Annotated in this window: 52 protein-coding genes and 1 pseudogene (1 of these 53 cut by a window edge); 27 read left to right on the forward strand and 26 right to left on the reverse strand. The window is 72.5% G+C overall.

From position 1 onward, the window contains the following. Window positions 1-265: 265 nt before the first annotated feature. The gene (gene rocD, locus AB0912_RS20440) at window positions 266-1,471 is read right to left on the reverse strand and encodes an ornithine--oxo-acid transaminase (protein ID WP_366701808.1); all 1,206 of its coding nucleotides are present in this window, start codon (window positions 1,469-1,471) and stop codon (window positions 266-268) included. A gap of 338 nt (window positions 1,472-1,809) precedes the next feature. Between rocD and AB0912_RS20445 the strand changes: the two genes are divergently transcribed. Further along, on the forward strand, window positions 1,810-3,255 hold the full coding sequence (locus tag AB0912_RS20445) for a glycine hydroxymethyltransferase (RefSeq protein WP_366701639.1): 1,446 nt from the start codon (window positions 1,810-1,812) through the stop codon (window positions 3,253-3,255). Window positions 3,256-3,363: 108 nt separating this feature from the next. Here the strand turns inward: AB0912_RS20445 and AB0912_RS20450 are convergent, their stop codons facing one another. From AB0912_RS20450 to AB0912_RS20460, 3 genes are all read right to left on the reverse strand, one after another. Beyond that, window positions 3,364-3,933 carry a hypothetical protein gene (locus AB0912_RS20450; RefSeq protein WP_366701641.1) on the reverse strand — a complete coding sequence of 190 codons (570 nt, stop codon included), beginning with the start codon at window positions 3,931-3,933 and terminating at the stop codon, window positions 3,364-3,366. 357 nt (window positions 3,934-4,290) lie between these two features. Further along, window positions 4,291-5,208: a hypothetical protein gene (locus tag AB0912_RS20455; RefSeq protein WP_366701643.1), complete on the reverse strand. Its 918-nt coding sequence runs from the start codon at window positions 5,206-5,208 to the stop codon at window positions 4,291-4,293. Continuing rightward, window positions 5,205-5,816 carry an RNA polymerase sigma factor gene (locus tag AB0912_RS20460; protein WP_366701646.1) on the reverse strand — a complete coding sequence of 204 codons (612 nt, stop codon included), beginning with the start codon at window positions 5,814-5,816 and terminating at the stop codon, window positions 5,205-5,207. The genes AB0912_RS20455 and AB0912_RS20460 overlap by 4 nt, the downstream gene beginning before the upstream one ends. Window positions 5,817-5,916: 100 nt before the next feature. Here AB0912_RS20460 and trpS point away from each other — a divergent pair, with 100 nt between their 5' ends. After that, a complete protein-coding gene (gene trpS, locus AB0912_RS20465) occupies window positions 5,917-6,930 on the forward strand; it encodes a tryptophan--tRNA ligase (protein ID WP_366701648.1) in 1,014 nt (337 codons plus the stop codon). A 230-nt stretch (window positions 6,931-7,160) separates the two neighbouring features. Next, on the forward strand, window positions 7,161-7,748 hold the full coding sequence (locus tag AB0912_RS20470; protein WP_366701650.1) for a 2'-5' RNA ligase family protein: 588 nt from the start codon (window positions 7,161-7,163) through the stop codon (window positions 7,746-7,748). Between the two features lie 140 nt (window positions 7,749-7,888). On the opposite strand, the gene AB0912_RS20475 is transcribed toward AB0912_RS20470, so the two are convergent. The 3 genes from AB0912_RS20475 to AB0912_RS20485 form a co-directional block, all read right to left on the reverse strand. After that, on the reverse strand, window positions 7,889-8,644 hold the full coding sequence (locus AB0912_RS20475; protein WP_366701652.1) for a decaprenylphospho-beta-D-erythro-pentofuranosid-2-ulose 2-reductase: 756 nt from the start codon (window positions 8,642-8,644) through the stop codon (window positions 7,889-7,891). Between the two features lie 70 nt (window positions 8,645-8,714). Next, a complete protein-coding gene (locus AB0912_RS20480) occupies window positions 8,715-10,064 on the reverse strand; it encodes an FAD-binding oxidoreductase (RefSeq protein WP_366701654.1) in 1,350 nt (449 codons plus the stop codon). A 125-nt stretch (window positions 10,065-10,189) separates the two neighbouring features. Next, on the reverse strand, window positions 10,190-10,507 hold the full coding sequence (locus AB0912_RS20485) for a hypothetical protein (RefSeq protein WP_366701656.1): 318 nt from the start codon (window positions 10,505-10,507) through the stop codon (window positions 10,190-10,192). Window positions 10,508-10,570: 63 nt separating this feature from the next. On the opposite strand from AB0912_RS20485, the gene AB0912_RS20490 reads away from it, so the two are divergent. From AB0912_RS20490 to AB0912_RS20505, 4 genes and pseudogenes are all read left to right on the forward strand, one after another. Further along, a complete protein-coding gene (locus AB0912_RS20490; protein ID WP_366701658.1) occupies window positions 10,571-11,059 on the forward strand; it encodes a phosphatase PAP2 family protein in 489 nt (162 codons plus the stop codon). Further along, window positions 11,052-11,996 carry a decaprenyl-phosphate phosphoribosyltransferase gene (locus AB0912_RS20495; protein WP_366701660.1) on the forward strand — a complete coding sequence of 315 codons (945 nt, stop codon included), beginning with the start codon at window positions 11,052-11,054 and terminating at the stop codon, window positions 11,994-11,996. The genes AB0912_RS20490 and AB0912_RS20495 overlap by 8 nt, the downstream gene beginning before the upstream one ends. A gap of 278 nt (window positions 11,997-12,274) precedes the next feature. Next, entirely contained in the window at window positions 12,275-12,685 is a 411-nt protein-coding gene (locus AB0912_RS20500; protein ID WP_366701810.1) for a GtrA family protein, read from the forward strand. Beyond that, window positions 12,673-13,512 (forward strand): annotated as a pseudogene (locus tag AB0912_RS20505) (YihY/virulence factor BrkB family protein); the annotation flags it as partial. The gene AB0912_RS20500 and the pseudogene AB0912_RS20505, both read left to right, overlap by 13 nt. A 541-nt stretch (window positions 13,513-14,053) precedes the next feature. Here the strand turns inward: AB0912_RS20505 and AB0912_RS20510 are convergent. Beyond that, window positions 14,054-15,328, reverse strand: a complete 1,275-nt coding sequence (locus AB0912_RS20510) for a D-alanyl-D-alanine carboxypeptidase (RefSeq protein WP_366701662.1) — start codon at window positions 15,326-15,328, stop codon at window positions 14,054-14,056. A 100-nt stretch (window positions 15,329-15,428) separates the two neighbouring features. Here AB0912_RS20510 and AB0912_RS20515 point away from each other — a divergent pair, with 100 nt between their 5' ends. The 3 genes from AB0912_RS20515 (at window position 15,429) to AB0912_RS20525 (ending at window position 18,867) form a co-directional block, all read left to right on the forward strand. Then, a complete protein-coding gene (locus tag AB0912_RS20515; protein WP_366701664.1) occupies window positions 15,429-15,671 on the forward strand; it encodes a hypothetical protein in 243 nt (80 codons plus the stop codon). A 17-nt stretch (window positions 15,672-15,688) separates the two neighbouring features. Continuing rightward, window positions 15,689-17,167, forward strand: coding sequence for a metallophosphoesterase (locus AB0912_RS20520; RefSeq protein WP_366701666.1), 1,479 nt, complete (start codon window positions 15,689-15,691; stop codon window positions 17,165-17,167). Window positions 17,168-17,310: 143 nt separating this feature from the next. Further along, window positions 17,311-18,867 (forward strand): ABC transporter substrate-binding protein, encoded by a 1,557-nt coding sequence (locus AB0912_RS20525; RefSeq protein WP_366701668.1) that lies wholly within the window; start codon window positions 17,311-17,313, stop codon window positions 18,865-18,867. 147 nt (window positions 18,868-19,014) lie between these two features. Here AB0912_RS20525 and AB0912_RS20530 read toward each other — a convergent pair whose 3' ends face one another. From AB0912_RS20530 to AB0912_RS20540, 3 genes are all read right to left on the reverse strand, one after another. Then, the gene (locus AB0912_RS20530; RefSeq protein ID WP_366701670.1) at window positions 19,015-20,910 is read right to left on the reverse strand and encodes a sulfatase-like hydrolase/transferase; all 1,896 of its coding nucleotides are present in this window, start codon (window positions 20,908-20,910) and stop codon (window positions 19,015-19,017) included. Window positions 20,911-21,142: 232 nt separating this feature from the next. Beyond that, window positions 21,143-22,597, reverse strand: coding sequence for a HAMP domain-containing sensor histidine kinase (locus AB0912_RS20535; protein ID WP_366701672.1), 1,455 nt, complete (start codon window positions 22,595-22,597; stop codon window positions 21,143-21,145). Continuing rightward, a complete protein-coding gene (locus AB0912_RS20540) occupies window positions 22,594-23,283 on the reverse strand; it encodes a response regulator transcription factor (RefSeq protein ID WP_366701674.1) in 690 nt (229 codons plus the stop codon). The genes AB0912_RS20535 and AB0912_RS20540 overlap by 4 nt, the downstream gene beginning before the upstream one ends. 171 nt (window positions 23,284-23,454) lie before the next feature. On the opposite strand from AB0912_RS20540, the gene AB0912_RS20545 reads away from it, so the two are divergent. Further along, entirely contained in the window at window positions 23,455-25,872 is a 2,418-nt protein-coding gene (locus AB0912_RS20545) for an MMPL family transporter (RefSeq protein WP_366701812.1), read from the forward strand. A 197-nt stretch (window positions 25,873-26,069) separates the two neighbouring features. Here the strand turns inward: AB0912_RS20545 and AB0912_RS20550 are convergent, their stop codons facing one another. The 4 genes from AB0912_RS20550 to AB0912_RS20565 all read right to left on the reverse strand — a co-directional run bounded on the left by AB0912_RS20550 (window position 26,070) and on the right by AB0912_RS20565 (window position 28,429). Further along, window positions 26,070-26,834: a TetR family transcriptional regulator gene (locus tag AB0912_RS20550; RefSeq protein ID WP_366701814.1), complete on the reverse strand. Its 765-nt coding sequence runs from the start codon at window positions 26,832-26,834 to the stop codon at window positions 26,070-26,072. A 138-nt stretch (window positions 26,835-26,972) separates the two neighbouring features. Beyond that, a complete protein-coding gene (locus tag AB0912_RS20555) occupies window positions 26,973-27,485 on the reverse strand; it encodes a DCC1-like thiol-disulfide oxidoreductase family protein (protein ID WP_366701676.1) in 513 nt (170 codons plus the stop codon). Between the two features lie 5 nt (window positions 27,486-27,490). Next, window positions 27,491-27,898: a hypothetical protein gene (locus tag AB0912_RS20560; protein WP_366701678.1), complete on the reverse strand. Its 408-nt coding sequence runs from the start codon at window positions 27,896-27,898 to the stop codon at window positions 27,491-27,493. Between the two features lie 120 nt (window positions 27,899-28,018). Beyond that, entirely contained in the window at window positions 28,019-28,429 is a 411-nt protein-coding gene (locus AB0912_RS20565) for a VOC family protein (protein ID WP_366701680.1), read from the reverse strand. A gap of 253 nt (window positions 28,430-28,682) precedes the next feature. On the opposite strand from AB0912_RS20565, the gene AB0912_RS20570 reads away from it, so the two are divergent. Further along, window positions 28,683-29,153 (forward strand): TM2 domain-containing protein, encoded by a 471-nt coding sequence (locus AB0912_RS20570; protein WP_366701682.1) that lies wholly within the window; start codon window positions 28,683-28,685, stop codon window positions 29,151-29,153. Beyond that, window positions 29,146-29,553 carry a DUF2752 domain-containing protein gene (locus AB0912_RS20575; RefSeq protein ID WP_366701684.1) on the forward strand — a complete coding sequence of 136 codons (408 nt, stop codon included), beginning with the start codon at window positions 29,146-29,148 and terminating at the stop codon, window positions 29,551-29,553. Before AB0912_RS20570 ends, AB0912_RS20575 begins: the two co-directional genes overlap by 8 nt. Window positions 29,554-29,742: 189 nt before the next feature. Here AB0912_RS20575 and AB0912_RS20580 read toward each other — a convergent pair whose 3' ends face one another. The 5 genes from AB0912_RS20580 to AB0912_RS20600 all read right to left on the reverse strand — a co-directional run bounded on the left by AB0912_RS20580 (window position 29,743) and on the right by AB0912_RS20600 (window position 33,935). Further along, window positions 29,743-30,522 carry a succinate dehydrogenase iron-sulfur subunit gene (locus tag AB0912_RS20580; protein WP_366701686.1) on the reverse strand — a complete coding sequence of 260 codons (780 nt, stop codon included), beginning with the start codon at window positions 30,520-30,522 and terminating at the stop codon, window positions 29,743-29,745. Next, window positions 30,522-32,276, reverse strand: a complete 1,755-nt coding sequence (sdhA, locus tag AB0912_RS20585) for a succinate dehydrogenase flavoprotein subunit (RefSeq protein ID WP_366701688.1) — start codon at window positions 32,274-32,276, stop codon at window positions 30,522-30,524. Before sdhA ends, AB0912_RS20580 begins: the two co-directional genes overlap by 1 nt. Before the next feature lie 23 nt (window positions 32,277-32,299). Next, entirely contained in the window at window positions 32,300-32,791 is a 492-nt protein-coding gene (locus AB0912_RS20590) for a succinate dehydrogenase hydrophobic membrane anchor subunit (protein WP_366701690.1), read from the reverse strand. A gap of 5 nt (window positions 32,792-32,796) precedes the next feature. After that, window positions 32,797-33,177, reverse strand: coding sequence for a succinate dehydrogenase, cytochrome b556 subunit (sdhC, locus tag AB0912_RS20595; RefSeq protein WP_121405616.1), 381 nt, complete (start codon window positions 33,175-33,177; stop codon window positions 32,797-32,799). Window positions 33,178-33,344: 167 nt separating this feature from the next. Continuing rightward, on the reverse strand, window positions 33,345-33,935 hold the full coding sequence (locus AB0912_RS20600; protein WP_366701816.1) for a 2-oxo-4-hydroxy-4-carboxy-5-ureidoimidazoline decarboxylase: 591 nt from the start codon (window positions 33,933-33,935) through the stop codon (window positions 33,345-33,347). 429 nt (window positions 33,936-34,364) lie between these two features. On the opposite strand from AB0912_RS20600, the gene AB0912_RS20605 reads away from it, so the two are divergent. From AB0912_RS20605 to AB0912_RS20635, 7 genes are all read left to right on the forward strand, one after another. Next, window positions 34,365-35,942, forward strand: a complete 1,578-nt coding sequence (locus AB0912_RS20605; protein ID WP_366701818.1) for a glycoside hydrolase family 20 protein — start codon at window positions 34,365-34,367, stop codon at window positions 35,940-35,942. A 186-nt stretch (window positions 35,943-36,128) separates the two neighbouring features. Further along, window positions 36,129-36,653 carry a hypothetical protein gene (locus tag AB0912_RS20610; protein ID WP_366701692.1) on the forward strand — a complete coding sequence of 175 codons (525 nt, stop codon included), beginning with the start codon at window positions 36,129-36,131 and terminating at the stop codon, window positions 36,651-36,653. Between the two features lie 86 nt (window positions 36,654-36,739). Next, the gene (locus AB0912_RS20615) at window positions 36,740-37,312 is read left to right on the forward strand and encodes a hypothetical protein (protein ID WP_366701694.1); all 573 of its coding nucleotides are present in this window, start codon (window positions 36,740-36,742) and stop codon (window positions 37,310-37,312) included. Between the two features lie 350 nt (window positions 37,313-37,662). Further along, on the forward strand, window positions 37,663-38,055 hold the full coding sequence (locus AB0912_RS20620) for a hypothetical protein (RefSeq protein ID WP_366701696.1): 393 nt from the start codon (window positions 37,663-37,665) through the stop codon (window positions 38,053-38,055). Window positions 38,056-38,166: 111 nt separating this feature from the next. Continuing rightward, complete coding sequence (locus tag AB0912_RS20625) at window positions 38,167-38,796, forward strand: RNA polymerase sigma factor (protein WP_366701698.1); 630 nt, start codon at window positions 38,167-38,169, stop codon at window positions 38,794-38,796. A gap of 361 nt (window positions 38,797-39,157) precedes the next feature. Further along, window positions 39,158-39,820, forward strand: coding sequence for an RNA polymerase sigma factor (locus AB0912_RS20630; protein ID WP_366701700.1), 663 nt, complete (start codon window positions 39,158-39,160; stop codon window positions 39,818-39,820). Beyond that, complete coding sequence (locus tag AB0912_RS20635; RefSeq protein WP_366701702.1) at window positions 39,820-40,983, forward strand: hypothetical protein; 1,164 nt, start codon at window positions 39,820-39,822, stop codon at window positions 40,981-40,983. The genes AB0912_RS20630 and AB0912_RS20635 overlap by 1 nt, the downstream gene beginning before the upstream one ends. Before the next feature lie 518 nt (window positions 40,984-41,501). Here AB0912_RS20635 and AB0912_RS20640 read toward each other — a convergent pair. Beyond that, window positions 41,502-42,410, reverse strand: a complete 909-nt coding sequence (locus AB0912_RS20640; RefSeq protein WP_366701704.1) for a L,D-transpeptidase family protein — start codon at window positions 42,408-42,410, stop codon at window positions 41,502-41,504. Between the two features lie 521 nt (window positions 42,411-42,931). On the opposite strand from AB0912_RS20640, the gene leuE reads away from it, so the two are divergent. Beyond that, entirely contained in the window at window positions 42,932-43,582 is a 651-nt protein-coding gene (gene leuE, locus AB0912_RS20645; protein WP_366701706.1) for a leucine efflux protein LeuE, read from the forward strand. Window positions 43,583-43,623: 41 nt separating this feature from the next. Here the strand turns inward: leuE and AB0912_RS20650 are convergent, their stop codons facing one another. Continuing rightward, window positions 43,624-45,339, reverse strand: coding sequence for an FAD-dependent oxidoreductase (locus AB0912_RS20650; protein WP_366701708.1), 1,716 nt, complete (start codon window positions 45,337-45,339; stop codon window positions 43,624-43,626). A 72-nt stretch (window positions 45,340-45,411) separates the two neighbouring features. On the opposite strand from AB0912_RS20650, the gene AB0912_RS20655 reads away from it, so the two are divergent. Continuing rightward, window positions 45,412-46,143, forward strand: coding sequence for a TetR/AcrR family transcriptional regulator (locus AB0912_RS20655; RefSeq protein WP_366701710.1), 732 nt, complete (start codon window positions 45,412-45,414; stop codon window positions 46,141-46,143). A gap of 113 nt (window positions 46,144-46,256) precedes the next feature. Here AB0912_RS20655 and AB0912_RS20660 read toward each other — a convergent pair whose 3' ends face one another. From AB0912_RS20660 to AB0912_RS20675, 4 genes are all read right to left on the reverse strand, one after another. Next, complete coding sequence (locus tag AB0912_RS20660) at window positions 46,257-47,243, reverse strand: class I SAM-dependent methyltransferase (protein WP_366701712.1); 987 nt, start codon at window positions 47,241-47,243, stop codon at window positions 46,257-46,259. Window positions 47,244-47,480: 237 nt separating this feature from the next. After that, window positions 47,481-48,803 (reverse strand): acyltransferase, encoded by a 1,323-nt coding sequence (locus AB0912_RS20665; RefSeq protein WP_366701714.1) that lies wholly within the window; start codon window positions 48,801-48,803, stop codon window positions 47,481-47,483. 285 nt (window positions 48,804-49,088) lie between these two features. Then, window positions 49,089-50,423: an alpha-2,8-polysialyltransferase family protein gene (locus tag AB0912_RS20670; protein WP_366701716.1), complete on the reverse strand. Its 1,335-nt coding sequence runs from the start codon at window positions 50,421-50,423 to the stop codon at window positions 49,089-49,091. After that, on the reverse strand, window positions 50,420-51,400 hold the full coding sequence (locus tag AB0912_RS20675; RefSeq protein WP_366701718.1) for a glycosyltransferase family 2 protein: 981 nt from the start codon (window positions 51,398-51,400) through the stop codon (window positions 50,420-50,422). Before AB0912_RS20675 ends, AB0912_RS20670 begins: the two co-directional genes overlap by 4 nt. Before the next feature lie 198 nt (window positions 51,401-51,598). Here AB0912_RS20675 and AB0912_RS20680 point away from each other — a divergent pair, with 198 nt between their 5' ends. From AB0912_RS20680 to AB0912_RS20700, 5 genes are all read left to right on the forward strand, one after another. Next, a complete protein-coding gene (locus tag AB0912_RS20680; protein ID WP_366701720.1) occupies window positions 51,599-52,915 on the forward strand; it encodes a DUF6716 putative glycosyltransferase in 1,317 nt (438 codons plus the stop codon). A gap of 74 nt (window positions 52,916-52,989) precedes the next feature. Beyond that, window positions 52,990-54,318, forward strand: a complete 1,329-nt coding sequence (locus AB0912_RS20685) for an N-acylneuraminate cytidylyltransferase (protein WP_366701722.1) — start codon at window positions 52,990-52,992, stop codon at window positions 54,316-54,318. 13 nt (window positions 54,319-54,331) lie between these two features. Next, window positions 54,332-55,267, forward strand: a complete 936-nt coding sequence (locus AB0912_RS20690) for an N-acetylneuraminate synthase family protein (protein WP_366701724.1) — start codon at window positions 54,332-54,334, stop codon at window positions 55,265-55,267. 38 nt (window positions 55,268-55,305) lie between these two features. Continuing rightward, window positions 55,306-56,385: a hypothetical protein gene (locus AB0912_RS20695; RefSeq protein WP_366701726.1), complete on the forward strand. Its 1,080-nt coding sequence runs from the start codon at window positions 55,306-55,308 to the stop codon at window positions 56,383-56,385. 581 nt (window positions 56,386-56,966) lie between these two features. Further along, on the forward strand, window positions 56,967-57,016 hold the 5' end (the start) of the coding sequence (locus AB0912_RS20700) for a M20 family metallopeptidase (protein ID WP_366701820.1). Its footprint extends 1,171 nt past the window's final position; only the first 50 of its 1,221 coding nucleotides appear in the window; it begins with the start codon at window positions 56,967-56,969; the stop codon falls past the right edge of the window.

Here is a 57,016-nt window from a genome sequence, read left to right on the forward strand (position 1 = left end):
CCCTCGGGCCCGGTGACACCACCCCCCAGGTCATCTGTTCGACAGGGGGCAACAGTCATACCGGGCCCGGAGGCCAGCGGCCCTCTTGCAGGACCGCGAAGAAGATAACGGGGGCCGGTGCGCGGCTCTGGGGGGGGGGCTGCTTCGTCCGGGGCTCGATTCCGGCCGCGCCGACAGTCCCCGAGTTGGCCAACAGTCCCCGAGTCAGCCGGCAGTCCCCGAGTCGGCCGACAGCCCCCTCCGTCTCCCTGTCGCCTCCCCCCCGCTACGCCCCCAGCACGTCCCGCAGTTGGCCCAGACCCCAGTCCAGGTCCTCCTCGCTGATGACCAGCGGCGGCGCCACCCGGATCGTCACGCCGTGGGTGTCCTTGACCAGGACGCCCCGGTCCATCAGCTTCTCCGAGATCTCCCGGCCCGAACCGAACTCCGGGGTGATGTCGACGCCCGCCCACAGCCCCCGCCCGCGCACCGCCGTGACATGCCCGGAGTCGACGAGCCGGGCCAGCTCGCGGTGCAGATGCCCGCCGAGTTCGGCCGCCCGCCGCTGGTACTCGCCCGTCCGCAGCATCGCGATCACCTCCAGCGCCACCGCGCACGCCAGCGGATTCCCCCCGAACGTCGACCCGTGCTCCCCGGGCCGGAACACCCCCAGCACCTCCGCACTCGACACCACCGCAGACACCGGCACCACCCCGCCGCCGAGCGCCTTCCCGAGGACGTACATGTCCGGCACCACCCCCTCGTGCTCGCACGCGAACGTCCGCCCCGTACGCCCCAGACCCGACTGGATCTCGTCCGCGACGAACAGCACCCCCCGCTCCCGCGTCAGCTCCCGCACCGCCGGCAGATAGCCCGCCGGCGGAACCAGCACCCCTGCCTCCCCCTGGATCGGTTCCAGCAGCACCGCCACCGTGTTCTCCGACACCGCCGCCCGCATCGCCGTCAGATCCCCGTACGGCACGATCTCGAACCCGGGCGTGTACGGGCCGAAGTCCGCCCGCGCCTCCAGGTCCGTCGAGAAACTGATGACCGTCGTCGTCCGCCCGTGGAAGTTGTTGCCCGCCACGACAATCTTCGCCCGCCCCTCGGGCACGCCTTTGACCCGGTAGCCCCACTTCCGGGCCGTCTTCACCGCGGTCTCGACCGCCTCCGCGCCCGTGTTCATCGGCAGCACCATCTCCATGCCGCACAACGACGCCAACTCCCGGCAGAAATCGGCGAACCGGTCGTGATGGAACGCCCGGGACGTCAGCGTCACCCGGTCGAGCTGCGCCTTCGCCGCCTCGATCAGCCGCCGGTTGCCATGGCCGAAGTTGAGCGCCGAGTAGCCGGCCAGCAGATCGAGGAAGCGGCGCCCCTCGACATCCGTCATCCACGCTCCGTCCGCCGTCGTCACGACGACCGGCAGCGGGTGGTAGTTGTGCGCGCTGTGCGCCTCGGCCGAGGCGATGAACGCCTCCGTCGTCTCCAGGGCATCCATGGCGGTCACCGGAACTCCGTTCTCCGACCCGCGAAGGGTGGGCGTGTGGCCTCCTTCCTATCGTCGCTCGCATGGTGGACGGGGGAACCCGGTGATCCGGCGCGCCCGGTAGGCTGACCGGCGGGGCCGTGACTGGCGCGCTGGGATGGGACCGACCATCGGGGAGCGGCACCCACGCTGTGACTTCTCCGGGTACCGCCCCGGACCCCCGGCCGCGCAAGCAGGCCGTACGAGGGGGCCCGGCGGTGTCCGGGCGCGGAGCCGCGGCAACCGAGTGCCGTGCGCCTGGGCCGACCCGTGAACGCTGAACGCCACGTCCGGAGGCCGTCATGCCAGAGCCCCTTTCCACCGAGTCCACCGCCTTCCGCAGCGCCCTCGACGTGATCAGGGCCGTGGAGCCCCGCGTCGCCGACGCCATCGGCCAGGAAGTCGCCGACCAGCGCGACATGCTCAAGCTCATCGCGTCCGAGAACTACGCCTCCCCGGCCACCCTGCTGGCCATGGGCAACTGGTTCAGCGACAAGTACGCCGAGGGCACCGTCGGCCGCCGCTTCTACGCCGGCTGCCGCAACGTCGACACCGTCGAGTCCCTCGCCGCCGAGCACGCCCGCGAGCTCTTCGGCGCCGAGCACGCCTACGCCCAGCCGCACTCCGGCATCGACGCCAACCTCGTCGCCTTCTGGGCCGTCCTCGCCGACCGCGTCGAAGCCCCCGCCCTCGCCAAGGCCGGCGTCCGCAACGTCAACGACCTCACCGAGGCCGACTGGGCCGAACTCCGTCAGGCCTTCGGCAACCAGCGCATGCTCGGCATGTCCCTCGACGCCGGCGGCCACCTCACCCACGGCTTCCGCCCGAACATCTCCGGCAAGATGTTCGACCAGCGCTCGTACGGCACCGACCCCGCCACCGGCCTCATCGACTACGAGGCCCTGCGCACCTCCGCCCGCGAGTTCAAGCCGCTGATCATCGTCGCCGGCTACTCCGCCTACCCCCGCCTGGTGAACTTCCGGATCATGCGGGAGATCGCCGACGAGGTCGGCGCCACCCTCATGGTCGACATGGCCCACTTCGCCGGCCTCGTCGCGGGCAAGGTCCTCACCGGCGACTTCGACCCGGTGCCGCACGCCCAGATCGTCACCACCACCACGCACAAGTCGCTCCGCGGCCCGCGCGGCGGCATGGTCCTGTGCGACGAGACCCTCGCCGAGCAGGTCGACCGCGGCTGCCCGATGGTGCTCGGCGGCCCCCTCCCGCATGTCATGGCCGCCAAGGCCGTCGCGCTCGCCGAGGCCCGCCGCCCCGAGTTCCGCAGCTACGCGCAGGCCGTCGTCGACAACGCCCGCGCCCTCGCCGAGGGTCTGATGCGCCGGGGCGCCACCCTGGTCACCGGCGGCACCGACAACCACCTCAACCTCATCGACGTCGCCTCCTCCTACGGGCTCACCGGCCGTCAGGCCGAGTCGGCCCTGCTCGACTCGGGCATCGTCACCAACCGCAACGCCATCCCCGCCGACCCGAACGGCGCCTGGTACACCTCCGGTATCCGCATCGGCACGCCGGCGCTCACCACCCGGGGTCTCGGGACGGCCGAGATGGACGAGATCGCCGGTCTCATCGACCGTGTCCTCACCGCCGCCGAGCCCGGCACCACCGCCAAGGGCGCCCCGTCCAAGGCGCAGCACGTCCTCGACGCGAAGATCTCCGACGAGATCGCCCACCGCGCCACCGACCTGCTCACCCCCTTCCCGCTCTACCCGGAGATCGACCTCGGCTGACGGCCCGGCTGATCGACTTGCCGCCCGGCCATCGACGGCCACCGGCCATTCGACTGCCACTCACCGGCCGTCGGCTCCGGCCGCCGACCTGCGGCCGGCTCCAGCCCGCTAGAGGTCGATCAGCTCCTGTCGTGACTCCCGCGGCGATCCGGCGTTCTCCCGCCGGGTCGCCGTGCGGCGTATGCACCACGGGACCCCGGCGCCGAGCAGCAATCCCACCGCGAGCCCGGGCAGCGCCCACCGAGCCCGGGCCGGCCATCCCGGTTCCGAGGTCACCGGTGCCGCCCGCTCCGGGCCGAACAGGGCGCCCTCCTGGGCAAGCCGGCCGAACACCGAGCGCGGCGCCCGATGCCAGCGGATGTCGTCGTCCGCCACGTCGGGCGAAGGGTCCGTCCGCACCCAGGGTGTGCCGTCCGGCGCGAGGAACACCTGGTCCTGCCGCTCCATCGCCACGTCCCCGTCCGGCGCCCGGCCGGTCTCCGGCCAGCCCCCGATTCCGGTCAGCCCCCAGACGACGGTGACCCGCACCGGCGGATAGCGCCCCTTCGTCCACGCCTCGGGCACTCGCTCCGTCCCCGTGTACCGAGGCGCCAGCAGCCGCCACAGCCGGCCGAAGTCCCGGTCGCCGGAACGCAACGTCGTCGTCCGCCCCCGGTCGCCGTCGATCACCAGCGCCATGTCCGGGCTGTCACCCGAGCCCGCGCCACCCCGAGCACTGCCGACGGCCCCGGCCCCGGCCCCGGCACCGGCACCGGCCCCGGCGGCAGGCCCGGCCCCGGCAGTGACCCCGGCCTCCTCCCTCGCCCCGGCCGTGACCGGAGCGGCCAACGCGGCCACCGTCACGCCCGCGAGCACCAGTCCACGCGCCCCCGCCTTCGTCCGCTCACCCCTGCACCTCATCGGTCCCCCCTGATCCGCAGTCCGCAGTCCGCTCACCTCGCCCGCACGAGGCGCCTCACTTCTGGTACACCGCTCGGCCCTTCGGGGTTCCCACTCGACGCCCGACCTCTTCCGAGCGATGCCGGCCGGCCCGCACTACTTCACCGACCGCGCGATCTCCAGTGCCCGCGCCTTCGAGGACACCCCCTCCAGCCGGAGCGTCACCTCCCCGCGCCGCATCCACAGCAGCGTCGGTCCGGCGGTGCGCTCGGAGCGGACGAAGCGGTCGCCGTCCCCGTCGAGCAGCCAGAAGCTCAGCCGGTGCGGGCGCGCGAACCACAGCGCGGGACTGCCGAGGTCGTCCCCTTCGTCCAGGCGCAGCCACTCCGGCGGCTCCCGCACCGTCTTCGTGAAGCCGATGTCGAGCCGCGCCGGATACGCGTCGATCCTGACCGTGCGCCCGTGCTCGTGCCAGCACAGGTTCATCAGCAGGCGGCCCTTGCGCTCCGGGGTCACCTGGATCACGTCCGGCGTCCCGAGGGCGCCGGGCACCGGGGGTGCGAAACCGGCCCGCCGGGCGGCCTGGGCCGATGTCAGGGAAGGCCCGGGACAGCCGGGCACCCGGGCCCCGGCCGACGGTGCCGCCGACGGGTCGTACCGCACCTCGACACCGCCGAAGCCGAACCAGTCGGCCACCGCCGCGCGCACCGGCGGGGTGAGCACCAGCACCGCCAGCACCCCGCACAGCGCCGCCGTCAGGACCCGCCGGCGCGCTCGCGCCCAGCGGCGCACCGCAGCCAACCGCGCCCCCGGCCCCGGGCCGCCGGTCACCTCGGCCGGAAACCCCTCGTGCCGGTCCGGGGCCGCGGGTGAGGCGTGCAGCGCGAGTATCTCGGTCAGCACCCGCTCGACCATCGACTCGCCTGGATCGGAGCCGTCGGCCGCCGGTCCGTCGAGCGAGCGCCCGAGGGCCAGCAGCTCGGCCCGCAGCCGGGCGGCGTCCCCGTCGTCCCGCCCGCTCCGGCCGCCGGCCGGTCCTCCGGTGCCGGAGCCCTCCTCGTACGGCTCGGTCATCTTTCTTCACCCCCTTTCCGGGGCTCGCGGGGTTCGAGGGCGGGCAGGAGCCGGCCCAGCTTGCGCAGGGCTCGATTCAGCCGTGACTTCACCGTGCCCCGAGGCCAGCCCAGGGCCTGGGCGGTCTCCGGCTCGTCCATCTCCAGCAGATAGCGGTAGGTCACGACGAGCCGGTGCTCCTCGCTCAACTGCTCCAGCCCCGCCAGGAGCGCGGTGCGGCGCTCGCCGTGCAAGGCCGCGAGCGCCGGGTCCGCCGATTCCGGTATCAGCGGCTCAGCCTCCGTCAGCGCCGCCTCCCGGCCGGCCAGGGTCCGCTGGCGCGCCGCCGTCCGCACGGTGTTCCTCGCCTCGTTCGCCACGATCGACAGCAGCCACGGCCTGAACGCCGAGCCGTCCCGAAACCGCTCCAGCGAGCAGTACGCCTTGATGAAGGCCTGCTGCACCACGTCCTCCGCGTCCGCCCCCGCGCCGAGTGCCCGGGCCGCCCTGATCGCGATGCCCGTATGGGCACGGACCAGCTCCGCGTACGCCTCCGGCTCTCCGGCGCGTACGCGGGCGATGACCTCGGCCTCGTCGACGACGATGCGGCCCCCCTCCCGCGTCCTCACACTCTTGGTACACCGCCCGGCCCCCATCGGTTCCCACTCGTGTCCGCGCTGTTTCCGGGCAGTTCCGGAGCGGGTCCCGGCACCTGAGAGAATGGTGAGCATGGCCTCTGACAGTCCCCGCGTGCTCTCCGGAATCCAGCCCACGGCAGGCTCGTTCCACCTCGGCAACTACCTCGGCGCGGTCCGCCAGTGGGTGGCCCTGCAGGAGTCCCACGACGCGTTCTACATGGTCGTCGACCTGCACGCGATCACGATCCCGCAGGACCCCGCGGACCTGCGGGCCAACACCCGGCTCGCCGCGGCCCAGCTCCTCGCCGCGGGCCTCGACCCGGAGCGCTGCACGCTGTTCGTGCAGAGCCATGTGCCCGAGCACGCGCAGCTCGCCTGGATCATGAACTGCCTGACCGGCTTCGGCGAGGCCTCCCGTATGACGCAGTTCAAGGACAAGTCGGCCAAGCAGGGCGCCGACCGGGCGAGCGTCGGCCTCTTCACGTACCCGATCCTCCAGGTCGCGGACATCCTCCTCTACCAGGCCAACGAGGTGCCGGTCGGAGAGGACCAGCGCCAGCACATCGAGCTGACCCGCGACCTCGCCGAGCGCTTCAACGGCCGCTTCGGCGAGACGTTCACGGTCCCGAAGCCGTACATCCTCAAGGAGACGGCGAAGATCTTCGATCTCCAGGACCCGGCGATCAAGATGAGCAAGTCGGCGTCCACGCCCAAGGGCCTCATCAACCTGCTCGACGACCCGAAGGCGACCGCCAAGAAGGTCAAGAGCGCGGTCACCGACACGGACACGGTCATCCGGTACGACGCGGTGGAGAAGCCGGGTGTCAGCAACCTGCTGACCATCTACTCGACCCTCACCGGGACCGGCATCCCCGAGCTGGAGCTGAAGTACGAGGGCAAGGGCTACGGAGCCCTGAAGACGGACCTCGCCGAGGTGATGGTCGACTTCGTGACGCCGTTCCGCGAGCGCACCCAGCAGTACCTGGACGACCCGGAGACCCTCGACTCGATCCTCGCCAAGGGCGCGGAGAAGGCCCGTACCGTCGCCGCGGAGACCCTCTCCCAGGCCTACGACAAGGTCGGCTTCCTGCCCGCCAAGCACTGACGGGGAGCCGGGGGCCGGTGCACGCGCGCGTGACAGGCCCCCGCCCGCAGGGCGGCCCGGACCCCTACCACAGTGCCTTCGGCAGTCAGTACGAGACGAGCGCGACACTCGTACGGCCGCCGGTCGGGGGCCTCGCGGTCGTACAGTCGATAGCCGGGCAGGCCGCACAACCGCCCCTGTCCGCCCCGCACCACCACCGACCGGACCATGGAACGACGACAGGAGACGACGTGGGGACCGTAACGATCGGCGTGTCGATCGCGGTCCCGGAGCCTCACGGCAGCCTGCTCCAGGAGCGGCGCGCGGGCTTCGGCGACCCCGCGGCTTCCGGCATCCCCACGCACGTCACCCTGCTGCCGCCGACCGAGGTGGCGGAGTCGGCGCTGCCCGCGATCGAGGCGCATCTCCTCGACGTCGCCGCCGCCGGCCGCCCCTTCTCGATGCGGCTGTCCGGCACGGGCACCTTCCGTCCCCTGTCGCCGGTCGTGTACGTCCGGGTAGCCGACGGCACCGAGTCCTGCGCCTGGCTCCAGAAGCAGGTCCGGGACGCCTCGGGGCCCTGCGCGCGCGAGCTGCAGTTCCCGTACCACCCGCATGTCACCGTGGCGCACGGCATCGACGACGAGGCCATGGACCACGCCTTCGAGGCGCTCTCCAGTTACGAGGCCGAGTGGACCTGCACCGGGTTCGCGCTCTACGAGCAGGGTGCCGACGGTGTCTGGCGCAAGCTTCGGGAGTACGTCTTCGGGGGCGCCGTGGTGCCCCCGCAGGCCTGTCCCTCGGAGCGGGACAGCAACTCGACGCTGCCGGCGCTCTAGGTTCCGTCCTCGGCCTCTTTGGTCCCCTGGCCGCGGCGGGTGGTCGGCCGGCCGTCTGTGGGGGCGGTCGCGCGGTTTCCCCGCGCCCCTGGACAGTCGCCGGTGTCTTCCTGGAGAGCCTGGACGCGCTTGGCGTGGGGTCAGATCGGGAGTTTGCGGAAGAGGCCGCGTGGGGCGTGGCGGAGGGCCGACATGACGACCCGGAGCGCCCCCGGCACCCAGACCGTTTCCGACCGGCGGCGCAGGCCCAGCTCGATTGCCGCGGCGACCGCCTCCGGGGTGGTGGACAGAGGGGCCTCCGGCAGGCCGGCCGTCATCCGGGTGCGGACGAAACCGGGCCGCACCACCATCACGTGCACTCCCGTGCCGTACAGGGCGTCGCCGAGACCCTGCGCGAAGGCGTCCAGGCCCGCCTTGCTGGAGCCGTAGATGAAGTTCGAGCGGCGGGCCCGCTCGCCCGCGACGGAGGACAGCACCACCAGGGAGCCGTGCCCCTGCGACTGGAGCGCCCGCGCGCACACCAGGCCCGACGAGACGGCCCCCGTGTAGTTGGTCATCGCCACCCGGGCCGCCGCGACCGGCTCGCGCTCGTCCAGCGCCTGGTCGCCGAGCACCCCGACGGCCATCAGCACCATGTCGATGTCGCCCTCGGCGAAGACCTTGCCGAGCGCCTCCTCGTGGGACTCGGGGTCCAGCGCGTCGAAGGCGACGGTACGGACCTCGGCGCCGAGCGCGCGGAGCTGCCCGGCGGCCTCCTCCAGGGCGGGCGTCGGCCGCCCGGCGAGCCATACGGTGCGGGCGCGCCGGGTGATCATCCGGCGCGCGGTGGCGAGCGCGATCTCGGACGTGCCGCCGAGGATCAGCAGGGACTGGGGGATACCGAAGGCGTCCTTCATGACAGCTCCTTGAGACGGGGAACGGAACGAAGCGGGCGGCGCGGTTGGCGTTCTAGAGACTCAGCGCGTTCTAGAGACTCAGCCGGCGGGACAGGTCCGACGTGAAGACGCCCCTCGGGTCCAGCTCCCGGCGCAGCGCGCGGAAGGCGTCCAGCCGGGGGTACATCGCCTCCAGCAGCTCGGGCCGCAGCCGCGCGTCCTTGGCGAGGTACACGCGTCCGTCGGCGCCCGCCACCTCCTCGTCGAGTTCGTCGAGGAAGGCGCCGAGGCCCGGCAGGTTCGCCGGGATGTCGAGGGCCAGCGTCCAGCCGGGCATCGGGAACGACAGCCAGCCCGGATCGCCCTCCCCGAACCGCTTCAGGACGGCGAGGAACGACGGGCAGCGGTGCTCGGAGATGCGCCCCACGATCCGCCGCAGGGTCTCCTCCCTGCCGTGCCCGACGACGAACTGGTACTGCACGAAACCGCCGCGCCCGTAGACACGGTTCCAGTGCGGCACCCCGTCGAGGGGGTGGAAGAAGGTGGGGATCCGCTGGAGTTCGCCGGTCCGCGAGCGGGGCGCCTTGCGGTACCACAACTCGTTGAAGAGGCCCACCGTCGTCCGGCCGAGCAGCCTCTCCGGTACGAACGCGGGGGCGGCCGGCAGCCGTGAGGGGCGGAAGGCGAGCGGGTTCCGCCGCGCGCGCGGCGGCAGCGCGTCCAGCGGGGCGTGGTCGCCGCGGGTGAGGACGGAGCGCCCCATCCGCGCCCCGCGCGCGAGGAGGTCGATCCAGGCGACCGAGTAGCGGTAGAGGTCGTCCGTGGCGGTCAGCCGGGCCATCAGGTCGTCCAGGTCGACCGCGCGCTCGGTGTCGACGGACATCAGGGCGGTCTCGACCGGCTGGAGACGGACGGTGGCCGTGAGGATCACGCCGGTCAGGCCCATGCCGCCGGCCGTCGCGTCGAAGAGGGGCTCGCCCTGGCCGACCGTGCGGATCTCGCCGTCCGCGGTCAGCAGCTCGAAGGACAGCACATGCCGGGCGAACGAGCCGGACACGTGATGGTTCTTGCCGTGGATGTCGGCGCCGATCGCCCCGCCCACCGTCACATAGCGGGTCCCGGGTGTCACGGGCACGAACCAGCCGAGGGGGAGCAGCACCTCCATGAGACGGTGCAGCGACACCCCGGCGTCGCACAGGACCGTGCCGCCGCTCACGTCGATGGCGTGGATCCGGTCCAGGCCCGTCATGTCGAGCACGGCGCCGCCCGCGTTCTGCGCGGCGTCCCCGTAGGCCCGCCCGAGCCCCCGGGCGATCCCTCCCCGGGCCCCGCACTCCCGGACGGCGGTCGCCGCCTCCTCGTAGCTGCGCGGGCGGACCAGACGGGCGGCGGTCGGGGCGGTGCGGCCCCAACCCGTGACGGAGACGGTGTCGGCAGGCATGCCCGTGACCGTAGCGCCGGTAGGGGTGCACACCGGGGCAATCTCCTCAGCCCCTCACGGCTCCTCACCGAAATGGGTGATTAATTGGATGTCGTCATAGATTGCCGTAATTCCGTCGCCGCTCACTAGAAGAGTGGCCTCACATGGACGACCTTGACGACCGTGACGACCTGGATCGGCGGCTTGACGGCCATGGCCACCGTGGTGGCGAGATGGACCGACCACGCGACGACCATGACAAGCCCGCCCCCATGGACCGACAGCGTGACGCCATGGACCGCAGAGTTGACGAGCGCGCCGCTGTGGACCGCGGAGTTGATGATCGCGACGCCGTGGACAGCGGACTTGATGGCCGTGACGCCGTGCACCGCGGCATTGACGGCCGTGACGTCATCGACAGGGGCATTGACGACCTTGACGGACGTCTTGACCGTGCTGGCCATCTTGACCCCAGACATGATGGTCTTGACCCCGGGCATGACCGTCTTGACCCGAGACCCGACGGTATGGACCGGCGTCTGCTGTCCATGTTCCACGCCTGCGGCACCGACCCCCGCGTCGCGGCTGCCGCGCGCGCCCTGTCCTGGAGCGGCGAGCACGGCGCGCTCTGGCTCGCCGCCGGCCTGACGGGCGCCGCCGTCGACCGCGACCGCCGGAGCGCCTGGCTCCGGGCGACCGCCCTCACCGCCACCGCGCACCTCGCGAGCATGGGGGTCAAGCGCGTCGTACGCCGCCCGCGCCCCACCCATGTGACCCCGCGCGTGAGCACGGCGGGACGGCACTCCTTCCCCAGCTCGCACGCCGCCTCCGCGGCTGCCGCCGCCGTCGCCTACGGCGCGCTCGGCGCGTCCGTCGCCGTGCCGCTCGCCGCCGCGATGTGCCTCTCGCGCCTCGTCGTCGGCGTCCACTACCCGACGGACGTCGCCGCGGGCGCCGCCCTGGGAGCCGCGGCGGCCAAACTGGGCGCCCGGTGGATCGGGGTGCGCCATGGCTGAACGCACCGCACTCCTGGAGCGCGCCCCCCTCGCCCCGCCGCCCCCGAGGAGGGTGACCGGACTCGTCCGGGGCCTCGTCAGGACCGCGCGCCCCCGCCAGTGGGTGAAGAACGTGCTCGTCGTGGCCGCCCCGGCCGCCGCGGGCCGGCTCTTCTCGTGGGACGCCCTCGGCCAACTCGCCCTCGTATTTGTCCTGTTCACGGCCTGCGCCGCCGCCGTGTACCTGATCAACGACGCCCGGGACGCCGCCGCCGACCGCGCGCACCCGGTGAAGCGCCACCGCCCGGTCGCCGCCGGCCAGGTCCCCGTCCCCGTCGCCTACGCCGTCGGCGGCACCCTCGCCGCCCTCGCGCCCGCCCTCGCCGCCTGGGTCTGCTCGCCGGCCGTCTGCGCGCTGCTGACCGCCTACATCGGCATGCAGCTGGCGTACTGCGTCAGCCTCAAGCACGTCCTCGTCGTGGACCTCGTCATCGTCACCACCGGCTTCCTGATGCGGGCGATGATCGGCGGACTGGCCCTCGGCATCCCCCTCTCGCGCTGGTTCCTCATCACCACCGGGTTCGGGGCGCTGTTCATGGTGTCGGCGAAGCGTTACTCCGAGGCCGTGCAGATGGCCGGGAAAGGGGGAGCCACGCGCGCGTTGCTCACCGAGTACACGACCGGCTACCTCCGCTTCGTCTGGCAGCTCGCCGCCGGCGTGTCCGTCCTCGGCTACTGCCTGTGGGCCCTGGAGGACGGCAGCGGGCCGGGCGCGGGTCTGCTGCCCTGGCGCCAGTTGTCCATGGTCGCCTTCATCTTCGCCGTCCTGCGCTACGCCGTCTTCGCCGACCGGGGGACCGCGGGCGAGCCGGAGGACGTCGTCCTGCGCGACCGCGCCCTCGCCGTCATCGGCCTCGTCTGGCTCGCGATGTACGGGCTCGCGGTGGCCAACTGGTGAGCGTCACCGACCCGTCCGCCCCGCCCGTCACGGACCCGCCCCTCAGGGACCCGTCCGTCACGGAGGCCCCCGTCACGGATTCGTCCGTCACGGCGGCACCCGCCACCGAACCGGGCGCCACCGAACCGCCCGCCACCGAACCGCCCGCCACCCAACCGGGTGTCGCCCGGCCGGTAACCGACCCGTCCGCTCCCGAGACCCGCCCCGGCGAACGGCCCGTCACCGAACCGGCCGTTCCCGACGCAGGCGCCGCCCAACGGCCCGTCCGCGCGCGGTTCCTGCGCGAGGTCCTCGGTTTCGCCGCCGCCGGGCTCCTCGCCTACGCCGCCGACCTCGGCCTGTTCCTGTGGCTGCGCGGCCCCGCGGGTCTCGACCCGTTGACCGCCAAGTCGCTCTCCTTCCTGGCGGGCTGCTCGGTCGCGTACGCCGGTAACGCGCTCGGCACCTACCGGCACGCGGCCCGGGGACCACGCCAGTACGTGGTCTTCTTCGCCGTGAACATCGCGGGCGCGCTGGTGCAACTCCTGTGCATCGCCGTCAGTCACTACGGGTTCGGGTTCACCTCGCGACGCGCCGATACCGTCTCCGGTGCGGGAATCGGCATGGCGATCGCCACTGTCCTGCGATTTTGGGGTACCCGCACATTGGTTTTCCGAGGCGAGGGCAGAGTCGGATCATGGACTGGCTGAAAAAGATTCCCGGCGTGGGACCTCTGGTCGTACGCCTGATGGCCACGCACGCGTGGCGGTCGTACGAGCGGCTGGACCGGGTCAAGTGGACGCGGCTCGCCGCGGCGATGACCTTCATCAGCTTCGTGGCGCTCTTCCCGCTGCTCACCGTCGGTGCGGCGATCGGGGCCGCGACGCTGAGCGCCCAGCAGCAGAAGGACCTTCAGGACAAGCTCGCCGAGCAGGTGCCGGGCATCTCCGACCAGCTCGACATCAACAGCCTCGTCCAGAACGCGGGCGCCGTCGGGCTCATCGCCGGTGCCCTGCTGCTGGTCACCGGTATCGGCTGGGTCGGCTCGATGCGGGAGTGCCTGCGCGCCGTCTGGGAGCTGCCCGACAGCGAGGAGAACCCGCTGCTGCGCAAGCTCAAGGACGGCGGCGTGCTCGTCGGCCTGGGCGGGGCCGTACTGCTGACCGTCGTCGTCTCCACGCTCGCCTCCACCGCGGTGGGCTGGTCGTCCCGGCAGCTCGGCATCGACGAGAACGGCTGGGGGAGCGTGCTGCTCCAGGTCATCGCCTTCGCGGTGGCCGTGCTCGCCGACTTCCTGCTGCTGCTGTACGTCCTCACGCTGCTGCCCGGTGTCCAGCCGCAGCGCCGTCGGCTGGTCGTCGCCGCGCTGATCGGCGCGATCGGCTTCGAACTGCTCAAGCTGCTGCTCAGCGGCTATATGCGGGGCGTGGCCTCGAAGAGCATGTACGGCGCGTTCGGTGTGCCGATCGCCTTGCTCCTGTGGATCAACTTCACCTCGAAACTGCTGCTGTTCTGCGCCTCCTGGACGGCGACGCGCAGCAAGGAGGACGAGCTGGAGGAGGCGGAGGAACTCGCCGAGGCCGACGCGCCGTCGGCGTCCGGCGAGGACGCGGAGGAGGCCGAGGCGGACGCGGAGCTTGCCGTGGCGGCCGAGGCGGAGGCCCGGGCGGAGGCCGAAGCGGTGGCGGAGGCGGACGCCGCGAAGCACACACCGGCCACGGGCTCGACGCGCGCCCCGGCCACGGGCTCGACGCACACACCGGCCACGGGCTCGACGCGCGCCCCGGCCACCGGCTCGACGCGCGCGCCCATCACCGGCTCGAAGGACGCCCCGGCCACCGACTCGGAGGACCGCCGGACGGTGTGACCGCGGGCCCTCGGGCGGTGTGACAGCGGGCCCCTCCGTGTGACCCGAGGGGAGGGCGCCCCGGCGGGGGAGCCGGGCGTCGGCGGTCCGCACACGGTGAAGTCCCGGTGCCTGTGAGGCGCCGGGACTTCTTTGCGCCCGTACCGTCGGCGGCTCGGCGGGTCGGCGGGTCGGCGGGTCGCCGGGTCGCCGGGTCGCCGGAGACGGTGGGTCAGTTCCGGGAGCGGCCGGGCCAGCGGCGGTTCACGAGGTAGACGCCCGCGGCGAGCAGCACGAGGACACCGCCGGTGATCGCGAGGGCGATCCCGATCCCGCTCGTGCCGCCCTTCGCCGCGGCGGAGGACGCCGTCACCGGCTTCTTGGAGGCATCGCCGCCGGAAGCGGCTCCGTCGGAGGCCTTGGCGCCCGGCTGCGCGGAGGTGTCGACGCCCTTGGGCGGCACGAGTTCACCGACCGGCTGGGCCTTGCCCGAGGCCTGGAACCCCCAGTCCAGAAGCCGCGCGGCCTCCTTGTAGACCTCGTTGTGCTCGTTCTTCTCCGGCTTCATGACCGTGACGAGCAGCACCTTGCCGTCGCGTTCGGCAACCCCGGTGAAGGTGGCACCGGCGTTGGTGGTGTTGCCGTTCTTCACCCCGGCGATGCCCTGGTACGTGGTGACGTCGCTGTCGCCGGTCAGCAGCCGGTTGGTGTTCTGGATCTCGAACGACTCGCGGGTCACCTTGCCCTTGGCGTTCTTGGCCGTGGCGCCGGGGAACTTGGCGCGGACCGTGGAGCAGTACTCCCGGAAGTCCTTCTTCTGGAGCCCCGAACGGGCGAACAGCGTGAGGTCGTACGCCGACGACACCTGGCCCCGGGCGTCGTAGCCGTCCGGGCTCACCACGTGCGTGTCGAGGGCCTGGAGGTCCTGGGCGTGCTGCTGCATGTCCCGGACCGTCTGGCCGACGCCGCCGTTCATCGCGGAGAGCACGTGCACGGCGTCGTTGCCCGAGCGCAGGAACACCCCGAGCCACAGGTCGTGGACCGAGTAGGTCTCGTTCTCCTTTATGCCCACCATGCTGGAGCCCGAGCCGATGCCCGCCAGGTCGGAGGAGGCCACCTTGTGCGAGGTGCTCTTCGGGAACTTGGGCAGCACGGTGTCGGCGAACAGCATCTTCAGGGTGCTCGCCGGGGGCAGCCGCCAGTGCGCGTTGTGCGCGGCGAGGACGTCACCCGACTCGGCGTCGGCGACGATCCAGGAGCGGGCGGTGACGTCCTTGGGCAGCACCGGTACGCCACTGCCGAGGTTCACCTGACTCCCGGGGAGGCCGAGCCGGCTGCCGCCGACGGTCGACATGTCCGCCGGGGGAGTGGCCGACGGTGAGGCCGACGGGGACGCCTTGGGACTCGTGTCGGCGTCCGCGAACGCGGGCGCGGGGAGCGACAGGGTCAACAAGGTGGCTGAAGTGACCAACAGAGATCGCTTGATGGTCTTTTTCGAGGCAGGCACGATCGAGAAAGTACAGGGCCGGAGCGGGGAAATCCCACCGCCGTCCGAGGGCTCCGCACCCCGGCGCCGGGTCGCGGTCCGCGACGGCGATACTGAACCCATGAAGCTCAGCCGCCCCATCTCCTGGTTCCTGCTCGCCTTCGGGGTGTGGAGTTGGGTCATTTGGGTCACTTTCATCAAGAACCTGTACAAGGACGGCAGCGGGCTCGCGTTCGACGACGCGGGTGATCCGACGGCCTACTTCTGGGTGCACCTGACGCTGGCCGTCGTCTCCTTTGTCTTGGGGACGGTCGTCGGGGGCATCGGGTTGCGCGGCCTGCGCGCTCTGCGCCGGACGTCATAACGGGGACGGGGCGCGCCATGGTCGTCGTGTTCGTGCTGGTGGGTGTGGCCGTGCTGGCCGTGCTCGGCGGGTTCCACCGGTATGCCTGGCGCCGTCTGGTGCGGGACACCACGGCCGGACCCGGTACGGCCCGCCGGGCGGGCACCGCCCTCTTCGTCGCCGGGCCGCTGCTGATGCTCGGCGCCGTGGTGAGCGAGCGGGCCGGCGCGCCCTTCTGGCTCCAGCGGGTCCTGGGCTGGCCAGGGTTCCTGTGGATGGCCCTCGCGCTCTACCTCTTCCTGGCACTCCTCGTCGGCGAACTCGCCCGCCCGCTCCTGCGCCGTGCCCTCGACCGGCGTGACGGAGCACGGCGGGCCACCGTGACGGACGCCGACGCCGAGCACCACGCCGGGGCGCACGGCACCGAGACCCAAGCCGGGGCGCACGCCACACCGGCGCCCGGATCACTCCGTACGCAGGCACCCTCGACCACACCGGCCCACCCGGACCCGGCCCCCACCACACCGGCCCACCCGGAGCCGGCTGCCACCGCATCGGAACGACCGGACCCAACCCCGCCCAACCCGGCGGACCCGACCCCGACCCGACCGGCGGACCCGACCAACCCGGTGGAACCAACCCCGACCGGAACCCACCCCGACAGCCCCCGCCCCGACAGCCCCCTCCCACCCCCCTCCCGCCGCCTCTTCGTCTCCCGTGTGGTCGGCGGTGCCGTCGCCGCCGCGGCGGTCGGGACCGTCGGCTACGGGACGTACGGCGTGCTGCGCGGGCCCTCGGTGAAGCGGGTCACCGTGCCGCTCGCCAAGCTGCCCCGCTCCGCCCACGGCTTCCGGATCGCCGTCGTGAGCGACATCCACCTCGGGCCGGTGCTCGGGCGCGGCTTCGCCCAGAAGGTCGTCGACACCATCAACTCCACGCAGCCGGACCTGATCGCCGTCGTCGGCGACCTGGTCGACGGCAGCGTCAAGAACCTCGGCCCCGCCGCCGCCCCGCTCGCCGGACTGCGGGCCCGGCACGGCTCCTGGTTCGTCACCGGGAACCACGAGTACTTCTCCGGCGCCGAGCAGTGGGTCCGCGAGGTACGGGAGCTGGGCATCCACCCCCTGGAGAACGCGCGGACCGAGCTGGCCGGATTCGACCTCGCCGGCGTCAACGACGTCCAAGGCGAGAGCGAGGGGCACGGCCCCGACTTCGGCAAGGCGCTCGGCGACCGTGACACCGCGCGGGCCTGCGTCCTGCTCGCCCACCAGCCGGTGCAGATCCACGACGCGGTGCGCCACGGCGTCGACCTCCAGCTCTCCGGACACACCCACGGCGGACAGCTCTGGCCCGGGAACCTCGTCGCGGCCGCCGCCAATCCGACCGTCGCGGGCCTGGAGCGCTACGGCGACACCCAGCTCTACGTCTCGCGGGGCGCGGGCGCGTGGGGGCCGCCGACCCGGGTGGGCGCACCCTCCGACATCACGGTCGTGGAGCTGGCCTCGCGCCAAGCCTGAGAGTCCCCTGTGAAAGGGCCGGACCGGCCGTCCGCATCGTTGCCGAACACTCTGCCGAAACCCCCTCCCCCGCCGAAACTCCTGTGATTAGGTGATCCGCGTCACCAGGGGAGTGGCCTGCGGTGGGCCTGGGGAGGGCACCGATGCGATCGGTTCGCGTACGAATTCTGGCCATACTGCTCGTCCTGGCGGGCGTGGGAGTCGCCGGCTGGCAACTGATGCCGGACAAGGAGGACACCGGCCGGACCATCACGGTCGGCACGACGGACGTCGTCACCTCGCTCGACCCCGCCGGTGCCTACGACGCCGGGTCCTGGGCCCTGTTCAGCGACCTGTTCCAGTCGCTGCTGACCTTCGAGCCGGGCGGCGCCGAACCGGTCCCGGACGCCGCCGAGAGCTGTGCGTTCGCGGGCACCGGACTGCGTACGTACCGCTGCACGCTCCGCGACGACCTGACCTTCCCGAGCGGGCGCCGGATGACCGCCGAGGACGTGAAGTTCTCCTTCGAGCGGGTCAAGCGCATCAACTCCGAGGTGGGCCCCGCCTCCCTGCTGTCCACCCTGCACAGCGTTGACGCGAACGGCCGGACCGTCACCTTCCATCTGTCCACGCGCGACGCCACCTTCCCGTTCAAGGTGGCGACCGGCGCCGGGGCGATCGTCGACCACACCCGTTACCCCAAGCGCGCCCTGCGCACGGACACCGGCGCGGACGGCACCGGGCCGTACACCCTGGAGACGTACACGAAGAACAAGCAGGCCGTCCTCACGCCCAACTCCCGTTACGCGGGCGCCGTCAAGGACCACGGCAAGCCCGTCGTGCTGCGCTACTACGCCGACTCGGCGGCCCTGGAGACCGCCTGGAAGGCCAAGAAGATCGACGTCGCCGCCCGGCAGCTCCCGCCCGCCATGCTCGCCGGCCTCTCGCCGAGCGACCCCGACAAGCGGGTCACGGAGGCCGAGAGCGCCGAGACCCGCAACCTCGTCCTGAACGTCCGCCCGTCCTCGCCGCTGCACGATCCGCGGGTACGGCAGGCCATCGCCTCCCTGGTCGACCGCGAGCAGCTCGTCGGCCGGACCTACAAGGGCACCACCGAGGCGCTCTACGGGCTGATCCCGGCGGGGATCACGGGCCACTCGACGTCCTTCTTCGACGCCTACCCGAAGCCCGACGCGAAGAAGGCGCGCGCCCTGCTGACCGAGGCCGGGGTCACCCTGCCGGTGCGGTTCACCTACGGATACGCCGAGGGGCGGGGCGCCGCGGCCGAGGAGGCCGCCGAGCTGAAGCGCCAGCTTGAGGCGGACAAGCTCTTCAAGGTGACGACCAAGGGGTACGAGTGGACCGACTTCCAGAAGCGGTACGCCGAGGGGGGCCTGGACGCCTGGGCGGTCGGCTGGGTCGCCGACTACCCCGACCCCGACACCTTCGGCGCGCCTCTGGTCGGCACCGGCAACTCCATGAAGAACGGCTACAGCAGCAAGGACGTCGACCGGCTGATCCAGGACACCCAGCAGGAGAAGGACCGCAGCCGGACGCCCGCCTCCTTCCGGCGCCTCCAGGAGGCCGTCGCGCGGGACGTCCCGCTGATCCCGCTGTGGCAGCGCAAGGACTACGTCCTCAGCAGCGAGGCGGTCGGCGGCGGCCAGTACCTGTCCGACGGCACCGGCGTCTTCCGCCTCTGGCGGCTGGTCTGGATCTGACGGGGAGCCGCCCGGTCCGACGGCCGGAGCTGCCCGGGCCTGACGGTCGGTGCCACCCGGTCCGACGGCCGGAGCTGCCCGGGCCCTGACGGTCGGAGCCGCCCGGGCCCGACCGCCGGAGCCGCCCAGGTCCGATGGCGGCTCCGCCTAGGGGTGCGGAGTCGATCCGTACGCCGTGAGGAAGCGGTCGCGGAAGGCGTCCATCTTCCAGACGGGCGCGGTGTGTTCGGGGCGCAGGCCGTCCGTCCAGTCCCAGTCGGCGATCCGGTCGAGCACCTTCGGGTCCTTGGCGACGATCGAGACCGGCACGTCACGGCTGGCGTGGTCGCCGCTGACCCGGGCGATCGGCTGGTGGTCGCCGAGGAAGACCAGCACGGTGTCCTTGTCGCCGTACCTGACCAGGTAGTCGATGAGGCTCGTCACGGAGTACTGGATGGACTTGCCGTACTCCTCCTTCGACTTCCGCGAGTCGGTGATGATGTCCCCGGGCTTCTTGCCCGCCTTCTGGATGGCGTCGTAGACCGAGCCGTCGCCGACCTGGTCCTGGGGGACGGTTCTGGGGATCGGCGCCCAGGGCTGGTGACTCGAGGTCAGGATGATCGTCGACATCAGCGGCTTGTCGTGCTTCCTGCCGTGCACCAGGCGCTCGAAGGCGGTCAGCGCGTACTGGTCGGGCATGGTCGACCAGCTGAACTTCGGTCCCCGGTAGCCGAGGTCGCGCGAGTCGTAGACCTTGTCGATGCCGTAGAACTTCTGCTCGGGCCACGCCTTCTGGACGCCGGGCATGACGCCGACCGTGTCCCAGTCGCCGGTCTTCTTGAAGGCGCCGGGGAGCGTGAGGTGCCGGCCCGCCGTGACGGTGCGGTAGCGCTGCTGGTTGTTGATCCACAGGCCGGACAGGAAGGTCGAGTGGCCGAGCCAGCTGCTGCCGCCGTACGTCGCCGAGGTGAGCCAGCCGCTCTTCGCCGCGAACCCGGCCGCGGTGAGCTTCTTGTTCTCGGCGGTCAGCGTCGCGTCGACGCCCGGTGCCATGACCGGGTCCTCGATGGCGCTGCGGCCGTAGCTCTCGATGAAGGTGATCATCATGTCCTTGCCGCGCAGATCCGTGAGGAGCTGGCCGGGAGGCGTGTTCGCGAAGGTGTCCTTCTTGGCGACCTTCTTGAACTCGGCCTCGTCCCGGATCGTCTTGCGCACCCGCTCCGCCCGGTCCTGGACGGCCAGCGCGACATGCTCGGAGGCGACGGGCACGCCGGTGAACCGCACCCCGAGCGCCGCGCACGTCACCCAGACGATCGCCGCGGCGAGCGTGCCGCGCGTCGCCGCCTCGGTGTGCCGGGCCAGCAGGTTGCCGAGCCGGACCACCGACAGCGTGAGCAGCGCCAGGACGGCGAGCACGAGCACGATCGCCAGCGCCGCGATGCCGAGCGCCCCGCCCTTGCCGAAGGTGTCCTGGAGGTAGGCCTGCGCGTCGCCGAACAGCGACCAGTCGAGGACCACGTTGAAGCCGCGGCCGAGGTATTCGTTGAAGCCGATGTCCAGGAGGTTCAGGACGGTCAGGGCGCCGAGGACGAGCCCGCCGGCCGCCGCGACCGCGATCCGGGGTCCGCGCGGCAGGACGATCAGCAGGGCCGCGCCGAACACGGCCTCCACCGGCACACGCAGGAACGTCGACGGGTGGAACTGGTCCGACTCGCCGGGCATGAGCAGCGCGAACAGCACGAGCGCCAGGGCGAGACCGGTCACCGTCCACGCGACGACACGCGCGGCACGGGGGTACCGTCCCCGCCAGCCGCGCGACGCCCCACCCGGGGGCGCTCCGTCGGGGGGCGCGTCCGCCTCCTCGGCCGGCCCGGCGGAGGGCTCGTCCTGCCCGGCAGAGGGCTCGTCCCGCCCGGCCGAGGCCTCGTCCCGCTCGGGAGAGGGCTCGTCCCGCTCGGGCGGGGAGGGGGGCGCGCCCGGCTCGGGCGTGTCCCGTTCCGGGGCGTCGCCCGCCGGCGCCTCGTCCGTGTTCGGTAGCTGTCGAGAGCTGGATGTGAACGACAACCCGGCGGTCCTTCCGTGCGCGGCGCGATGCGATGCGATGCGGTGCTGGAGGGGGCGCCGGAGCGTCGTGCGGACCGGCGCGGCCTTCACCGTGGGGTACGGCGCGGTACGGGCCGGCGTTCAATCCGCCGGGTCAGCATCTCCCCAAGTCCGTTCCCGCAGGTCACGAGGGTACGGATGAGGCTCGCCGGGCCCTCCCCGGCGCTGGGGAGGGCCCCGCGCGAACCGTCCCTCACCGCACCGGCAACGTCACCGTCACCGTCAGCCCCCCGCCCGGGGTCGTCCGGACCGTGACGTCGCCTTCGTGGGCCGCGACCACGCCCTGCACGATGGCCATCCCGAGTCCGCTGCCCGCGCCGCCGCCCGCGCGGAAGAAGCGGTCGAAGACGCGCGTCGCGTCCTCCTCGGCGAGCCCCGGACCCTTGTCCGCGACACACAGCCGTACGACCCCGTCCGCGCGCTCCAGCGCGATCCGCACCGGCACGTCGGCGGGCGTATGGGTGCGTACGTTGCCCACCAGGTTGCCCAGCACCTGGCGCAGCCCCGACTCGTCCGCCCGCACCAGCAGGGTGCCCTCTGCGTCCACGGCCACCGGGCGGCCGGGCTGCTGGGCGCGCAGGTCCCCGGCCGCGTCCCGGACGAGCCGGCTCAGGTCGACGGATTGGAACCGCAGCTCGGGGCGCTGGTCGAGGCGGGCCAGGGTGAGGAGTTCGTCGACGAGGCGGCCCATGCGGTCGGCCTCGCCGTTCATCCGGTCCCAGGCGCGTCTGCGCTCGACGGGGTCGGTGAGGATCCCCTTGTCGTAGAGCTGGAGGTAGCCGCGTATCGCCGCGAGCGGGGTGCGCAGCTCGTGCGAGGCGTCGCCGACGAACCGGCGGAGCTGGGCGGCGCTGCGCTCGCGGGTGCGGTGGGCCGACTCGACCTGCTGGAGCATGGAGTTGAGGGCGAGCCGGAGCTGTTCGACCTCCTGGGTCGGGCGGTGGCTGGAGGGCACCCGCCGGGTGAGGTCGCCGTCGGCGATGGCCGAGGACGTCTCCACCATGGCCTCCAGCGGCAGCATCCGGCGGCGCACGCTGAACATGGTGAGGCACGCGAGGAGCGCCAACAGCAGGGTGCCGACGGTCAGATCGAGTTTCAGGGCCTTCGCGATCCCCTTGTGGAGCCCCTCGGTCGAGGTGGCGAACAGGACGTACGTGCCGTCGGCGAGGCGGGCGCCGGTCGCCCGGTAGGCGGCGCCGCGCAGGGTGACGTCGTGCGGGTCGCCGTCGTCGGCGAGCGCTCCGGGGTCGCGCACGGCGGCGGCGAACGCCCGCTGGGTGGCGGTGGGTTCGAAACCGGCGACCTCGATGGCACGGCCCCGCCGGTCGACGGCGGCGAAGAGGGAGTCGGGCCGCGGCGACTCGTCCACGGCGGGCCCGATCCGGTCCCGGACGAACGTCAGGGCGGTCAGCGAGTCGATCTGGCTCATGGTGAGCCGGGAGACGCCCAGCGACTCGCGGGTCTTGGCGAGCTGGGCGTCCACCTGGTCGAGCAGATAGTGCCGCATGCCCATCAGGCTCACCGCGGTCGCCGTCACGATGCCGAGGGCGAGGAGCGCGACGTTCGCGAGGGTGAGCTGGCCGCGCAGCGAGTGGACGCCGTGCCGGAAGCGGGGCCGGCGGAGTCCTCGTCCGGGGGGCGGCCTCACGCCAGTCCGTATCCGACGCCGCGCCGCGTCTGGATCACCGGCGGTCCCAGCGGTTCGAGCTTGCGCCGCAGATAGCTGATGTAGGTCTCCACGACCGTGGACTCGGCGGAGTGCTCGTACTGCCATACGTGCCGCAGGAGTTGCTCCTTGGGGACGATCCGGCCGCCGTTGCGCACCAGGAAGCGCAGCAGCGCGTACTCGGTGGGGGTGAGCTCCACCGTGGTGCCCGCGCGGTGCACTTGGTACGTCGTCTCGTCCAGCTCCAGGTCGCCGTAGCGCAGGGGCGGGCGCTGCGGGAGGACGTCGTCGGGGCGGGTGCGGCGCAGTACGGCGGTGATGCGGGCCACGACCTCGTCGATGTTGAACGGCTTGGTGATGTAGTCGTCGCCGAAGCCGAGCGCGCCGACGATCTCGGCCGGCGCGTCCCGCGCGGTGAGGAACACGATCGCCAGGCCGGGGCGGCGCGAGCGCAGTTCACGGCCGAGGGCCCGGCCGTCGCCGTCCGGAAGCATGATGTCGAGCAGGGCCGCGTCGGGGCGGGTGCGCTCGGCGAGGGCGAGCGCCTCGTGGACGGTCCCGGCGGCCATCACCTCGAACCGGTGGTAGCGCAGCGCGATGGTGAGGACGTCGGCGATGCTCGGCTCGTCCTCGACGACGAGGACGGTGGCCCCCTCGTGTGCGCTCATGCCCCCAGTATCGGCGGGCCCACCGACAGCGGGGCCGGTTCCCGCCTTGGAGTTCCTTGAGAGTCATGGGCGCGCCGTGTCCCGGCGCGCGCGGCGCCACGGATGCTGGGGGCCGGACCTGGGGGACCGACCGATCGACCGAGCGAACAAGGAGCGTTGAGCGTGGCGGCATTGGCACGGTGGTGCTATCGGCATCGGCTGGTGGTCCTGTTGCTGTGGGTGGGCACTCTGTTCGGTCTGGGCTTCGCGGCGACCACCGCGGGCACGGACTACGCGAACGTCTTCTCCCTTCCGAACACGGACTCCAAGCGCGCGTACGACCAGATGGAGAAGGCCTTCCCGGACAGCGCGGGGGACACCGACACGGTGGTCTGGAAGGTCGGCAAGGGGAGCGTCGAGGACGCCTCCGTCCGTTCCCGGATCCAGCCCGCGCTGGACGAGATCGCCGGCATGAAGGGCGTCGGCGCGGTCGCGGGACCCTACGAGGGTGAGCGGGGCGCCGCGCAGATCAGCCGCGACGGCACGATCGCCTACGCCCAGGTGACCTTCACCGAGCAGGCCAACTCCGTCCCCAAGGAGCTGGTACAGGACGTCGTGGACACCGCGCGGGACGCCGCACGCGACGGACTCCAGGTCGAGCTGGGCGGCCAGGCGATCCAGCGGGTGCAGGAACCGCCCACCGGGCTCGCCGAGATGGTCGGCATCCTCGCCGCGGCCGTCGTCCTCTTCCTCGCGTTCGGCTCGCTCTTCGCGATGCTGCTGCCCATCGGCATCGCCGTCTTCGGCGTCGGAACGGGCCTGTTCTCCACGCAGTTGCTCAGCCACAGCACCGACATCCCCGACCTGGCACCGCTGTTGGCGACCCTGATCGGTCTCGGTGTCGGCATCGACTACGCGCTGTTCATCGTCACCCGGCACCGGCGCGGCATCCTGCGCGGCCTGGACCCCGAGGAGTCGGCGGTCACCGCCCTCAACACCTCGGGGCGGGCGGTGCTGTTCGCGGGCGGCACGGTGTGCATCGCGCTCGCCGGGATGCTCGTGACGAACCTGCGGTTCCTGGACGGCGTGGTTATCGGCACCTCTCTGACCGTCGTGTTCAGCGTCCTCGCGGCCACCACCCTGCTGCCCGCGCTGCTCGGCCTGCTCGGCGTCCGGGTGCTCAGCCGCCGCCAGCGCCGCACGCTCGCCGAGCGGGGCCCGGAGCCGGAGCGGGCGAGCGGCGCCGCGGCCCGCTGGTCCTCGACCGTGCAGCGCCGCCCCAAGGCGATCGCCGCCGTCGCCGTGGCCGTCATGGCGATCCTCGCGATCCCGGTCCTGTCGCTGCGCCTCGGCGCCACCGACCAGGGCAACGACGACTCCACGACCACCACCCGGAAGGCCTACGACCTGCTCGCCGAGGGCTTCGGACCCGGCTTCAACGGCCCCCTCCAGGTGGTCGTCACCGGCGGCGACACGGGCGCCCTGGTGAAGGGCATCGAGGGCACCTCCGGAGTGGCCCGGGTCGCCGCGCTGCCGCCCGCGCACGGGGTGACGGTCATCCAGGTCGTGCCGACGACGTCACCGCAGTCGGAGCGCACCGACCGGCTCATCGACACCCTGCGGGACCGGGTGATCCCGGACGCGGGCACGACGGCCCACGTCGGCGGGGTCACCGCGGTGTCCAAGGACTTCGCCACCATCACCGGCGACCGGCTGCCGTACTTCGTCGCCACGATCATCGGCCTCGGCTTCCTGCTCCTCCTGGTCGCCTTCCGTTCCCTGGTGGTGCCGCTGACGGCCGCGCTGATGAACCTGATCGCCGCCGCCGCGTCCTTCGGCGTCCTGACCGCCGTCTTCCAGTGGGGCTGGGGCCTGGAACTCCTCGGCCTCGGCAAGGAGGGCCCGATCAACGCCTTCCTGCCCGTCATCATGCTCTCGCTGCTCTTCGGACTCTCCATGGACTACCAGGTGTTCCTGGTCAGCCGGATGCACGAGGAGTGGGTGCACACCCGGGACAACGCGCGGGCGGTGCGGGTCGGCCTCGCCGAGACCAGCCGGGTCATCAACTCCGCCGCGCTCATCATGGTCTGCGTCTTCCTGGCCTTCGTCCTCAGCGGCGACTCGGGAGCCGCGATGGCGGGCGTCGGCCTCGCCGCCGCGGTCGCCCTGGACGCCTTCATCCTGCGTACGGCCCTGGTGCCGGCCGCGATGCACCTGCTCGGCGACTCCAACTGGTGGCTGCCGGCGGGCCTTGAGAAGCGGCTGCCGCATCTGGCGGTGGAACCGGCCGAGGCGCCGCCCGCCGAGGAGCCCGCCGCCGTCGAGGGCGGGGCGAGCGCCGTGCACGGCTTCGTCCGCGACGCGGAGGGCGAGCCGGTCGACGGTGCCGTCCTCACCCTGCTGTCCAAGGGAGGCCGCCAGCTCGACCGGGTGACCTCGCTGGCCGACGGCTCGTACATCGTCTCGGTCCCGGCGCCGGGCACGTATCTGCTGTCGGCGACGGCCCGTTCGTACGGGGCGCGCGCCCGGCACGTCGTGGTGGCCGACCAGCCGCTGGTGCACGACGTGGAACTGACCGAGGGCGAGGTGGACGCCGACGCGGTCACCTGACCGGAGGCAGGCGCCACCGGACCGGAGGCGGGCGCGACACGCCGGGCGGGCCGACGGCTCCCGCCGACGGGTACGCGGCCGGCGCACCCGATCCGTGAGGGGGTCTCGCGGCCTGTACCTCCCGCGGTGTGTAAGGGGCTCTCGCCATGGGCGGACGCCCCTTACACCGGCCCCTTTAAGTCTCCGTCAGGGCTCCGTCAGGGCTCTGTCCCGCCGGTGGCTTGGCCGGTGGTTCGGCCGGTGGCTCCGCCGGTCGCTCGGCCGGCGTCCCCGCCGCCCGCCCGGCCCGCCTCCTTGGCGCCCTTCTTCGCCGGGTCCGGCAGCGCCCTGGTCATCCCCGGCAGGAAGTCCGTGAACAGCTCGTGCACCTCGTGGACGAGCGGGCGCAGCAGCCGGAACCGGGCCAGCGACACCCCGCGCGCGGTCAGCCGCGCACCCCGCTCGGCGAGCCGGTAACTGCGCTCACGTCCCTCCGTACGGTCGAAGACCCAGTACAGGACGAGCCCCATCTGGGAGAGCCACATCAGCTCCGGGAGGATCTCGCGCAGCTCGGCGGGCACCTTGGTCTTCGCCCCGGCCAGCACCTCCTTGTGGACGCTGATGGCCTCCGCGCGGGCGTGCTCCGACTCGGGGGAGAAGGGGCTGAGCGGGCTGTCCGGGTCGGCGGCGTTCTTGAAGAACTGCACCGCGAACTCGTGGTACGGCGTGGCGATGTCCAGCCAGGCCTTCAGGACGCCGCCGAGCCGGGCCTCCAGGTCGGTCTCCCGGTCCAGCACCTCGCGGACGGCCTCCTGGTGCTCGGCCGCGATCCTGTCGTAGAAGCCCTGGATCAGGTGCTCCTTGCCGGCGAAGTAGTAGTAGGCGTTCCCGACCGAGACCCCGGCCTCCTGCGCGATGGCCCGCATGGTCGTCTTGTCGTAGCCCCGCTCCTGGAACAGCCGCATCGCCGTCTCCAGGATCAGGGCCCGGGTCTGCTCGCTCTTCCCGGGACTCCGGCCCGCTTCCTTGCCGGACGAGGCGGCGGAAGCGGAAGCGGCGGAGGACGCGGCGGGCGGGGCGGAGTCGCCGGGGCTGTCTGTCGGTGCTGGCACGGGACGAGCCTAACGAGTGGCGGCGGGTGCGCATCCGCCGCTGTCGCAGGGCGGCGCGTACGTCCATCCCGCCGACGGGTCGTAACTCCATCCGTCGCCCCAGTGGTACGCGCCGCCGCCCCACCGCTCGGCGCGCCGCGCCTCACGCCACTTGGCGGCGGCGAGGACGGCGCCCCGCGCGAACTTCGCCCCGGCGGGGGTGCTCAGCCGGTGGGCCAGCGCCCGGTACTCGCGCAGCGCCCACAGGGTGACGATCCAGGCCGACGGGCCCTGGTAGACCTGGCCGGCGTCCCCTACCACGGTGATCTCGCTCAGCGTGGCGCGGTGGTCGAGGCCGGGGAAGCGGCGCCGGGCCTCCTCGGAGGCGACCGGGACGAAGGTGAGCGGGACGAGCTGGGCCTGCCGGGCGAGCCAGTGAGTCAGGAAGGCGCACAGTGAGCAGCGCGGGTCGTGCAGGACGGTGAGCCCGCGGACCGGGACGCGCGCCGCGTCCCGGTCCGGGCCGGCCGGGGTGCCGGTCACCGGTCTCACACCCCGGCCGCGGGCGCGGCCCAGTCGGTCGGCGCCACGGGCGGGGTCTGCTCCCGCTCCATGACGCCCCGGCGGCGGATCTTGTTGAGCACGTACACGTTGCCCAGGTGCATGACGCCGAGCACCAGCAGGACGACGCCCAGCTTCGTCGAGAGCGCCTCGAAGATCTCGCGTGCGTTGGAGATCTCCTCGCTCTGGTGCAGATAGAGCGCGACGAAGCCAAGGTTGACCAGGTAGAAGCCGACCACCAGCAGGTGGTTGACGGCGTCGGCGAGCTTCTCGTTCCCGTGCAGCACGTCCGACAGGAAGATCCGCCCGTTGGTGCTCAGCGTGCGGGCCACCCAGACCGTCAGCGCGATGCTGACGAGCAGATAGATGACGTACGCGACGACTGTGAGGTCCATGTCCCCACCCCTTCTTGAACGCGTTCAAAACGCTGTCAGGGATGAATGTAGACCTGCTTTTGAACATGTTCAAGTCGGATCCCGGCGGAAGTCCGCCCCCGCTCGGCGCATGGCCGACTCTCAGGCCCCGCGCGCGAGTTCCGGCCGCTTCGTGTAGTCCGTCAGCCCGATGACGTTCCCCCAGGGGTCCGCGAACTCGACGGTCCAGCCGGTGGCGACGGAGAAGGGCTCGTCGAGCGGCACGATGTCCGCGGCGGCCAGCGCGCGGGCGGCGGACCGGGCGTCCCGCACCTCCAGCCACAGCCGCGGCGAGGCCCACGGCGGCGTCCGGTGGCTCAGCTCGTCGTCCAGGCGCAGTAGCACCCCGGGCGTCTCCGCGCCGACCTTCAGCAGCGCGATCCCGGCCTCGTCGAGCCGGAAGGCCAGCGGGAACCCGGCCCGCCCGTAGAAGTCGACCGCCTCGCCGAGATTCCCTACGGGCAGCAGCACGTTGTCGAGTCCGAGCAGCTCGTATGACACGTCATCTGACATGCCATCAGGTTAGGCAGGGGCGGTGCCCGACCCGTCGCCCCGACCGCGGGCCGAACATCCGATCACCCGTTGAGGCGATCCGTGCCGCCCGCGCCCGGCCCCCCCCCGGGCGATCCGCGCCGCCTGCGCCCGGACCCCCCCCGGATGGAACCCCCTTCTCCGTCAGGGCGTCCTCCTGCAAGATGGCCTGACCGATCCCGCCCGTCGAACCAGTCCCGCGCCGTCGCGCGCGGGCACACCAGGAGCCAACGCCTTGACCGAGCAGCCGCACCAGCCGCCGCAGCCCCCCAACCAGCCGCCCGGCTACGGCTACCCGAACCCCGGAGCCACCCCGCCCGGCGGCACCGGCCCCTACGACGCCGGTCAGGGCCCCTACGCCCAGCAGGCCCCCTACGGCTACCAGGGCCCGTACGGCTACCCCGGCCCCGGCGGTTACCCGGGAGGCCCCGTGCCGCCCGGCACCTACACCGGCGACCCGAACGCCCCGTACGGCTACGACCCCTACGGGCGTCCGTACTCCGACAAGTCGAAGATCGTCGCCGGCATCCTCCAGCTCACCCTCGGCACCCTCGGCATCGGACGCTTCTACATGGGCAGCGTCGGCATCGGCATAGCCCAGCTCCTCACCTGCGGCGGCTTCGGCATCTGGGCGCTGATCGACGGCATCATGCTGCTCGTCGGCAACAGCGCCACCGACTCCGACGGCCGGGTCCTGCGTGGCTGACCCCGCCGCGGCGCGCTTGGTCGCGCCGCGGCACCCGGCGGCGGCACCTCTCGCGGTGCTCGCCGCCGGAGCGGCCGGGGCCGGCTATCTGTACGTCACCGATCCGCACGAGCCCGGCCATCTGCTGCCCGGCTGCCCGTTCCGGTTCGTCACCGGCCTGCTCTGCCCCGCCTGCGGCGGCACCCGCATGGTCTACGACCTGATGCACGGCCAGTTCGCCGCCGCCTGGCACGACAACGCGATGCTGCTGCTCGCCGCGCCGCTCGCCCTCGCCCTGCTGGGCCGCTGGACGGCCGAGGGCCTGCGCGGACGCCGGTGGCGCCCGCGGCCGAGCCCGCGCACCCAGGCGCTGGTGCTCCTGCTCGCGGTGACCTGGGCGGTGGTCCGCAACCTCCTCTAGCCGGGCCGCCGTCCGACGCGCCCGGTCCGTCCGACGCGCCCGGTCCGGCCCGACGAGCCCCTGTCCGGCTGGCGGCCCGCGGAGGCCCCCGCCCCCAGGCACGCGGAAGCGGACATGCGGAAGCGGACATGCCGAAGGGCCCCGCTCCCCAAGGGGAGCGGGGCCCTTCCGCCGTGCGGCTGCCGAGGGTCAGAAGCGACGCGTGATCAGCGCGCGCTTGACCTCCTGGATCGCCTTCGTGACCTCGATACCGCGAGGGCAGGCGTCCGTGCAGTTGAACGTCGTGCGGCAACGCCACACGCCGTCCTTGTCGTTCAGGATCTCCAGCCGCTGTTCGCCGGCCTCGTCACGCGAGTCGAAGATGAAGCGGTGGGCGTTCACGATGGCGGCCGGACCGAAGTACTGGCCGTCGTTCCAGAACACCGGGCAGGACGACGTGCACGCCGCGCACAGGATGCACTTGGTGGTGTCGTCGAACCGCTCGCGGTCCTCGGCGGACTGGAGCCGCTCACGCGTCGGCTCGTTGGTGTCCTTGGTGATGAGGAACGGCATCACGTCGCGGTACGCCTGGAAGAACGGGTCCATGTCGACCACGAGGTCCTTCAGCACCGTCAGGCCCTTGATGGCCTCGACCGTGATCGGCTTCTCGGGGTTCAGGTCCTTGATCAGCGTCTTGCAGGCCAGCCGGTTCTTGCCGTTGATCCGCATGGCGTCCGAGCCGCAGATGCCGTGCGCGCAGGACCGGCGGAACGTGAGCGTGCCGTCCTGGTCCCACTTGATCTTGTGCAGCGCGTCGAGGACACGCTCCTTGGGGTCGATCTCCAGCTGGAAGTCTTCCCAGACCGCGTCCGCCGAGACCTCCGGGTTGAACCGGCGGATGCGGAAGGTCGCGGTGATGTACGGGGAGTCGGCGAAACCGGGCTCGGGCGTGCCGGCCGCGTCCGCCTTGTCCAGAGTGGGAGTAGCCATCAGTACTTACGCTCCATCGGCTGGTAGCGGGTCTGGACGACCGGCTTGTAGTCGAGACGGATGGACTCGGTGCCGTCGTCGCCGACCTCGCGGTACGCCATGGTGTGGCGCATGAAGTTGACGTCGTCGCGGTTCGGGTAGTCCTCGCGGTAGTGACCGCCGCGGGACTCCTTGCGGGCGAGCGCGGAGACGGCCATGACCTCGGCCAGGTCGAGCAGGTTGCCCAGCTCGATGGCTTCGAGGAGGTCCGTGTTGAACCGCCGGCCCTTGTCCTGGATCGAGACGTTCAGGTAGCGCTCGCGCAGCTCCGCGATCTTCTCGACCGCCGTCTTGATCGTCTGCTCGGTGCGGAACACCATCACGTTGGCGTCCATGCACTCCTGCAGCTCCCGGCGGATGTCGGCCACCCGCTCGGTGCCCGTGGAGTCGCGCAGCCGCTCCACCTGGGCGACGACCTGCGCGGCCGGGTCCTCGGGCAGCTCGACATAGCCGGCCTTCGCCGCGTACTCGGCGGCCGCGATGCCCGCCCGGCGCCCGAAGACGTTGATGTCCAGCAGCGAGTTCGTGCCGAGACGGTTGGCGCCGTGCACGGAGACACAGGCGACCTCGCCGGCGGCGTACAGGCCCGGGACGACGGTGGTGTTGTCCGACAGGACCTCACCCTCGACGTTCGTCGGGATGCCGCCCATCGCGTAGTGCGCGGTGGGCTGGATCGGGATCGGGTCCGTGTAGGGCTCGATGCCGAGGTAGGTGCGCGCGAACTCCGTGATGTCGGGCAGCTTGGCGTCGAGCTGCTCCGGCGGGAGGTGCGTGAGGTCGAGGTAGACGTGGTCGCCCTCGGGACCGCAGCCGCGGCCCTCGCGGATCTCCGTGTAGATGGAGCGCGAGACGACGTCACGGGACGCGAGGTCCTTCATGACCGGCGCGTACTTCTCCATGAAGCGCTCGCCGTCCTTGTTGCGGAGGATGCCGCCCTCACCGCGGGCGCCCTCCGTCAGCAGGATGCCCATGCGCCAGATGCCGGTCGGGTGGAACTGGAAGAACTCCATGTCCTCCAGCGGCAGCCCGCGCCGGTAGACGGCCGCCTGGCCGTCGCCGGTCAGCGTGTGCGCGTTGGAGGTCACCTTGAAGAACTTGCCGGTGCCGCCCGAGGCGTAGATCACGGACTTCGCCTGGAAGACGTGGATCTCGCCGGTCGCCAGCTCGTAGGCGACGACGCCGGCCGAGTGCTTGACGCCGTCGATCTCGGTGATGAGCTGGTCGAGGACGTAGAACTCGTTGAAGAACTCCACGCCCTCCTTGACGCAGTTCTGGTACAGCGTCTGGAGGATCATGTGACCGGTGCGGTCCGCGGCGTAGCAGGACCGGCGGACCGGGGCCTCGCCGTGGTTGCGGGAGTGACCGCCGAAGCGGCGCTGGTCGATCGTCCCGTCGGGCGTCCGGTTGAACGGCAGGCCCATCTTCTCCAGGTCGAGGACCGAGTCGATGGCCTCCTTCGCCAGGATCTCGGCGGCGTCCTGGTCGACCAGGTAGTCACCGCCCTTGACCGTGTCGAAGGTGTGCCACTCCCAGTTGTCCTCCTCCACGTTGGCGAGCGCGGCGGCCATGCCGCCCTGCGCCGCGCCCGTGTGGGAGCGGGTGGGGTAGAGCTTCGTCAGCACGGCGGTGCGGCTGCGCTTCGTCGCCTCGATGGCGGCGCGCATGCCGGCGCCGCCGGCGCCGACGATGACGGTGTCGTACTTGTGGATCTTCATGAGTGGTTGCCTCAGCCCCGTGCCTAGCGGATGTTCGGGTCGAAGGTGAAGATCACCAGCGTGCCCAGCAGGATCGTGAACACCGTCGCGGTGTACAGCAGGCCCTTCAGCCACAGGCGGGTGTTCGCCCGCTCCGCGTAGTCGTTGATGACGGTACGCAGGCCGTTGGCGCCGTGCAGCATGGCGAGCCACAGCATGGCCAGGTCCCAGACCTGCCACCAGGGGTTCGCCCACCGGCCGGCCACGAAGGCGAAGCCGATCTTGGAGACGCCGCCGTCCAGGACGAGCTGGATGAGCAGGTGGCCGATGACCAGGACGACCAGGACGATGCCGGACAGGCGCATGAAGAGCCAGCCGTACATCTCGAAGTTGCCACGGGTGGACTTCGGGGTCTTCTTGGTGCGCTTGCGGGGGGCCTCGATGAACGGGGCCGGGTTGTCGACGCTGTACGCCGAGAACTCTCCGGCACCCTCGACGGGGCCGATACCGGCAGCGGCGGTGTCAGTAGTGGACATCTGCGTCAGCTCCCGAAGACTTCGCGGAATGCGTGCCCGAGCACGGGGTAGAGCGCCCCGGCCATCAGCACGACCCAGATACCGACGACGGACCAGAGCATCTGCTTCTGGTAGCGCGGGCCCTTCGACCAGAAGTCGACGGCGATGACACGCAGGCCGTTCAGCGCGTGGAAGAGGATGGCGGCCACGAGGCCGTACTCCAGCAGCGCGACGATCGGGGTCTTGTACGTGGACACGACCTTGTCGTAGTCCTCGGGGGACACACGGACGAGAGCGGTGTCCAGCACGTGTACGAACAGGAAGAAGAAGATGAGGACGCCGGTGACTCGATGAGCCACCCAGGACCACATTCCTTCCCGGCCGCGGTACAGCGTTCCAGCCGGCACGGAAGAACCCTCCGGGAGCGGGGATTGGGGCCGCGCCGGCTTCTGTGTCGGACGGGCCCGGCCGGGTACGGTCCACCGGCCCCGGCCATCGTAGCGACGTGTTGTCGGAACGCTTACAGCGGCCCTGTCAATGTGATCAAACTGGCAATCAATCAGCCACGTTCGGGCTACCCCGGGCGCCCGGCGCCGGCGGAGTGCGCGGCCTCTGCGGGGCGGGCGGTGCGGTCGAAGTCCGTGACGAGGCGGGAGAGCCGGCCGCGGGCCAGCCGCCGCAGCTCCTCGGCGGTGGCGACCCGCTCCTCCTCGGGATCGTTCGTCAACCGTGACCGGATGCCGGCGAGCACCTGGTCGAGCGCCTCCTCCGGGGCGAAGCCGTCCAGGCAGATGACGAACACATGTCCGAATCGGCTCTCGTATGCGGCGTGCGCGGCGCTCAGCGCGGTGTGGGCCGCCGAGTACGCGCCGTCCGGGAGCGCCGTCAGCGACTCGCCGGCCAGGGCCTCGGCCAGCTCGGCGGGGGTCAGGTCGTACGCCGCCTCGTCGGACGCGGCGAGCAGCGCGCCGAGATCCGGGTACGGGCGGTGGGCGGCCAGCCGGTGCGCCCAGCGGGGGCTGCGGCAGCAGGTGAGCAGGGCGCGGGTGACCGCGTCGGCGGGCGCGGAGTTGAACCCGTCGAGGCGGGCCGGGGACGGCGCCGCGCCCTTCTGCTCGGGCAGGGCGACCTGGCCGGGGAGGCGTGGGAGACGGTGCGGCGTCAGCGTGGGTCCTCGGCGACGGAGTGGACGGGGCGCGGCGCCCGTGGGCGGGACGTACGCGCGCTGTGTGGTCGGGTGTTCTTCGGCACGCGACGCAGGTGTTTTCGAACGTGGTGCGCGTGTTTCGGCAGGGGGAGGAGTGAAACCTGTACCGCTCACGCTATCGAGGTGTGGCGAGACGTGTCCGACGGATGCCCGAATTTCACCCGGACGGGAGAGTTTCGGAGCGGCCGGTGGACGGTAGCGGTGGCGCCCGGGGCAGGGTTCGGGGTGGAGTGGAGAGGTGGGTGCCCCGGTACGGGAGTACACCTGGACGGAGGACTGGATCACTCGGGGGAGTGACCCCGATGACGGAATGAGGGTGGCGGCGTGAGTGGTGGCAGGCGGCGTGCGCCGCGTCGGCGGTCGTGGCGGCATGACAGCAGGGCCCAGATCGCGGCCGGCGCCCTCGCGGTCGCGGGTGTCGTCGCGGTGGCCGTGGTGGTCTGGCCGGGCGGCGGCAGCGGGAAACCGGCCGGCGCCGCCGACCCGACGAAGGCCGCGACGGCCGGCGTGTCGCCCAGCGCCAGCCCCTCGCCCACCCGGAGCTACCCCCTCTCGAAGGCCCCCCGCACCATTCCGGCCGTACGGGAGCACACCCCGGCCCGCGGCCCCGGCTGGCGTCCGGCCGCCGGAGGCCGGGTCGTGGTGGACGACGCCGGTCTCGCCGACGAGGGCAAGCTGCTGGCCGGCGAACTCAAGCTGAAGTACGCCGGCCGGGAGGACCCGAGGGACGGCGACGTCGAGCTGGGCCTGAACGACGGAACGGCCGGCCCGGAGTCGTACACCCTCACCGTCAAGAACCGCCGGGTCACCATCAAGGGCCCCGCCGAGGCGGGCGTCTTCTACGGCACGCGCACCCTCAAGCAGGAGGTGCACGGCGGCGGCACCGCTCCCGAGGGCGTGGTGAACGACCGGCCGGCCAAGCCGCAGCGCGGGTTCATGCTCGACATCGCCCGCAAGCACTTCACGGCCGACTGGATCGAGGACCGGGTACGCGAACTCGGCGACCTGAAGTTCAACCAGCTCGGCCTGCACTTCTCCGACGACCAGGGCTTCCGCGTCCAGTCCGACACGCACCCCGAGATCGTCTCCAGGGAGCACCTGAGCAAGGCCGAGGTCCGCCGGATCGTCGACCTCGCCGCGAGCCGGCACATCACCGTCGTCCCCGAGATCGACTCGCCCGGACACCTCGGCGCGGTCATCGCCGCCCACCCCGACCTGCAACTGCGCAACGCGTCCGGGGCCGCCACGCGCGGCGCCGTCGACATCTCCAAGCCGGCCGCCGCGGACCTCGTGGACGACCTGCTCAACGAGTACGCGGACCTGTTCCCCGGCGCCTACTGGCACCTCGGCGGCGACGAGTACCAGGCGCTGACCGTCGCCAACCCGGCCGCGTCCTTCCCGCAGCTCGCGAGCGCCGCCCGGGACAAGTACGGCGCCGGCGCGAGCGTCGCCGACCTCACCACGGGCTGGCTGAACGACCGCGCCGCCGTGGTCCAGGGCCACGACCGGACGGCCCGCGCCTGGAACGACGGCTTCTTCCGGGGCGGCACGGTCAAGGCCGACGGCGACCTCCAGGTGGCGTACTGGACCGGCAAGGAGATCGGCGCCAGGCCGCCCGCCGAGTACCTGAGCGCCGGCCGCAAGGTTCTCAACTACAACGACGAGTTCCTCTACTACGTCCTCGGCGAGCCGCAGACCTTCGTCTACCCGACCGGGCAGCGCATCTACGAGCAGTGGACGCCGCTGGTGCTGCGCGGCACGGCGGCGGTGCCCGCGTCGTACGACTCCCAGATCCTCGGCGGCTCCTTCGCCGTCTGGTGCGACCTCGCGAACTCGCAGACCCAGGACCAGATCGCGGCCGGCATCCGCATGCCGCTGCGCGCCACGGTCCAGAAACTGTGGGACCCGGGCAAGCCCGAGCTGTCGTGGCCCCAGTTCCAGGCGCTCGCCAGGCAACTGGGCTGAACGCCCGGGCCGGTGTCCCGGTGTCCCGGCGTCCTGGTGGCCGGGCGTCGCCCGAAGTGTCCGACGGGCCGGGTGCCGCCTGAGGCGTCCGAGGGGCACCGGTTCGTCCGTTTCCCTGGCCAACCCCCGTACCCCTGTGGTGTATTCGGCCCAGCCGCCGAACCGAGACACCCGGGGGGAACCGGTATGGGTCATTGGGGCTATTTCGTGGTGGGCAGAAGCGAACGGCCGCTCGCGGACTCGGAGGCGCTGGCCGGGGTGGCGGGCCTGGTGTCCCGGACGGCGGCGCCCGGCGGCTGGCAGATCTGGGAGTGCCCGGGCACGGAGACCGGGATCGGCAGCATGAGCGCGCTCGCCCGCGAGACCGGCGCGCCCGCCCTCTTCGGATACGTGATGGACAGCGCGTGCGTCGCCGTCGAGGCGGCCGTGCCGTCCGGCGAGGCGTGGAGCACCTGTCTGGCCCGGCAGGCGATGGCCCGCCGTCTCGGCGGAGGCGACGGCGGGCTCGGCGTCGACGACTACTTCCTGGAACCGGCCGACGCGGCCGAGCGGGCGGTCGCCTGGGCCGCCGAGGCGGGGCACGAGGTGACGGCCGGGGAACTCTCCGAGGTGCTGGAGGCGGAACCGGAGGCCCCGGTGACGGAGGCCGGGGAGTTGGCTGAAAACCTGTTCTTCACGTTCCTCGACCGGCTCGGTGTGGTGCCACTGTGACACTCCCGGTCCGTTGCGCGCAGTAAGGGGAAGTGCGGGCTCCGTAAGGCGAGGGCGCCCTGTTGAGGCATTTCTAGGGAGTCGTGATGAGTCTGGTGGAACTGATCGCTCAGGCCGACGAGAGAAGTCTGGCGGCGAGCGGGCTGGCTTGTTTGGATCGGTGCGTGCCGCTGCTGGGCGCCGACGACGACGTCCTGCGGCCGCTGTGGGCGTGCCTCGCCGAGGCCGACGCCTGGGCGCAGTGGGGCACGCGTCTCGAACAGGCGCGCGCCAAGCTGGACGCGGGGACGCCCGAGCCGCCCGTCACCGAGGAGGACCACGCGGCCGTGCTCACCCGTCTGATGCTCGACACCGCTCCCGAGCGGCCCTCGGAGGCGGAACTGCGGGCCTGGGCGGACGCCTGCTCGCTGACCGCCCTGCGGGCGCACCGCCACCTCGACCATGCCGACGACACCACCTCCTGGGCGACGGTCCGCGAGGAGGGCCGCACCGAGGGGCTGTCCCCGCTGGTCGCCGCCGAACTGCGCCGCCAGTCCGCCGTCCTGGAACTCCTCGACGAACACGGCACGAGCGGACTGCGGTTCGTGCTGGACACGTCGATCGAGGCGCGGCGCGTCCTGCGGGCGGTCGTGTCCCGCCGGGCGCGGGGGCGGGCGTAGGGTCCCCGGCCGCCCCCGCGCCCGGCGGAAAGCTGCCGCCGCCGGCCGGACGGAGAGCTGCCGCCGCGGGCCCGGCGGAAAGCTGCCGCCGCGGGCCGGACGGAGAGCTGCCGCCCCGGCCCCGGGAACGGGGGTGCGTCCGGCCCTGGGAACGGGGTGCGTCCGGCCCCTGCGACGGGGTGCCCCGACTTCGGGAACGGGGTGCCCCGGCCCCGGCAACGGGGCGTCAAACCCGTGCCGGTGGGCGGTTTCTGTGACCGTCCCGGGGTGGAGGTGGCGGTCTTGGGACGGTGTCGCGAACCCCGGCCGAACCGGGTGACGAAACCGTCCGCCGCCACGCTCTACCGGATGTGAACGCTACGCAGACAACCAGGCCCGCCGCCGCGACGAAGCCCGTCCGCTGGGCGGCCGACTCGGTCGCGACCATGCGCGAGGGCGCCCGGCTGCGCCTCGACTACTCCGCCCGGAGCCTGTGGCGGGTCGACCGCGTGATCGAGGAGATCCGCCGGGAGGGCGCGCCGTACGCCGCCGTCGAGAACGTGCTGCGCGGCTTCGGCGCGTACGCCGGTGAGGTCGTCGCCCGCCGGACGGGCGCCGAGTGGTGGGAGACCGGCGGCGAACACTGGCTGCGCACCCCCGACGGCCGCCTCTGGGACCCGATCGAGGAGGCCCGCCGCGCCTACGTGGGCGACGGTTCCCTGCGCCTGCTGTGCCGGGAGGCCACCCGCGGGCTCCTGCCCTGACGTGCTGTGACGTTTCCGCCGGCAGCGGCGCTGATGACCATGAGGGTGCCGGCGCGATCGGCCGCGCCGGCGGAGCACACCCGGGCGGACTCGGCGTGAACGAGGACAGTGTTGGGCCAGCGAGGGGAACCCCGCCGCGCGCAGCCGGACGACGGAGCACTGGGCGTCGCCGTCGCCGGGGCGCAGGAGGGGGACGAGGCCGCCTTCGCCGTCGTCTACCGGATGGTGCAGCCCGGACTGCTCGGTTACCTGCGCGGGATCGTCGGGGGCGACGCCGAGGACGTGGCATCCGAGGCCTGGCTGGAGATCGCCCGGGACCTCGGGCGGTTCCGCGGAGACGGCGCGGGGTTCCGCGGCTGGACCGCGACGATCGCCCGGCACCGGGCGCTGGACCACCTGCGCCGCCTGAAGGCGCGGCCCCGGGGCACGCCCATCGAGCGGGAGGTCCTGGAACTGCCGGGCCGGCACGACACGGCCGACGCGGCACTGGAGACCCTGTCCACGGAGTACGCCCTGAAGCTGATCGCGGGCCTCCCGCGCGACCAGGCCGAGGCGGTCCTCCTCCGGACCGTCATCGGCCTCGACGCCCCGGCCGCGGCCCGAGTCCTCGGCAAACGCCCGGGAGCGATACGCACCGCATCCCACAGAGGCCTCAAACGCCTCGCCGGCCGACTGGCAGCCGAGGAGACACCGTCCCCGGGACGACGCCCCGGTACGGATGCCGGTGATGGTGCGGTTTGAGCCACCTGCGGGACAGGTGGAGCCCGTGCACGTGCCGGCCGGCGATGCCGACATGTGCCGGGCAGGGATGCCGATGGCAACGGCCGAGGCCGCCACCCCCCACAGGAGAGGCCCCGGCCGTCGCGCGGCACGGGCCGCGCGGCGGCCCGTACTCAGTACAGCGCCGCGACTGCGTTTTGTGTCACACCTCGCTCCGTCACCGGGTAGTTGCACGTTGTACGAACATGGACGGGGAGCTGTTTCAGGCCGTAACGTTCCTTTCGCGCCGGGTGCGGAGGCCGACGGAACCGTGACCACGAGGGACGGCGAGAGACCGGTCGGCGCGAGCGGGACCGGACGGGGCGCAAAGAGGGGCGCGGGGGTGCTGGGGGACGACGCGGAGCTGACCGCCGCGGTGCGTGCTGCGCAGGACGGGGACGAGACCGCGTTCCGGACTGTGTACCGCGCCGTGCACCCACGGCTGCTCGGCTACGTACGGACGCTGGTCGGAGAGCCCGACGCCGAGGACGTCACGTCCGAGGCCTGGCTCCAGATAGCCCGCGACCTGGAGCGGTTCAGCGGTGACGCCGACCGCTTCCGCGGCTGGGCCGCCCGTATCGCCCGCAACCGCGCCCTGGACCACATACGGATGCGCGGACGCCGCCCCGCCATAGGCGGCGACGAGACCGAGCTGACCGGCCGGCCCGCCGAGTCCGACACCGCCACCGAGGCCATCGAGTCGCTCGCCACCGGCACCACCCTCTCGCTCATCGCCCAGCTCCCCCAGGACCAGGCGGAAGCCGTCGTTCTCCGGGTGGTCGTCGGCCTCGACGCCAAGGCCGCCGCCGAGACGCTCGGCAAGCGCCCCGGCGCCGTCCGCACGGCGGCCCACCGTGGTCTGAAGCGGCTCGCCGAGCTGCTCGACGCGGATGCGGAATCCCCCGGCGCGCTCGACGCCGTACCCCAGCAAAGAGGTTCGCGCACCCGCGCGGTGACGTCCGCCGGTGTGACGCATACGCGTTCGCGGACGCAGAAGGACATGTGATGGCCGACGAGCAGTACACGTGGCTGGACGCCGACGCCGCGGAGCGTCTGCTGCGCGGAGAGCCGCTGGAAGCCGTCGACGAGGACATCCGCGAGCAGGTGGAGCGACTCGCCGCCGTCCTCGGCGCCTTGGCCCCCGACCCCGCCCCGAACGCCGCCGAACCCGCCCTGAACAGCGCCGAAGCCCTTCCGGACAGCGCCGAACTCCCCGGCGAGGCAGCCGCGTTGGCCGCGTTCCGCAAGGCGCGGGACAGCGGCGAGGGTGCCGCCGCCCGGCCCGGCCGCCGCGCTCCGGCTTGCTCCGCCCCTCCCGTCGCCGACGCCGGTCTCGTACGGATCGGGCGCCCGGCCGCGCCCCGGCGGCGGACCCGCTGGGCGCGTCCCACCCGGTTCGGGCTCGCCGCGATGCTCGCCGTCGGGATGGTCGGCGGGATCGCCGTCGCGGCCGGAACCGGAGCGCTGCCGACGCCGTTCACCCGTGAGCATCCGGACCCCGCCGCCTCGGTCACGGCCATCCGGACCCCCGACCGGCCGCTCGACTCCCCGGCGCCCACCGTCTCCGGCGGCATCGGTTCCGTGCTGCCCACGCCCGGCGCACCCTCGGGCCGGCCGTCCGGCAGTGCCGCCACGCCCGCCCGGCCGGACACCGGCGAGGCGTCCGGCCGCCCCGTCGGCGAAGCCACCGCCCGCGCCGGCCGGTCCCCGGTCTGGCTGGGACGGGCGCGCGCGTACTGCCGTGACGTTCTCGACGGCAGAAGCGTCGAGGACGAACGCCGCCAGGCTCTGGAACACGCGGCGGGAGGCGGCAACCGGGTCAGGCTGTACTGCGCGACCCTGCTCGGCCGCCGGGCCGGCACGGGCGCGGGGGACGGGAAGGGCGCGGGCAAGGGCGTAGGCAACGGCGGTGATAGTAAGGGCGGGGGCCACGGTTCCGGCCAGGATGACCAGGACGGTCAGGACGGTCAGGGCGGCCGGGGCGATCACGGTGATCAGGGTGACGACGACGGCCACCACGGCGGACGTGGCGGGGGCCGTCACGGCGGTCGCGGCGCGACCGCCCCCGCCCACCCCGGTCTGACCCGGTTCCTTCCCGTCCGCCCGGCGAAGTCCCCGTTCCCGTCCCCCTGGCCCACGCCGACCCCGGCCGCGACCACCACTCCCTGAGCCGCCCCCACTCCCCGGCCCGCCCGCCGGTCCCCGAGTCGCCCACCGGACGCCGGACCTGGGCGGTTCCCTGCCCCCCCCGCCTTCCGCGCGGTCGCCTTCGCTCGCGGCCCCATCGCGCCCCGGTGTAGGCCTGCGCGCGCCCGTGTACACCCGTGTACGTCCGCGTACGTCCGTGCACGCCGGGCGCACCTCTCCCAGGCGCCCGCCGGAGCAACTCTCCCGTCACACCTCTGCCATGTCCCCGCCACCCGCCCGCTACCTGCCCGTCATCCTCCCGACCGAGCGGTATGCCGCTGACCTGCAGTTTCGTTTTTCCTTGAACTTTTTTCCGGCCAGGTGTGACGTTTTCGGCCGCCGTGACGCAGTAATGGATGAGCCGACTGGTCATCGGCCGTCGCACGGAGCCGGGGTTCCCCCCGTACCCACGGCTCCGTGCACCTGGCGCGGGCGGGACACGTTCCCCCGGTCCCGCCCGCGCCCCATACGGTCCGGCTCCCGCTCCGCGCGGTGCCCCGTCACCAGTAGACGACGACCTTGTCGCCCGTCCGGACCTGCGCGAACAGGGCCGACACCTTCCGCTCGTCTCGGACGTTGACGCAGCCGTGCGAGGCGCCGTAGTAGCCGCGGGCCGCGAAGTCCGAGGAGTAGTGCACCGCCTGACCGCCGCTGAAGAACATCGCGTACGGCATCGACGTGTCGTAGAGCGTCGACACGTGGTGGCGTGACTTGAAGTAGACGGTGAACACGCCCTCGCGGGTCGGCGTGTACTGCGAGCCGAACCGCACGTCCATCTCCGAGACGGTCCGCCCGTCGATCATCCAGCGCAGGGTGCGGCTGGTCTTGCTGACGCACAGCACCCGGCCCGTCATACAGCGCGGATCGGGCTTCGCGGCCGGCTGCCCGCCGTACGGATACAGCTCCCAGTCGGCCGGGGTGTGCGTCATCCGCTTCAGCCGGTCCCAGGTGACGGTGTCCAGCCGGCCGGTGCCCGGCAGACCCCGCTTGCCCTGGAACCCCTTCACCGCCTCGACCGTCCGGTCGTCGTACGTCCCCGTCGGCGGGGTGATCAGCCAGGCGACCTGGTGGAGGCGGGCCTGCGCCACGCGGATGTCGTCACCCCGGTCGCCGCGCGACCAGAGGACCTTGGCGGGGGCGCCCTCCGGGGCGGCGGGCGTGCCGTCCTCCTTCCCGGCCCCTGCGGACGACTTCCCGGCCCCGGCCGCCGGCTTCCCGGCACCGGCACCGGCCGCCGGCTTGTCGTCGTCCTGCTTGTCGTCGTCCTGCTTCCCGGGGGCGAGCGAACCGTCGATCCGCACGGGCGCCGCGGTCTTCCCCGACCCGTCCACGGCCTGTGCCGTACAGCCGCTCACCGCGGCGAACGCCACGAGGGCGGCCAGCGCTCTCTTCATCCCTGTCGTACGCATCCGGACCCCTGTTCCACCCGTCCTGTCGTGCACATCAGGCCCCCCTCTCGCCCCGCGCCCCCTGAGATGCTCCCCGTGGGCGACCGGCCACGAACCAGGCGGCATGGGGGCAGCGAACACGAGAACCCCCCACTCCCACGGACGCACATGCGGCCGGAGCCGTTGCGACCTGGGCGAATCCTCCGTATGGGTGAGCGCGGGCGGACTTCGCACGCGCCCGGTTACGTTCGTGGAGTTCGTGGAGAGTGACCCCTGAGAAGGAGGGTGCCGTGGCTGTGCCGCAACACGAGATGACGTTGGGCGAACCCGTCGTCCTCCCTGCCCCCGCCGGCACCCTCGCCCCCGCCACCCTCGACCCCGGCACCCTCGCCCCCCCGCCACCCTCGACCTCTCCGTGGACACCCTGCTCGACAGGGAATGAGCCGCCCGGCCGCCCTTGTGACCGCCCCTGTGACCGGCCCCCTGACCACCTCCCGGGACAGGGCGGTGGAGTGTCAGAGGGGCGTGCGACACTCGCTCTCATGCTTGGTGTCATCGATCTCCCCACCTATCTCGCGGGGCTTGTGCTGATTGTCCTGTTGCCGGGGCCGAACTCGCTGTACGTGCTGTCCGTCGCCGCCCGCAAGGGCGTCCGTACCGGGTACAAGGCGGCGGCCGGCGTGTGGTGCGGGGACACCGTGCTGATGACACTGTCGGCGGCCGGAGTCGCCTCCCTGCTCCAGGCGAACGCCCTGCTGTTCGGGATCGTGAAGTACGCGGGCGCCGGCTATCTGTCCTGGCTGGCGTTCGGGATGCTGCGGGCCGCGTGGGCGATGTGGCGGGCCCGCCGGGAGCCCGTGGCGGAGAGCGCCGAGACCGAGCCGGCGGCCGAGGAGCGGCCCTTCCGGCGGGCCGTCGTGATCAGCCTCTTCAACCCGAAGGCGATCCTGTTCTTCGTCGCCTTCTTCGTGCAGTTCGTCGACCCCGGGTACGCCTACCCGGCGCTCTCCTTCGTCGTGCTCGGCGCCTTCGCCCAGGCGGCGAGCTTCCTCTACCTGACCGCGCTGATCTTCAGCGGGACCCGGCTCGCCGCCGCCTTCCGCCGCCGCAGACGCCTCTCCGCCGGGGCCACCACCGCCGCCGGAGCCCTCTTCCTCGGCTTCGCGGTCAAGCTCACCCTCGCCAGCGCCTGAGGGGCACCGGCGGCCCAGGTCGAACGCCCGGTTTCCGGGGGTCAGTTGGGTGTCAGGCCGACCGTGGCCGCGTAGGCCGGCAGGGCCTCTGCCGTGGTGCCGGCCCAGCCGACGTAGCCGTCGGGGCGGACCAGGAAGACCCCGGGGCCGTACGGGCCGTACGCGTCGATCCGGGCCGTACGGACACCCGGGAGCGCCGGTGGGCCGCCGGCCGGGGTGGTCGAGGCGGGCGGGTCCACCGGGCAGGACGCGGCTGCCGGGCCTGACACGTCTGCCGGGCAGGAGGCGGCTGCCAGGCCTGACGCGTGTCGCGAGCCGGGCGCGTCCGCCGTGCCGGTCTCGCCCACCGTCAGCAGGGTCCAGTGCGGGCCCCGGAACAGGTCGAAGAGACGGACGCCGTCGACCGTCGCGTCCGGGGCGCGGTCCCCGGCGCGCAGCGTGCCCTCCGGCGGCTCCGCGCGGGTCTCCACCGCGAGCGACGAGTCGCGGTAGCCGAGACCGAGTTGGCGGGTGGCCGCCCCGCGCCGGGTCTCGCCGCGGTGCACCCGGGTGGACAGGCCGAGCATGTCGGCGGCGACCGGCCGCCGTTCGGCCTCGTAGGTGTCGAGCAGGGCGGCCGGCGCCGCGCCGCTCAGCACCGCGCCCAGCTTCCAGCCCAGGTTGTAGGCGTCCTGCACGCTGGTGTTGAGCCCCTGGCCGCCGGCCGGTGAGTGGACGTGCGCCGCGTCCCCGGCGAGGAAGACCCGGCCCGCCCGGAAGCGGTCCGCGAGCGCCGCGCGCGGGCGGAAGTCGGAGGCCCAGCGCACCTCGGTCACGTCCCCGGGCGTGAGATGGGAGCGTTCGGCGATGGTCCGCCGGATGCCCGCCGGGGACAGGTCGACCTCCGTGCCCTCCGGGAACTGCGCCACGACCTGGAAGTCCTCCGTACCGGCCAGCGGGCAGATCGCGAGGAAGCCGCCGGTGTCCTCGCGCGGCGGGAAGATATGCCAGTTGTCGCGGTCCAGGCCGGTGATCCGGACGTCCGCGACGAGCGTGGGGTGCGGGTCGACGGTCTCGCCGGTCATGGCGATGCCGAGCGCGCGCCGTATGACGGAACGGCCTCCGTCGGCGGCGACGACGTACCGGGCGCGGACCGGCGCTCCGGAGGCGAACTCGACGGTGACACGGCCGCTTTCCGCGTCGGCCCCGTCGATCCCCTTGCCGGCGCCGATCCCGTCGACCCCGACGATCCCCTCGCCCTCGCCGGTTCCGTCGATCCCGCCGGTTCCGTCGATGCCGTCGATGCCGACGACCTCGCGGCCGAACGCGACCCGCCCGCCCAGCTCCTCCAGGCGCGCGAAGAGGATCTCCTGCGTGCGCCACTGCGGCACCATCCACGGCGTGGAGTACGGCGAGTCGTCGGTCGTGTCGGCGGGGTCGAACATCGCGTGCTCGCCGACCCGCCGGCCGTCCTGCCAGACCATCCCCACCGGGTACTCACCGCCCGCCGCGTGGATCGCGTCGAGCACGCCGAGGTCGTCGAAGACCTCCATGGTGCGCGGCTGGATTCCCTTGCCGCGCGAGCCCGGGAAGAGCGCGTCGGCCCGTTCGACGATCAGGGCGTCCACCCCGCGCCGGGCCAGGTCGATGCCGAGGGCGAGGCCGGTCGGGCCGGCGCCGACGACGAGTACGTCCACGGTCTCCACGTCCGCACCGCTGTCCACGCCTGCCTTGGTGTCCACGCCTGCCCCGCTGTCCACGTCTGCCCTGGTGTCCATGCCCACCCTCTCCTTAACGCTGTTAAGTTCCACATTTCGGAGCATGCCCTTAACGGCGTTAAACTGTCAAGCGTGGCCACTCAGAAGACCCAGCGCACCCCCAAGCTGGACAAGAAGCAGGTTGTCGAGACCGCCCTGCGGCTGCTCAACGAGACGGGCCTCGACGGCCTGAGTCTGCGGGCGATCGCCAAGGAGCTGGACGTGCAGGCGCCGGCCCTCTACTGGCACTTCAAGAACAAGCAGGAACTGCTGGACGAGATGGCCACGGAGATGTACCGCCGGATGGTCGCGGCGTCGGAGGCGGACGAGGCGGAGGAGTCGGGGGAGGCGCGGGGGTCGGAGGCGGACTCCACGCTGGCCCCGGGGCCGGGGGAGGGGCGGGAGTCCGGCTGGCGGGAGCGGCTGCTCGCGTCCAACCGCGGGCTGCGCGCCGCCCTGCTCAGCTACCGCGACGGCGCGAAGGTGTTCAGCGGCACCCGCTTCAACGGCACCGTGCACGCCGTCGAGATGGAGCGGACGCTGCGGATCTTCACCGAGGCGGGCTTCACCCTGGACCAGGCGGTCCGCGCGACCACCACCACGTACCTCTACACCCTCGGTTACGTCACCGAGGAGCAGGGCGTCCAGCCCGTCCCCGGGGAGCGCCGCGAGGGCTTCGACGTACAGGAACGCGCCCGCCGCATGGCCGACTTCCCCCTGTCGGCCGCGGCGGGCGCGGAGATCTTCGAGAACTACGAACGGCACTTCGAGGAGGGCCTGGAGCTGATCGTGGCGGGCATCGGGGCGCGCTACGGGATCGGGTGATCCGCCGGCCCGGCTGATCCGCCGGCCGCGAGGGTGGCCTCAGCGGGACGCCTCCGGCGAGGCCGCGTCCGGCGAGGCCGCCTCCGGCGAGGCCGCCTTCAGCGCGGGCGCCTTCAACGGGAGCCCTGCGGCGCGCGTGCCCTCGCTCGCCGGACCGCGCGGGCGTTGCGGACCGCGCGGGTGAGGAGCGGCGGCAGGAGGTCGACGGCGATCCGGCGGGTACGGCGGCGCCACGGAGAGGGGCGACGCGCCGCCGCCTCCCTCTCGGAGCCCGCCTTCCCGGGGTCCGCCTTCGCGGAGTCCGGCCCGCCGTGCGAAGAGTGGTCGCCCGTGTCCCCGGCGTGATGCCGGGAGAACGGGAACGGCGGCGGCCGCATGCCCTTGCTCTTGAGGCGGACGATCGTGTGACCGGCCGCCTCCTGGACGCTCAGGTGACAGTCGTCGCGCCCGCGCACCATGCCGAGCAACTCGTCCTGGAGCGGGGCGGGATCACCCCAGGTCCCGTACAGCTTCTGGGTGCTGAGGCAGACGGGGCGCAGACCGCGGTTGAGGACGGCCTCCCACGCGGCGACGGAGACGCCGGGGGTGTGCTCGGAGCGGAAGTCGTCCAGGACGACGATGCCGTCCGGGCCCAGCAGGTCGCGGGCCGCGCCGATGTCGCCGGACACGTGCTCGTAGAGGTGCGAGGCGTCTATGTGGACGAACCGGCAGGAGCCCGGTTCGACCTCGTCCGGCACGAGGGAACTGGGGCCGGCGAGGACCCGGGGCAGTTCGTCGTGGAAGGAGAGGTAGTTCTCCTCGAAGGCCTGCCGGCTGAGCGAGGCGTACGACTTGGTGGACTCGGCGCGGTTGGCTCCGTCGGGGGCGTCTCCCTCGAAGAGGTCGCAGACGGTGTAGCGCTCGCCGGGCCGGCGATGGTGTCCCAGCAGGATCGCGCTCTTGCCCATGTAGACCCCGACCTCCAGCAGATCCCCGCGCACACCGGCGGCCCGCTGTCGTTCGAGAAACCACGTGAACAGCATCTGATCAAGAACGGGAAACCAGCCGGGAACGTCCTCCAGCAGGCGGGGCGGTCGGGTGGTCCCTGGTGCGGCGGTCATGAGGAGAAGACGCTCCCTTGTACGACGAGGCGATCAGGTCCGGAAAACCATGAGAAACCGATGGTCCAATCACGAACAGTCCGACGCCTGCCCGAAGCGGGCACCGCAAACCCGTGGAGCACGTGAATACCAGGCGAATTCCCGTTGTCCGAAAAGGTGCCCCAACCCTTCTTCCCGGAAGAACCCCGCCGCCCTGGACGCGCCCCGCTTTTCGGCCAGCCCTACGGGCGCCGCGCGTCAGCGTGCGGGACCCGTCGCGAGTGCTCGTCTCAGTTTGGGGCCCAGCGGCTTTTCCACGAAGCGGTGGATCAGCCAGGACAGGAGCAGCAGGCTCAGGACCGTGAGCGCGAGGGTCGGGTACGGGTGCATGCCCAGGCCGCGGTGGAGCAGGCGGATGACGAACCAGCCCAGGTGTTCGTGGAGCAGGTAGAAGGGGTATGTCAGCGCCCCCGCCACGGTGAGCCACCGCCCCCCGACCCCGACCCCGACCCCGACCCCGACCCCAGCTCCAGCCCCAGCCCCGGCCCCGACTCCGGCCCCGGACAAGATCCCGCCCGCGCCCCGAGCCCCGCCGGCGCCCCGAGCCCCGTCTGCGCCCCGAACCCCACCCGCGCCCTCGACCCCGGCGCCGCCCCCGGTCTCACCCGCGCCGCCGCCCCCGGCGCCACCCCCGCGTGGCCGGCCCACCGCCACCGCGGCCACCGTGGCGAAGGCCAGGGTGACGACGAGGAGGATGACGTACGGGTCCCGGTGGAAGTCGCCCCGTGCGCCGGGGTGCCACAGTTCCGCTGTCACCTGGTGCTGGCCCAGCAGCCAGGAGACGCCCACGAGGCCCCACAGCAGCGGGGTGCTCCCGAAGCGGTGCACGAGGTACAGCGCTAGGCCCCCGATGAAGAAGGGGGCGTACTCGCGCATCACCAGCTCGTCGGTCAGGGGGTTGTGGGCGACCCGGGCCAGTGCGCAGGCCATCGTCCAAGCGGCGCAGAACACCACCACCCGGCGGTAGGTGACGCCCCGCCAGACCACGAACACCGCGAACAACGCGTAGAAGCGCACCTCCGCCCACAGCGTCCAGCACACCCCCAGCACCCGGGGTACGCCCATCGGCTGTTGCAGCAGGGTCAGGTTGACGAGGAACGCGTCGAGCCCGAGCGGGCGCTGCACGACCGGCAGCACACAGGCGGCGGCGGTGACCAGGACCAGCGCGGTCCAGTAGGCGGGGCCCAGGCGGGCGACCCGGGAGCGGCAGAAGTCACCCAGCGGCCGGCCCCAACTGCTCATGCAGATCACGAAGCCGCTGATCACGAAGAAGAACTGCACCCCGAGACAGCCGTAGACCGCCACCCGCGACAGGCTCGGAAAGAGCAGGGCGGGCGACCGGTGCCAGGAGTCGGCCACCGGTCCGCCCCGGCCGGCGTAGTGGTAGAGGCAGACCATCAGGGCCGCCAGCAGACGCAGACCGTCCAGCGAGCGGAGCCGGTCCGCCCGGCGGCCGTGAGGAGCGGGGGCGGCAACGGGAGAGCGAGGGATCGGCGCGGGGGCCTGACCTGTCGGTGTCATCGTTTGGTCGGACGCGGGCATCGCGGGACCTTCTGGGCGGGGACAGGTGGAACACAGGGCGCCGCGGCGGGGCGCGCCGTGCCGGTGACGCGCACGGGGGGACGTCCGGTCCCGCTTCCGTGCGGCACCGATCCTCCCGGACGGGCGGACGGGGCACGGTGTTGACACGCGGCGAGCGGGGAAACGCGAAGCCCCCGTCCGGCACCAGAACGGGGGCTTCGGAACAGGAGCCCTGAGAACCAGAGGTCCGGAACGGGGGCTTCGCGAGGTGGCGTCAGGCCGCGGTCACCGCTTGGCGCCCCGCCGCAGCGCCCGCGCCGTCCGCGCCACCCGCCGCACGGTCGCGTTGCGCGGGATGAAGGCGAGCTGGACGGGGACCGCGCCGGGCAGGGCGAGCGAGGTGAGGCGCCGGCGCTTGAAGTAGCGCCAGGTGTGCTGCTTCAGATGCGTGGCAAGGTACCTCTCGGCCTCGCTCCTCAGCCGAGGGTAGATCTTCGGCTGCATCGCGAACCCGACGGCCCTCAGCAGCGCGGCCAGGTCCGCCACGTCTATCCCGGGCCGCCGCGCCTTCACCGCCGCCCCGTCCGACAGTTCCGGCAGCAGCGCGTCGACGATCGTGACGGGGACGCGGTTGCTGTTTTCGTACGGGGTGAGGCGGTCCAGGAGGGAGGCCGTGCCGACGCGGGCGACCGGCAGGTCGTACAGCGCGGACGCCGTCAGCAGCGCCGTCGAGAAGCAGCCGACGACCAGCGCGGGCCGCATCCGCTGGTAGAGCACCTCGGCGAGGACCGGCGTGTCCACCACCGTCAGATCCGCGCCGAGCTTCTCCGCCTCCCGCTCCAGCAGCCGCGACCAGCGGGCCGGCGCGGTCGGGTGCGGCTTGAACACCACGCGGGTGTGCCCGAGTTCGACCGCCCCCTTCAGCATCCGTACGTGGAGGTCCTCCTCCTCCTCGGCGGTGAGGATGCCGAGCGCGGAGAGGTACTGGCCGAGCAGCAGCGCCGGTTCGTCGATCGCGGGCAGTTCGTCCCCGGTGTCGACGAGCTGCGCGAGCACCTTCACGAACGCGTCCGTGGGCACGATCTCCGGCTCGACGCCGAACTCGGTGAGCAGCAGCGGAGTGAGCCCGGGGACCAGGTCCAGGTGGAGCAGCCGGGTCACCCGGGTGCCGACCAGCGGGTCGATCTTGTTGCGGGTGGGGCCGTAGCTCATCAGGCCGTCGGCGTAGACGGTGACGGGCGCGCCCAGGAAGATCTGGGCGACCCCGAGCGCCGGGTTGACCTGGATGGACTCCACGGCCAGCTCGACGTCGTCGTCCCCGAGGTTCCAGGCGAGCCGCAGATGCCGCTCCCACAGCGGTACGTCGTCCGGGCGCGGGGCCCAGCCGCCGGGGTGGAACGGGGAGATGGTCTCGTTCCAGGAGATGACCTCGTCGAACCGGCCGCGCACCTGCTCGAAGCCGGGCATCTCGTCCACGCCGGGCGTGGTCTCGGGCGTCGCCGCGTTGTTGGAGACGAGAAGGATGCGCCGGTCGGCGGGGCCGAAGCCGTCGGAGTCGAGGGCCGCGGCGAGCGTGGCCGCGCCGTACAGCGTGGACGCCATGAAGATCTGGGTGGTCACGCGGCCACCCCCGCGGCGGGCGCGGGCCGCCTGCGCAGTCGGCGCAGCCGCGTGGCGCGCTGCACGTCCATGGAGTCGAGGGCCTCGTCCAGTACGTCCTGCGGCATGCGCCGCAGCGCGACGGCGCTCATGGACTTGAGTTTCCGTGCCACCGCCGGCTCGAACCTTTCGATGGATCCCAGGTGATGGGAAATGATCGCGCAATAGGTGCGCACTGCTTTGGGCAGGAGTTTGTCGGCGTCGCGGTCCTGGGCGGTTTCGGCCACCACCTGGTCGAACGCCCGAATGAAATCGAGCTGACGGACATCACCGATCTGGGTGAGCGAGGAGGCGACACCCCGCCGGTAGAACACGCCCAGCAGCCCCACCGTGGCGAAGGATTCCGCCTCTCGGTGCAGCTTCCAGATCCAGGGCCGGTCCTCGGCCGTGCGCAGCCCGTCGGTGAAATGGAGCAGCCCGCGGTCGACGAGCCGGCGGTGGTAGACGCCCGCCCAGGCGAAGGCGTAGTCGACGGAGGTGGACCGGTCGGCGGGCAGGATGGCGTCGCGCGGGTTCAGCACGACCCCGCGGCGGCCGTGCGGGACACGGTGGACCGTACGGGCGCGCGCCGTGCACTGGACATGGTCCGTGCGCACGAAGTCGCAGCCCAAGTCCTCGATGGAGGACACGAGTTGCTCGTAGTAACCGGGGGCGAGCCAGTCGTCCCCGTCGAGGAACGTGAGGTACTCGCCGCGCGCTCTGTCGATCCCGGTGTTGCGCGCGGTGGCCAGTCCTCCGTTCTTCTCGTGTCTGACATACACCGCGCCCGGGAGCTCGCGCTCCGCGCGCGCGAGAATGTCCGGTGTCTCGTCGCGCGAACAGTCGTCGACGAGAATGAATTCGAAGTCCTGACGCGCGTTCGCGCGCAGGCTCTTCAGAGTGTCTGGCGCGTATTGCTGCACGTTGTAGAACGGCACGATGACGGAGAGCTTGACCACCCCTGTGACGTTAGGGGGCGGCCCGGCATTCGTCTTGGCCGTTGGTGGGATACGAGGTGAACGACGCGTGGCGGAACCGTGAACCGCGTCGTTTTCCGGCCCCTCCCCGGGCTGATTCGCCATTCGTCGGTGTGCTGTTAACCGTTTGTTGCATTCGGGTTGGGCCGCTCCTCGAAATGGCTTCCTAGCGTCTTGGACGTGCCAGCAAGTACCACGAAGTCTCTGCGGGTGGCCGTCCTCGCGGATTCCGACACCCGGTGGAAATGGGGTTCGCTCACCGCGAGCCGCGTCCGCCCGGCCGGTTCGGACATCCGCCTCGACGGGTTCCTCCTGCGCGGCCGTGCCACCCCGACCGCCCGCCAGCTCGAAGAGGTCGGCGTCCGCGCGGATTCCCTCCGCGAGGTCACCGCCGTCGAGTTCCTGCGCGAGCTGGGCCGGGAGGACAGCCCCTACGACGTGGTCGTCCTCGCCCTGGTCGGCGGCGCCGTCCAGGCGGTGCTGCACGGACTGGCCCGCGCCTGGGACGGCCGGCCCAGGCGCCCCGTGGTCGTCACCGGCTACGTCGGCGTCGTCTACGAGAAGCTCGCCGACGGACTCCTGCTGCGGCACGGCGCGGACCTGGTCCTCGCCAACTCCCGCCAGGACGCGGACCGTTTCCGCGAGGTCTACGAGGGGGTCGGCGCCGACGCCGGGTCGGTGACCGAGGTCGCGCTGCCCTTCCTCGGCGGGGCGGCCTACCAGGAGAACGACCCGTACACGGTCGTCTTCGCCGCCCAGCCCTCCGTACCGGAGAACCGCAAGGACCGTACGTACCTGCTCGACCGGCTGATCCGGCACGCGCGGCTGCACCCGGACCGCGAGGTCCTGCTCAAGCTGCGCTCCAAGCCGGGCGAACACACCACGCACATCGAGGAACTGCCCTACCAGAAGCTGGTGCAGAAGGCGGACCCGCCGGCCAACTTCCGGCTGGTGTACGGGCACATGGGCGAGGTTCTCGACCGCACCGACCTGCTCGTCACCATCAGCTCGACGGCCGCCCTGGAGTCCCTGCACCGCCGTATCCCCACCGTCGTGCTCACCGACCTCGGGGTGCGCGAGGCGCTCGGCAACCACCACTTCGTGGGCTCCGGCTGCCTCGCCTCCTGGGACCGGCTCGACGAGGGGTACCGGCCGGTGCCCGACCCCGCCTGGGTCGCCCGGCAGGGCGTCGCGGCCGAGGGCGGCGCCTACGAGAAGGCCTTCGACGCCGCCCGGACGCGCATCACCGAGCTGCTGGAGGCGGACAAGCTGCCGCCTCTGGCCCCCTACTACACGCCCCGCACCGCGCCCGGCTATCTGCCCGGCATCCTCGCCCGCCATCACCTCGGCCCGGACGGCAGCCCGCTGCCCGGCGCCCCCGCGGCGGACCGGGAGCCCAGCCCCGTACGGCAGATCGTGCGCCGGGCCGCCCGCGGCGCCTACCGGCACGGCGTCCAGCGCGTCGCCCCGGTGATCCGGCGGATGGGCGACCTGTGACCGCCCCGGAACCCGGCGGCGCCCGGCACACCGCCCCTCACGCCCCTCTCGCCTCCCGTCAAGGAGAACAGCGCATGACCAACTCGGAAGCGGGCCACGCCGCGCCGGTGCGCCGCGTGCTCGCGGTGATCCCCGCGCGCGGCGGCTCCAAGGGCGTCCCCGCGAAGAACCTCCTCCCGGTCGGCGGCGTCCCGTTGGTGGCCCGCGCGGTGCGCGAGTGCCGCTCCGCGCGCCTCGTGACCGACGTCGTGGTCTCCACCGACGACCAGGCCATCGCCGCCGCCGCCCGCCAGGCCGGCGCCGAGGTCGTGCTGCGGCCCGCCGCCATCGCCGGCGACACCGCCACCTCCGAGGCCGCCGTCCTGCACGCCATGGACGCCCACGAGGCGCTGCACGGCTCCCCGGTCGACGTGGTGCTGCTCGTCCAGTGCACCAGCCCGTTCATCATCCGCGAGGACGTGGACGGCGTCGTGAACGCGATCCTCGCCGACGGCGCCGACACCGCCCTGACCGTGGCCCCCTTCCACGGCTTCGTCTGGCGCGACGCCGACGACGAGCCCGCCGCCCCGGTGGCCGCCGACGGCGCCCGCGAGACCGTCGAGGGCGCCCGCGAGGCCGTCGAGGGCGGCACCGCCACCCTCGTCGCCGGCCCCGCCGTCAGCGGCGGCTACGGCGTCAACCACGACAAGTCCTTCCGGCCGCGCCGCCAGGACCGCCCCCAGGACCTCCTGGAGACCGGTGCCGTCTACGCCATGGAGGCCACCGGCTTCCGCGTGGCCAGGCACCGCTTCTTCGGCCGCACCGAACTCGTGCGCACCGACCCGGCCCGCGTGCTGGAGATCGACGACCCGCACGACCTCGCCCGCGCCCGCGCCCTCGCGCCGCTCTTCGACGCGAACCGGCCGGGCTCGCTGCCGACCGCCGACGACATCGACGCGGTCGTCCTCGACTTCGACGGCACCCAGACCGACGACCGGGTGCTGATCGACTCCGACGGACGGGAGTTCGTCTCCGTGCACCGCGGGGACGGCCTCGGTATCGCCGCCCTCCGCAGAAGCGGACTGACGATGCTGATCCTGTCCACGGAACAGAACCCGGTCGTCGCCGCCCGGGCCCGGAAACTCAAGATCCCGGTCCTGCACGGCATCGACCGGAAAGACCTCGCGCTGAAGCAGTGGTGCGAGGAGCAGGGCATCGCGCCGGAGCGCGTGCTCTACGTCGGCAACGACGTCAACGACCTCCCCTGCTTCGCCCTGGTGGGCTGGCCGGTGGCGGTCGCGAGCGCCCACGACGTCGTGCGCGGCGCCGCACGCGCGGTCACCACCGTCCCCGGCGGCGACGGCGCGATCCGAGAGATCGCCAGCTGGATCCTCGGCCCTTCTCTCGACTCCCTCGACAAGTAAGGAACGTCTCACCATGAGCAACTCCCGTCTGCGCACCTTCGGTTCGAAGACCGCCGGCCCGGGCCACCCCGTCTACGTCGTGGGCGAGATCGGCATCAACCACAACGGTGAGCTGGAGAACGCCTTCAAGCTCATCGACGCGGCCGCCGAAGCCGGCTGCGACGCCGTCAAGTTCCAGAAGCGCACCCCGGAGATCTGCACCCCGCGCGACCAGTGGGACATCGAGCGCGACACCCCCTGGGGCCGCATGACCTACATCGACTACCGCCACCGCGTGGAGTTCGGCGAGGACGAGTACCGCCAGATCGACGAGTACGCCAAGAGCAAGAACATCGACTGGTTCGCCTCCCCGTGGGACACCGAGGCCGTCGCCTTCCTGGAGAAGTTCGACGTCCCGGCCCACAAGGTCGCCTCCGCCTCACTCACCGACGACGAGCTGCTGCGCGCCCTGCGCGCCACCGGCCGCACGATCATCCTCTCCACCGGCATGTCGACGCCGAAGCAGATCCGGCACGCCGTCGAGGTCCTCGGCAGCGACAACATCCTGATGTGCCACGCCACCTCGACCTACCCGGCGCAGGCCGAGGAGCTGAACCTCCGCGTCATCAACACCCTCCAGGCCGAGTACCCGAACGTCCCGATCGGCTACTCCGGTCACGAGACGGGCCTGCAGACCACGCTCGCCGCGGTCGCCCTCGGCGCCACCTTCGTCGAGCGCCACATCACCCTCGACCGCGCGATGTGGGGCTCCGACCAGGCCGCCTCCGTCGAGCCGCAGGGCCTCACCCGCCTCGTCCGCGACATCCGCACCATCGAGGCCTCCCTTGGCGACGGCGTCAAGAAGGTCTACGAGTCGGAGCTCGGCCCGATGAAGAAGCTGCGCCGGGTCCCGGGCGTCGTCGCCGAGGCCGAGATCGCCGCCGCCGCGGGCGAGCCCGTCTCGGTCTGAACGCCCTGAACTCCTTACGACGGGACGGTCGTACGACGATGAGCCCCCGCACCGGCTCCACCGGCTCCCACACTCTCGCCTTCGTCGAGAGCCCGGTACAGCTCCTCAACGTGCTGGAGTGGGCGCACACCCAGGCCCACGACGCCGCGGCACCCGGCGCGGGGTTCACCCTCGTCGTCCTCTCGCCCAACGACCCGATGACGCGCGGCCAGCTCCGCCGGATGGCCGAGCTGGCCCGCGACGAGGGTCACACGGTCCGCTGGGAGGAGGCGCGCGGCGGCACCACGGCCCCCTTCCACACCATCGGGGGACTGGCGCCGATGCTGCGCCGCGCCCGGCGGATCGTCATGGGGGACCCGTTCTCCCGGTACGTACAGCTCCTGCTGACCATCACCCGGGCCCAGGACCTGGTCGTGGTCGACGACGGCACGGCGACCATGGAGTTCGTCGCCCAACTCGCGGGCGGGGAACGCCTGGTGCGCTGGCACCGGCGCGGCGGCCGGCCCGGACCCCGGGACGTGCTCTTCGCGCCCGTGTCCGGAGCGGCCCGCCGCAAGCTCACCCCGAACGGCCGCCGCCGCGTCGAGGTCTTCTCCTCGATGCCGATCGACTCGGCGCCGGACGGCGTCCGGATCACCGCCAACGACTTCTCCTGGACCCGCTCCCGGTTCGGCCCGCCGCGCCTCACCAAGGGCGCGGACCTGGTCGGCACCTCGCTCGTCGAGACGGGCGTGGTCGACCCGGACCGCTACCTGGAGGCGGTCCGCGGCCTCGCCACGGCGCACGGCGCCACCCGCTACTTCGCGCACCGCCGCGAGAGCACCGACAAACTGCACCGGCTGGCGGCCGAGACGGGGCTGGAGATCGTCCGCCCCGACCTGCCGCTGGAACTGATCGCCCGCCGCGGCCCCATAGGGCGGACGATCCTCAGCTTCCCGTCGACGGTCGTGCACACCCTGCCGCTGGCCCTGATCGGCACCGACGTGCGGGTCGCGGTCTGCGACATCGACCCGAGCTGGCTCACGGAGAACGCCTCGCCCCGCGCGCAGGGCTTCCTCTCGGGTGTCACGGGAACGGCCCGCGACGTCCACCGCCTCTCCGCCGTCTCCATCGCCTAGCCCGTCCTGGCCCGTCCTGGCCCGCCCGAGCTGCCCGCCCCGGCCGCGCGACCGCCGGACCGGCCCCGGCACCGCACGCCCGAGAGCCCGTCGCCACCGCGCCGGGCTCTCGGGCGTTCCCGAGCCCCGCGCCCCCAGGGGCCGCCCTCCCAGAGGCCCGCGCCCCGATGACCCCGCGCCGCCAGAGGACCGCGCCCCGATGACCCCGCCCCGCACGCCACCACGTCACACAGCGTGACGGCGTGGCCGCACCCAGGTCCCCTGCGGCACGGCGCCCCGCCCCCGCCGCCGGAAAACGCCCGCGCCCGTATGAGACCGTAAAGACACGTACGGGAATGGGCCCGGGTCGGCCGGGCGTTCCCCACAGGTGTCGGCGGGAGACCCCCGGCCGACCCGGATCACCGCCGGTCACCAGCGCCGTCCAAGATCCAATCGCCCGGAAAGCCGGGCGAGTTTACCCATCCCCGATGACAGCTATGCGCCGGGCGGTCAGATTTTCTTCCCCTAACGGGCTGAACTTTTGTTGATCGTGGGTCAGTTGACCGCCGGGTCGCCTTACCCTTCAAAGGGTGAACCAACTGATGTCCCGAGAGTCCGAGGCCGATCTCCCCGGGGACCCGTTGCTCCCCGG

The organism is Streptomyces sp. NPDC007084 (assembly GCF_040703595.1).
GTDB lineage: Bacteria > Actinomycetota > Actinomycetes > Streptomycetales > Streptomycetaceae > Streptomyces.

Bases quoted from the DNA above. Each gene is read 5' to 3' on its own strand.
- AB0912_RS20445 (WP_366701639.1), top strand. From the start codon at position 1,810: ATGCCAGAGCCCCTTTCCACCGAGTCCACCGCCTTCCGCAGCGCCCTC.
- AB0912_RS20450 (WP_366701641.1), bottom strand. From the start codon at position 3,933: ATGGCGCTGGTGATCGACGGCGACCGGGGGCGGACGACGACGTTGCGT.
- AB0912_RS20455 (WP_366701643.1), bottom strand. From the start codon at position 5,208: ATGACCGAGCCGTACGAGGAGGGCTCCGGCACCGGAGGACCGGCCGGC.
- trpS (WP_366701648.1), top strand. From the start codon at position 5,917: ATGGCCTCTGACAGTCCCCGCGTGCTCTCCGGAATCCAGCCCACGGCA.
- AB0912_RS20475 (WP_366701652.1), bottom strand. From the start codon at position 8,644: ATGAAGGACGCCTTCGGTATCCCCCAGTCCCTGCTGATCCTCGGCGGC.
- AB0912_RS20480 (WP_366701654.1), bottom strand. From the start codon at position 10,064: ATGCCTGCCGACACCGTCTCCGTCACGGGTTGGGGCCGCACCGCCCCG.
- AB0912_RS20485 (WP_366701656.1), bottom strand. From the start codon at position 10,507: ATGGCCAGCACGGTCAAGACGTCCGTCAAGGTCGTCAATGCCCCTGTC.
- AB0912_RS20490 (WP_366701658.1), top strand. From the start codon at position 10,571: ATGGACCGGCGTCTGCTGTCCATGTTCCACGCCTGCGGCACCGACCCC.
- AB0912_RS20495 (WP_366701660.1), top strand. From the start codon at position 11,052: ATGGCTGAACGCACCGCACTCCTGGAGCGCGCCCCCCTCGCCCCGCCG.
- AB0912_RS20515 (WP_366701664.1), top strand. From the start codon at position 15,429: ATGAAGCTCAGCCGCCCCATCTCCTGGTTCCTGCTCGCCTTCGGGGTG.
- AB0912_RS20520 (WP_366701666.1), top strand. From the start codon at position 15,689: ATGGTCGTCGTGTTCGTGCTGGTGGGTGTGGCCGTGCTGGCCGTGCTC.
- AB0912_RS20525 (WP_366701668.1), top strand. From the start codon at position 17,311: ATGCGATCGGTTCGCGTACGAATTCTGGCCATACTGCTCGTCCTGGCG.
- AB0912_RS20540 (WP_366701674.1), bottom strand. From the start codon at position 23,283: ATGAGCGCACACGAGGGGGCCACCGTCCTCGTCGTCGAGGACGAGCCG.
- AB0912_RS20560 (WP_366701678.1), bottom strand. From the start codon at position 27,898: ATGGACCTCACAGTCGTCGCGTACGTCATCTATCTGCTCGTCAGCATC.
- AB0912_RS20565 (WP_366701680.1), bottom strand. From the start codon at position 28,429: ATGTCAGATGACGTGTCATACGAGCTGCTCGGACTCGACAACGTGCTG.
- AB0912_RS20580 (WP_366701686.1), bottom strand. From the start codon at position 30,522: ATGGCTACTCCCACTCTGGACAAGGCGGACGCGGCCGGCACGCCCGAG.
- sdhA (WP_366701688.1), bottom strand. From the start codon at position 32,276: ATGAAGATCCACAAGTACGACACCGTCATCGTCGGCGCCGGCGGCGCC.
- AB0912_RS20590 (WP_366701690.1), bottom strand. From the start codon at position 32,791: ATGTCCACTACTGACACCGCCGCTGCCGGTATCGGCCCCGTCGAGGGT.
- AB0912_RS20610 (WP_366701692.1), top strand. From the start codon at position 36,129: ATGGGTCATTGGGGCTATTTCGTGGTGGGCAGAAGCGAACGGCCGCTC.
- AB0912_RS20615 (WP_366701694.1), top strand. From the start codon at position 36,740: ATGAGTCTGGTGGAACTGATCGCTCAGGCCGACGAGAGAAGTCTGGCG.
- AB0912_RS20635 (WP_366701702.1), top strand. From the start codon at position 39,820: ATGGCCGACGAGCAGTACACGTGGCTGGACGCCGACGCCGCGGAGCGT.
- AB0912_RS20640 (WP_366701704.1), bottom strand. From the start codon at position 42,410: ATGCGTACGACAGGGATGAAGAGAGCGCTGGCCGCCCTCGTGGCGTTC.
- leuE (WP_366701706.1), top strand. From the start codon at position 42,932: ATGCTTGGTGTCATCGATCTCCCCACCTATCTCGCGGGGCTTGTGCTG.
- AB0912_RS20650 (WP_366701708.1), bottom strand. From the start codon at position 45,339: ATGGACACCAGGGCAGACGTGGACAGCGGGGCAGGCGTGGACACCAAG.
- AB0912_RS20660 (WP_366701712.1), bottom strand. From the start codon at position 47,243: ATGACCGCCGCACCAGGGACCACCCGACCGCCCCGCCTGCTGGAGGAC.
- AB0912_RS20665 (WP_366701714.1), bottom strand. From the start codon at position 48,803: ATGACACCGACAGGTCAGGCCCCCGCGCCGATCCCTCGCTCTCCCGTT.
- AB0912_RS20685 (WP_366701722.1), top strand. From the start codon at position 52,990: ATGACCAACTCGGAAGCGGGCCACGCCGCGCCGGTGCGCCGCGTGCTC.
- AB0912_RS20690 (WP_366701724.1), top strand. From the start codon at position 54,332: ATGAGCAACTCCCGTCTGCGCACCTTCGGTTCGAAGACCGCCGGCCCG.
- AB0912_RS20695 (WP_366701726.1), top strand. From the start codon at position 55,306: ATGAGCCCCCGCACCGGCTCCACCGGCTCCCACACTCTCGCCTTCGTC.